The sequence below is a fragment of the uncultured Paraglaciecola sp. genome, from assembly GCF_963977085.1.
Taxonomy (GTDB): Bacteria; Pseudomonadota; Gammaproteobacteria; order Enterobacterales; family Alteromonadaceae; genus Paraglaciecola.
Map to the genome: position 1 here is coordinate 1 of NZ_CAXBNC010000025.1, position 57671 is coordinate 57671.

At 40.0% G+C, this 57671-nt stretch carries 53 protein-coding genes and 1 other annotated feature (1 of these 54 running past the window's edge); of the genes, 15 read left to right on the top strand and 38 right to left on the bottom strand.

The window, feature by feature from the left end:
- Nucleotides 1–337 precede the first annotated feature (337 nt).
- The 4 genes from AAC000_RS20395 to AAC000_RS20410 form a co-directional block, all read right to left on the bottom strand.
- Entirely contained in the window at nucleotides 338–1324 is a 987-nt protein-coding gene (locus AAC000_RS20395; protein WP_339725424.1) for an MDR family oxidoreductase, read from the bottom strand.
- A gap of 46 nt (nucleotides 1325–1370) precedes the next feature.
- Nucleotides 1371–2003 (bottom strand): TetR/AcrR family transcriptional regulator, encoded by a 633-nt coding sequence (locus tag AAC000_RS20400; protein WP_339725425.1) that lies wholly within the window; start codon nucleotides 2001–2003, stop codon nucleotides 1371–1373.
- A gap of 286 nt (nucleotides 2004–2289) precedes the next feature.
- Nucleotides 2290–3582, bottom strand: a complete 1293-nt coding sequence (locus AAC000_RS20405) for a glycoside hydrolase family 27 protein (RefSeq protein ID WP_339725426.1) — start codon at nucleotides 3580–3582, stop codon at nucleotides 2290–2292.
- Between the two features lie 364 nt (nucleotides 3583–3946).
- Nucleotides 3947–4789, bottom strand: a complete 843-nt coding sequence (locus AAC000_RS20410; RefSeq protein ID WP_339725428.1) for an SDR family NAD(P)-dependent oxidoreductase — start codon at nucleotides 4787–4789, stop codon at nucleotides 3947–3949.
- Nucleotides 4790–4950: 161 nt separating this feature from the next.
- Here AAC000_RS20410 and AAC000_RS20415 point away from each other — a divergent pair, with 161 nt between their 5' ends.
- From AAC000_RS20415 to AAC000_RS20430, 4 genes are all read left to right on the top strand, one after another.
- Complete coding sequence (locus AAC000_RS20415; protein WP_339725430.1) at nucleotides 4951–5844, top strand: AraC family transcriptional regulator; 894 nt, start codon at nucleotides 4951–4953, stop codon at nucleotides 5842–5844.
- Between the two features lie 284 nt (nucleotides 5845–6128).
- The gene (locus tag AAC000_RS20420; protein ID WP_339725432.1) at nucleotides 6129–6704 is read left to right on the top strand and encodes a YdeI/OmpD-associated family protein; all 576 of its coding nucleotides are present in this window, start codon (nucleotides 6129–6131) and stop codon (nucleotides 6702–6704) included.
- A 227-nt stretch (nucleotides 6705–6931) separates the two neighbouring features.
- Nucleotides 6932–7177, top strand: coding sequence for a Rho-binding antiterminator (locus tag AAC000_RS20425; protein ID WP_339725434.1), 246 nt, complete (start codon nucleotides 6932–6934; stop codon nucleotides 7175–7177).
- 115 nt (nucleotides 7178–7292) lie between these two features.
- Nucleotides 7293–7697, top strand: a complete 405-nt coding sequence (locus AAC000_RS20430; RefSeq protein ID WP_339725436.1) for a hypothetical protein — start codon at nucleotides 7293–7295, stop codon at nucleotides 7695–7697.
- A gap of 159 nt (nucleotides 7698–7856) precedes the next feature.
- Here the strand turns inward: AAC000_RS20430 and AAC000_RS20435 are convergent, their stop codons facing one another.
- The 13 genes from AAC000_RS20435 to hisG form a co-directional block, all read right to left on the bottom strand.
- Nucleotides 7857–10889 carry an efflux RND transporter permease subunit gene (locus tag AAC000_RS20435; protein WP_339725437.1) on the bottom strand — a complete coding sequence of 1011 codons (3033 nt, stop codon included), beginning with the start codon at nucleotides 10887–10889 and terminating at the stop codon, nucleotides 7857–7859.
- A 4-nt stretch (nucleotides 10890–10893) separates the two neighbouring features.
- On the bottom strand, nucleotides 10894–11640 hold the full coding sequence (locus AAC000_RS20440; protein ID WP_339725438.1) for an efflux RND transporter periplasmic adaptor subunit: 747 nt from the start codon (nucleotides 11638–11640) through the stop codon (nucleotides 10894–10896).
- Nucleotides 11637–12233, bottom strand: a complete 597-nt coding sequence (locus tag AAC000_RS20445; protein WP_339725440.1) for a TetR/AcrR family transcriptional regulator — start codon at nucleotides 12231–12233, stop codon at nucleotides 11637–11639. Before AAC000_RS20445 ends, AAC000_RS20440 begins: the two co-directional genes overlap by 4 nt.
- Nucleotides 12234–12510: 277 nt before the next feature.
- Entirely contained in the window at nucleotides 12511–13434 is a 924-nt protein-coding gene (locus tag AAC000_RS20450; RefSeq protein ID WP_339725442.1) for a sulfotransferase family protein, read from the bottom strand.
- A gap of 424 nt (nucleotides 13435–13858) precedes the next feature.
- Complete coding sequence (gene hisIE, locus AAC000_RS20455; protein ID WP_339725444.1) at nucleotides 13859–14479, bottom strand: bifunctional phosphoribosyl-AMP cyclohydrolase/phosphoribosyl-ATP diphosphatase HisIE; 621 nt, start codon at nucleotides 14477–14479, stop codon at nucleotides 13859–13861.
- 182 nt (nucleotides 14480–14661) lie between these two features.
- A complete protein-coding gene (gene hisF, locus AAC000_RS20460; RefSeq protein WP_339725445.1) occupies nucleotides 14662–15435 on the bottom strand; it encodes an imidazole glycerol phosphate synthase subunit HisF in 774 nt (257 codons plus the stop codon).
- Between the two features lie 217 nt (nucleotides 15436–15652).
- Nucleotides 15653–16651, bottom strand: a complete 999-nt coding sequence (locus AAC000_RS20465; RefSeq protein WP_339725446.1) for a branched-chain amino acid aminotransferase — start codon at nucleotides 16649–16651, stop codon at nucleotides 15653–15655.
- Between the two features lie 67 nt (nucleotides 16652–16718).
- On the bottom strand, nucleotides 16719–17459 hold the full coding sequence (hisA, locus tag AAC000_RS20470) for a 1-(5-phosphoribosyl)-5-[(5-phosphoribosylamino)methylideneamino]imidazole-4-carboxamide isomerase (protein WP_339725448.1): 741 nt from the start codon (nucleotides 17457–17459) through the stop codon (nucleotides 16719–16721).
- Nucleotides 17460–17493: 34 nt separating this feature from the next.
- Complete coding sequence (hisH, locus tag AAC000_RS20475; RefSeq protein WP_339725450.1) at nucleotides 17494–18099, bottom strand: imidazole glycerol phosphate synthase subunit HisH; 606 nt, start codon at nucleotides 18097–18099, stop codon at nucleotides 17494–17496.
- Between the two features lie 2 nt (nucleotides 18100–18101).
- The gene (gene hisB, locus AAC000_RS20480) at nucleotides 18102–19172 is read right to left on the bottom strand and encodes a bifunctional histidinol-phosphatase/imidazoleglycerol-phosphate dehydratase HisB (protein ID WP_339725451.1); all 1071 of its coding nucleotides are present in this window, start codon (nucleotides 19170–19172) and stop codon (nucleotides 18102–18104) included.
- Entirely contained in the window at nucleotides 19169–20266 is a 1098-nt protein-coding gene (gene hisC, locus AAC000_RS20485) for a histidinol-phosphate transaminase (protein ID WP_339725453.1), read from the bottom strand. Before hisC ends, hisB begins: the two co-directional genes overlap by 4 nt.
- Complete coding sequence (gene hisD, locus AAC000_RS20490) at nucleotides 20263–21573, bottom strand: histidinol dehydrogenase (RefSeq protein WP_339725455.1); 1311 nt, start codon at nucleotides 21571–21573, stop codon at nucleotides 20263–20265. Before hisD ends, hisC begins: the two co-directional genes overlap by 4 nt.
- 37 nt (nucleotides 21574–21610) lie before the next feature.
- Nucleotides 21611–22510 carry an ATP phosphoribosyltransferase gene (hisG, locus tag AAC000_RS20495; protein ID WP_339725457.1) on the bottom strand — a complete coding sequence of 300 codons (900 nt, stop codon included), beginning with the start codon at nucleotides 22508–22510 and terminating at the stop codon, nucleotides 21611–21613.
- 70 nt (nucleotides 22511–22580) lie between these two features.
- Nucleotides 22581–22690 (bottom strand) — a sequence feature (His leader region).
- A 230-nt stretch (nucleotides 22691–22920) separates the two neighbouring features.
- Here hisG and AAC000_RS20500 point away from each other — a divergent pair.
- On the top strand, nucleotides 22921–23211 hold the full coding sequence (locus AAC000_RS20500; RefSeq protein WP_339725458.1) for a hypothetical protein: 291 nt from the start codon (nucleotides 22921–22923) through the stop codon (nucleotides 23209–23211).
- 71 nt (nucleotides 23212–23282) lie between these two features.
- Here AAC000_RS20500 and AAC000_RS20505 read toward each other — a convergent pair whose 3' ends face one another.
- Together AAC000_RS20505 and AAC000_RS20510 are read right to left on the bottom strand one after the other, a co-directional pair.
- Nucleotides 23283–23810 (bottom strand): cupin domain-containing protein, encoded by a 528-nt coding sequence (locus tag AAC000_RS20505; protein WP_339725459.1) that lies wholly within the window; start codon nucleotides 23808–23810, stop codon nucleotides 23283–23285.
- Entirely contained in the window at nucleotides 23803–24843 is a 1041-nt protein-coding gene (locus AAC000_RS20510; RefSeq protein ID WP_339725460.1) for a serine hydrolase domain-containing protein, read from the bottom strand. The genes AAC000_RS20505 and AAC000_RS20510 overlap by 8 nt, the downstream gene beginning before the upstream one ends.
- Before the next feature lie 297 nt (nucleotides 24844–25140).
- On the opposite strand from AAC000_RS20510, the gene AAC000_RS20515 reads away from it, so the two are divergent.
- Both AAC000_RS20515 and AAC000_RS20520 read left to right on the top strand, forming a co-directional pair.
- Nucleotides 25141–26529, top strand: a complete 1389-nt coding sequence (locus AAC000_RS20515) for a diguanylate cyclase (RefSeq protein ID WP_339725461.1) — start codon at nucleotides 25141–25143, stop codon at nucleotides 26527–26529.
- Between the two features lie 229 nt (nucleotides 26530–26758).
- Nucleotides 26759–27046, top strand: coding sequence for a DUF6172 family protein (locus AAC000_RS20520; protein WP_339725462.1), 288 nt, complete (start codon nucleotides 26759–26761; stop codon nucleotides 27044–27046).
- Nucleotides 27047–27462: 416 nt separating this feature from the next.
- Here the strand turns inward: AAC000_RS20520 and AAC000_RS20525 are convergent, their stop codons facing one another.
- Together AAC000_RS20525 and AAC000_RS20530 are read right to left on the bottom strand one after the other, a co-directional pair.
- Entirely contained in the window at nucleotides 27463–28773 is a 1311-nt protein-coding gene (locus tag AAC000_RS20525; RefSeq protein ID WP_339725463.1) for an aminotransferase class V-fold PLP-dependent enzyme, read from the bottom strand.
- Between the two features lie 644 nt (nucleotides 28774–29417).
- A complete protein-coding gene (locus AAC000_RS20530) occupies nucleotides 29418–30194 on the bottom strand; it encodes a PEP-CTERM sorting domain-containing protein (RefSeq protein ID WP_339725464.1) in 777 nt (258 codons plus the stop codon).
- A 524-nt stretch (nucleotides 30195–30718) separates the two neighbouring features.
- On the opposite strand from AAC000_RS20530, the gene AAC000_RS20535 reads away from it, so the two are divergent.
- Nucleotides 30719–33358 (top strand): TonB-dependent receptor, encoded by a 2640-nt coding sequence (locus AAC000_RS20535; RefSeq protein WP_339725466.1) that lies wholly within the window; start codon nucleotides 30719–30721, stop codon nucleotides 33356–33358.
- 226 nt (nucleotides 33359–33584) lie between these two features.
- On the opposite strand, the gene AAC000_RS20540 is transcribed toward AAC000_RS20535, so the two are convergent.
- The 4 genes from AAC000_RS20540 to AAC000_RS20555 all read right to left on the bottom strand — a co-directional run bounded on the left by AAC000_RS20540 (nucleotide 33585) and on the right by AAC000_RS20555 (nucleotide 35776).
- Nucleotides 33585–33953: a hypothetical protein gene (locus AAC000_RS20540; RefSeq protein ID WP_339725467.1), complete on the bottom strand. Its 369-nt coding sequence runs from the start codon at nucleotides 33951–33953 to the stop codon at nucleotides 33585–33587.
- An 86-nt stretch (nucleotides 33954–34039) separates the two neighbouring features.
- Nucleotides 34040–34639, bottom strand: a complete 600-nt coding sequence (locus AAC000_RS20545) for a hypothetical protein (RefSeq protein WP_339725469.1) — start codon at nucleotides 34637–34639, stop codon at nucleotides 34040–34042.
- Nucleotides 34640–34780: 141 nt separating this feature from the next.
- Nucleotides 34781–35167: a DUF3592 domain-containing protein gene (locus AAC000_RS20550; RefSeq protein WP_339725471.1), complete on the bottom strand. Its 387-nt coding sequence runs from the start codon at nucleotides 35165–35167 to the stop codon at nucleotides 34781–34783.
- Between the two features lie 102 nt (nucleotides 35168–35269).
- Nucleotides 35270–35776 (bottom strand): hypothetical protein, encoded by a 507-nt coding sequence (locus tag AAC000_RS20555; RefSeq protein ID WP_339725472.1) that lies wholly within the window; start codon nucleotides 35774–35776, stop codon nucleotides 35270–35272.
- 959 nt (nucleotides 35777–36735) lie between these two features.
- Here AAC000_RS20555 and AAC000_RS20560 point away from each other — a divergent pair.
- Entirely contained in the window at nucleotides 36736–37446 is a 711-nt protein-coding gene (locus AAC000_RS20560; protein WP_339725473.1) for a hypothetical protein, read from the top strand.
- A 106-nt stretch (nucleotides 37447–37552) separates the two neighbouring features.
- Here AAC000_RS20560 and AAC000_RS20565 read toward each other — a convergent pair whose 3' ends face one another.
- The 7 genes from AAC000_RS20565 to tsaA all read right to left on the bottom strand — a co-directional run bounded on the left by AAC000_RS20565 (nucleotide 37553) and on the right by tsaA (nucleotide 43631).
- A complete protein-coding gene (locus AAC000_RS20565; protein WP_339725475.1) occupies nucleotides 37553–37906 on the bottom strand; it encodes a DUF1428 domain-containing protein in 354 nt (117 codons plus the stop codon).
- A 14-nt stretch (nucleotides 37907–37920) separates the two neighbouring features.
- Nucleotides 37921–38223: a hypothetical protein gene (locus AAC000_RS20570; RefSeq protein WP_339725476.1), complete on the bottom strand. Its 303-nt coding sequence runs from the start codon at nucleotides 38221–38223 to the stop codon at nucleotides 37921–37923.
- A 237-nt stretch (nucleotides 38224–38460) separates the two neighbouring features.
- Nucleotides 38461–38913, bottom strand: a complete 453-nt coding sequence (locus tag AAC000_RS20575; RefSeq protein WP_339725477.1) for a hypothetical protein — start codon at nucleotides 38911–38913, stop codon at nucleotides 38461–38463.
- A 58-nt stretch (nucleotides 38914–38971) separates the two neighbouring features.
- Entirely contained in the window at nucleotides 38972–40102 is a 1131-nt protein-coding gene (locus AAC000_RS20580) for a patatin-like phospholipase family protein (RefSeq protein WP_339725478.1), read from the bottom strand.
- Between the two features lie 12 nt (nucleotides 40103–40114).
- A complete protein-coding gene (locus tag AAC000_RS20585) occupies nucleotides 40115–40954 on the bottom strand; it encodes an MBL fold metallo-hydrolase (RefSeq protein ID WP_339725480.1) in 840 nt (279 codons plus the stop codon).
- A gap of 171 nt (nucleotides 40955–41125) precedes the next feature.
- On the bottom strand, nucleotides 41126–42841 hold the full coding sequence (locus AAC000_RS20590; RefSeq protein WP_339725481.1) for a proline--tRNA ligase: 1716 nt from the start codon (nucleotides 42839–42841) through the stop codon (nucleotides 41126–41128).
- 88 nt (nucleotides 42842–42929) lie between these two features.
- Nucleotides 42930–43631, bottom strand: a complete 702-nt coding sequence (tsaA, locus tag AAC000_RS20595; protein ID WP_339725483.1) for a tRNA (N6-threonylcarbamoyladenosine(37)-N6)-methyltransferase TrmO — start codon at nucleotides 43629–43631, stop codon at nucleotides 42930–42932.
- 186 nt (nucleotides 43632–43817) lie between these two features.
- On the opposite strand from tsaA, the gene serB reads away from it, so the two are divergent.
- Nucleotides 43818–44882, top strand: a complete 1065-nt coding sequence (gene serB / locus AAC000_RS20600; RefSeq protein WP_339725484.1) for a phosphoserine phosphatase SerB — start codon at nucleotides 43818–43820, stop codon at nucleotides 44880–44882.
- A gap of 9 nt (nucleotides 44883–44891) precedes the next feature.
- On the opposite strand, the gene AAC000_RS20605 is transcribed toward serB, so the two are convergent.
- Both AAC000_RS20605 and AAC000_RS20610 read right to left on the bottom strand, forming a co-directional pair.
- On the bottom strand, nucleotides 44892–45752 hold the full coding sequence (locus tag AAC000_RS20605) for a hypothetical protein (protein ID WP_339725486.1): 861 nt from the start codon (nucleotides 45750–45752) through the stop codon (nucleotides 44892–44894).
- 11 nt (nucleotides 45753–45763) lie between these two features.
- Complete coding sequence (locus AAC000_RS20610; RefSeq protein ID WP_339725488.1) at nucleotides 45764–48283, bottom strand: PilZ domain-containing protein; 2520 nt, start codon at nucleotides 48281–48283, stop codon at nucleotides 45764–45766.
- Between the two features lie 154 nt (nucleotides 48284–48437).
- On the opposite strand from AAC000_RS20610, the gene radA reads away from it, so the two are divergent.
- Nucleotides 48438–49802 (top strand): DNA repair protein RadA, encoded by a 1365-nt coding sequence (radA, locus tag AAC000_RS20615; protein ID WP_339725490.1) that lies wholly within the window; start codon nucleotides 48438–48440, stop codon nucleotides 49800–49802.
- Nucleotides 49803–49955: 153 nt separating this feature from the next.
- Nucleotides 49956–50111, top strand: coding sequence for a hypothetical protein (locus AAC000_RS20620; protein WP_339725492.1), 156 nt, complete (start codon nucleotides 49956–49958; stop codon nucleotides 50109–50111).
- Between the two features lie 225 nt (nucleotides 50112–50336).
- On the opposite strand, the gene AAC000_RS20625 is transcribed toward AAC000_RS20620, so the two are convergent.
- The 3 genes from AAC000_RS20625 to AAC000_RS20635 all read right to left on the bottom strand — a co-directional run bounded on the left by AAC000_RS20625 (nucleotide 50337) and on the right by AAC000_RS20635 (nucleotide 53601).
- Nucleotides 50337–51098, bottom strand: coding sequence for an ion channel (locus tag AAC000_RS20625; RefSeq protein WP_339725493.1), 762 nt, complete (start codon nucleotides 51096–51098; stop codon nucleotides 50337–50339).
- 160 nt (nucleotides 51099–51258) lie between these two features.
- On the bottom strand, nucleotides 51259–52185 hold the full coding sequence (locus AAC000_RS20630; protein WP_339725495.1) for an OmpA family protein: 927 nt from the start codon (nucleotides 52183–52185) through the stop codon (nucleotides 51259–51261).
- Nucleotides 52186–52365: 180 nt separating this feature from the next.
- The gene (locus AAC000_RS20635; RefSeq protein ID WP_339725496.1) at nucleotides 52366–53601 is read right to left on the bottom strand and encodes an acyltransferase family protein; all 1236 of its coding nucleotides are present in this window, start codon (nucleotides 53599–53601) and stop codon (nucleotides 52366–52368) included.
- A gap of 145 nt (nucleotides 53602–53746) precedes the next feature.
- Between AAC000_RS20635 and AAC000_RS20640 the strand changes: the two genes are divergently transcribed.
- A complete protein-coding gene (locus tag AAC000_RS20640) occupies nucleotides 53747–54631 on the top strand; it encodes a LytTR family DNA-binding domain-containing protein (RefSeq protein ID WP_339725498.1) in 885 nt (294 codons plus the stop codon).
- 321 nt (nucleotides 54632–54952) lie between these two features.
- Nucleotides 54953–55606 (top strand): transporter substrate-binding domain-containing protein, encoded by a 654-nt coding sequence (locus AAC000_RS20645; protein WP_339725499.1) that lies wholly within the window; start codon nucleotides 54953–54955, stop codon nucleotides 55604–55606.
- A 60-nt stretch (nucleotides 55607–55666) separates the two neighbouring features.
- On the opposite strand, the gene ettA is transcribed toward AAC000_RS20645, so the two are convergent.
- On the bottom strand, nucleotides 55667–57334 hold the full coding sequence (gene ettA / locus AAC000_RS20650) for an energy-dependent translational throttle protein EttA (RefSeq protein WP_339725500.1): 1668 nt from the start codon (nucleotides 57332–57334) through the stop codon (nucleotides 55667–55669).
- 157 nt (nucleotides 57335–57491) lie between these two features.
- On the opposite strand from ettA, the gene AAC000_RS20655 reads away from it, so the two are divergent.
- Nucleotides 57492–57671, top strand: the beginning of a protein-coding gene (locus AAC000_RS20655; protein ID WP_339725501.1) for a Gfo/Idh/MocA family oxidoreductase. Its footprint extends 816 nt past the window's final position; 180 of the gene's 996 nt are visible here — the first part of the coding sequence; the start codon lies at nucleotides 57492–57494; its stop codon lies beyond the right edge, outside the window.

A 57671-nucleotide genomic window follows, 5' to 3' on the forward strand; every position in this document is an offset into this window, starting at 1 on the left:
ATAGTAGCGATAGCGATAGAAGTTTTAACTATTTTCAACATGGTTAAGTTCCTCGGTGGTTAAGTTTACTTAGCGTCCGTTGCTGCATTTCGATGGAATTATTAAAACCTATCTAAATTGATTAAAAAATCTGCGAGGTGATACTTAGGTATGCGGGCTGATAACTTTATGGTGTGCATGGGATGTAGAGCCTAAATGGCTGAAGCTCTAAAACAAGATTATGCGCTGGTACTTAATACCCTGTATTAATGCTGTATTGGGCAACACTAATAAGGCTAGTTAACACCAGCCCTAAAAATGACATTTCACCTACTTGTTATTAAGTCTAATTGCTTACTCAATCTGCTTGTACATCAACCACAATACGGCCGCGAACTTTGCCGTCTAATAATTGCTTTGCGGTTGTAACTACTGACTCTAGTGTGATTTCCTTAGCGATGTTGTCAAACACACTAGGTTCTAAGATCTCACCTAAGCGTTGCCACGCTTCTTTTCTGTCGGCAATTGGGCGCATAACACTGTCAATGCCGGCAAGTGTAATACCCCGTAAAATAAAGGGAGCAACGGATCCGGGAAAATCCATTCCTTGGGCTAAACCACAGGCGGCGACTGTGCCACCATATTGGGTGCTGGCACATACATTGACCAGCGTATGACTACCTACAGAATCAACTGCACCCGCCCAGCGTTCTTTGGCCATAGGTTTGCCTGGGTTTGATAAAGTGTCTCGGTGAATGACTTCACTGGCACCAAGTGACTGCAAATAGCTGGCTTCCTCCATTCGTCCGGTTGAGGCCACCACTGTGTAACCAAGTTTAGCGAGTATCGTAATTGCAAAGCTGCCTACGCCACCATTGGCTCCAGTGACTAGGATTTCACCTTTGTCTGGTGTAACACCGTTTTTCTCAAGGGCAATGACACATAACATGGCCGTATACCCAGCGGTACCAATGATCATCGACTGTTTTGCCGTGAAAGCTGCAGGTAAAGGGATAAGCCAATCACTTTTTAAGCGTGCCTTTTGGGCTAAACCACCACAGTGATTTTCACCTATGCCAAAACCATTTTGGATCACTATATCGCCAACCTTAAATTGACTACTATCGCTTTGCTCAACCACACCCACTAAGTCAATCCCTGGGATCATAGGAAATGATCGCACAACTGGCGCTTTACCGGTAATGGCAAGACCATCTTTGTAATTCAATGTGCTGTATAAAATGTTTACCGTGACATCACCCTTGGGCAAAGTCTTGTCGTCAATGTGTTGCAATTCAGCGTGATAGCCTTGTTCGTCTTTGTTAATTAAGATGCCTTTAAACATATGCTCTCCAATTTAGACCGATCGTCTATTAATAGTTAAAAAATTTTTACTTAGGTAACGCCTGTAAAAAATATTGAATAAAAAGCCGCAATGGTTTGGCGTTTTCAACTAGCTTGGCCCGGCTGACAGCGCCCTCCCATCCAATCCAGAAGAATTCAGCAACTTGGGTGCAATCTGTACTGTGAGCCACTTCCCCCATTAATTGTGCCTCTTGTAAGCAGGTTTCGACTCGGTGTTGCCAGCTTACAAAAATTGCAGTGAGTTGAGTGCGAAACCCAGAGGGTAACGCATCCACTTCTTGGCTTAAATTACCCACCAAACAGCCACGCTTAAAATCATGTCTAGTCATGCCTTGTACCGCATCATCCACAAAATTCTGAAGGCGCATAAGAGGGGAATAATTAGCATTTAAAAGGTGCATGTCTAACTTGTCAGAAAAATATCTGTCGTAGTGAGCAATAACACTTTCGCCAAATGCTTCTTTACTAGCAAAGTAATGATAAAAAGAACCTTTAGGCACACCGACCTTTTTTAAAATTGGATCGATCCCCGAAGAAGCAAAACCAAACTCCGTCAGGTGCTCTAAGCCGCTGCGGATAAGTTCTGCTCTGGTATCGTAGTTTTCCCTTGCCACTTTGGGTGGGCGTCCACGTCTAGGTTTTATCACTAAGTTTGTCATCTGCTTATATTAGACCGATCGTCTAGTTAAATGCAACCATTGATTCTAATAGAGCTGCTGGCAGACTAGGTAGAGCCATTTTCAAAGGAAGTCAAAATCCCCTTATTCTTAGTTTTAAGTTATGTAAGCCATTGGGAATGGGGGGTAAAGCTCAGGTACCATAGGTTGGGGTGATACAAGTAAAAATGCCAATCCCTTAAGCTGATTGGCATTAAAATAATTGCGTGGTTTATTAAGTTCACCCCGACTTGTGATTAAAGTATGTCAAATTGATTTAATTGCTGGGTTACTTTTTGATAACTCGAAGTATTTTTGCCTCGTGGCCAATGACTTCGACATTGTAAGTGTCTCCTTTTGGATTAAAATCTTGATGTTTCCAAAGATCTCTTATGGTTACTTTGTCCCAGTTTAGCGCTAAATCATTTTTCCAATGCAAGCTCATAACTGCTGTGGTGCTTCCTCGGTTCAGTAACGCAACGGCCCAGCTACCATCGCTCAAAGGCTTAGCGTAGATTTCTAGCTCTCCCTGATCTTTGACCTTTTTTACCTGTAATCCGAGAGGATCTTGATTTAACGCGATAACTTCGCGATTAGTGAGGGTTTCTAGTGTGTAGTCATCTAAATTACGTATGTCTGTACCGGTTAAAAGTGGTGATGATAACAAGGCCCACATAGAAAAATGTGTTCTGTATTCAATGTTCGATGCGCCGGCACCAACTAACTCTTTACTGATACCATTTAACCCCACAACTAACATATCAAAGTCGTTCCATTGTCCCGGTTTAGTATAACTGTGTAGTTCGACTCCGCGGTCAATCATATCTAAGACATCGTAGTAATAGCCTTCACGGTTGTCGGGGTAGTCAAAGTCATCTGAAATGTCTTGTCCAATCCTCCAATGGTTAGCACCTATGTCACCAGCCCATTCCCATATGTTGGTCCAACCACAGTGACAGGCATGTAATACAATATCTTGTTGTTGTGTCAGCAAGGCTTGGGACATATTTAAAAAAGCATCACGAACGACTTCAGTAGATTCATTGACGTGGGAGCAGCAAGAGTCGTATTTCAGATGATCTACGCCCCAAGATGCAAACATGGCTGCATCTTCTGCTTCATGTCCCATACTGCCAGTATACCCGGCACAAGTATCGACACCTGGCCCTGAATAGATGCCAAGCTTCATACCTTTGGAGTGGGCATAGTCGGCAATATATTTGATGCCTCGAGGGAATTTTACAGGGTCGTATTCAAGAGGATGGGCTTTTCGGCTCCCCTTGTAACGCTGCCAACCGTCATCTAGATTCACATAGATATATCCTGCATCACGCATTCCATTGGCAACCATAGTATCTATGGTTTCAATAATTAATTGTTCGTTGATTTCAACACCAAAGTTATTCCAGCTACTCCAGCCCATTGGAGGGGTTTTGGCCAGATCATTATTTAAGTTCAGTCGTTCGAAACTGGTGATTTTTTTAGGTGAAGCAACCTCTGTTGCCTCGGTAACGACTAGGTTTTGCACTAAAATCAAAAGGCAAAGTGACACCACTTTGAGTATTGCTCTTATTGAAATCATTCAACTCTCCAAAATTAAATAAGTTGTTAGGTTATCGCAAATTTAAATTAAATGAAAGGTAATGAAGTTTAATGTATTTCAATATGTTTTTATGTGTTTGGGGTTCGCTCGAGTTTAAAGTGAAGTCGTGTGACAATGAAGTCTTTCTGAGCTGTTAATGCTATAAACAATAGGGGAATTTTACTTACTGCTAAGTTACGGTGAAGCCATAAGTTTGGAATAAAGGTTAACAGCACTGCTTATGACAATGCTTGGAAACCATTTAGGAATTTACGTGAAGATTTGTATTCACCCATTTAATGGCATTTTACCTGTTGGTAATGCGTTCCGTTTGGAATATGCCAACAAATGAAGGTATAGGAAGCTAGGTTTCTCTATGATCTGTGGTGACAGAGACTTTAGCCCATAATTCTAATTCTTTGATCCGATTGTTTAAGGTTTCTCGAGACATAGCGAGTGAATCTGTACCAGCGATAAGACGCAGTGGCGCTGCTCCTTTACCTGCCGTGTCTACAATGAGTTGCGCTAGCCTTTTAGGATCACCAGGTTGTACATGACTATAGTCATCGAATTGCATTTTTTGCGCTGTTGCGATTTTCTCGTAGTCATGTAATTTGATGTTCCCATAACGAACAGAAGTTGGATCTAAAAAGTCCGTTCGAAAAAATCCGGGTTCTACTATAGTGACATTGATACCAAAACGAGCCACTTCCAGCGCTAGACTCTCCGAGAATCCTTCAACAGCAAATTTTGCCGCGCAATAGACAGCAGCGCCATCAAATCCTAGGGCACCTCCAATGGATGACATATTTAGAATGTGTCCACATTGTTGTTTGCGCATAACCACTAATACAGCGCGGGTTACCTGCATTAGGCCAAACACATTAGTAGAAAATTGCTGTTCAATGGCCGAAAGCTCAACTGTTTCAAAATGACCCAGCTGACCAAAACCAGCATTGTTTACTAATATGTCAATATTACCAAAGCGTTCTACCGCGCGATTGACTGCGATATTCGCTTGAACTGGGTTGTTTACGTCAAGCTCAAGACATTCTAGTTGTGTTTTTTGATCTTCACTAAACTGCTCCCGAAGACTCGTTATGTTGCGCGCCGTGGCGACTACATTGTCACCAGATGCCAGTGCCGCTTGGGCTATTTCCAATCCGATACCGCGAGAAGTGCCTGTAATGAACCATGTTTTCTTCATCAGTTGTGCCTTAGTGTTTGTATGTATGAGTGGGAAGTTAGGAGGTAATTGTAGGCTCCAAAAGTTTATCGCTAGTATGATTCTTTACTGTATTTCTTGTATGATCCTCTATAATTTTTTATATCTCTAAATCTAAAAATCTAGAGTTGAAATGTATTAGTATGCGAAAAATAGATGATTTAACTCAGTTGTTACTAAACTTTACTAGGGGCGATGGCGTTTTCAAGACACCCATTCCTCGCGTATCGATTATAAGATCCTCTATGCCTACGGCATCTGAATTAGTTCTTTACGAGCCTGCTATATGTGTAGTTGCACAGGGGGTGAAAGAGGCTAGACTTGGCGACAAGACGTATCAATACGATTCCTCCCATTATCTACTAGGGTCAATGCGGCTGCCTGTTTTTGGTTCTGTCATAAAAGCATCAAAAAATAGTCCATATCTTTGTCTGCGGCTGGATCTTGATCCTGTGTTAGTAGCTGAATCAATCGAACAATGCAATGTGGTGTTCAATGATACTGGCAGCCCTCGCAGCTTAAAGCTCGGAACAATGGATAAGCAATTAGTGGATACTGTGGTTCGTCTGGCAGAAAATATCCAGTCGCCTGAAAATATTCCTGTTTTATTTCCTTTAGTAGAAAAAGAATTAATTTGGCGGTTACTTCAAAGTTCGCAATCGCATTTTGTTCTGGCGCAAATGGTTACGGCAGGAAGCCAATTGCGACGGATCAGAAAAGCCATGGTGTGGTTAGAAGAGCATTTTGCAGAATCCATCTCTACTAAAGTGCTTGCCGACATAGCTAACATGGGCCAGTCAAGTTTTCATAAACATTTTAAAATGGTAACTGGGACAAGTCCGATTTATTTTAGAAGTCAATTACGATTAATGGCGGCAAGGCGGCTAATGGTCGTAGATGGATTTGACGCTGCAGAGGCTGGATTTGCGGTAGGTTATAAAGAGCCCTCGCAATTTAGCCGGGAGTATTCCAAGCAGTTTGGTTTGCCACCTAAGCATGATTCACTGCGTATAAAAAGCGGCACTCGATTTTGGTAGGGAATACCAATAGAGCTTAACATTCCCTTAGATAAGAACTGATTATTCGCTGTGCGCCAAACTGGCCACAAATGCAAATGAGAGCCATGAGGTAGACTTTACTTAAAACCGTACTTAGAAAGACAGGCACTTTAAAAATATCCATTCTAGTTTAACCTTTTAAAAAATCTAAGTTTATGAAATGCTTTAAAAATAAATAGGTTTGTTGAGACAAGTATGCGCCACTTTTTGCATTCAACTCGGCTTCTGGCGAGTCAACTTTACACTAAAGAGAGTCTAATTTGATGCCTAAACCCGAGTCATTAAGAATCAAAACATTTTCAACATCGAAAGAGCTAGGTCAGTGGCTCGAAGTGAATCATGCTACTGAAAGTGAGCTGTGGGTAAAGATATTTAAAAAAAACTCTGGCATTCTGAGCGTGACTTGGAATGACGTGGTGATCGAAGCCTTATGCTGGGGGTGGATTGATGGTGTTAAAAAATCAATCGATGAGCAAGCTTACCTGCAGCGCATAACCCCTAGAAAAGCCCGAAGCAACTGGTCTAAAAGAAACACTGAACATGTAGAACGTTTACTCGGTGAGGGCCGAATGATGGCATCAGGGCTGGTACATGTTGCAGCGGCCAAAGCTGACGGTCGTTGGAAAAACGCTTACCTAGTCAGTGAAATTGAAGTGCCCGCGGATTTTCTCGCTGCACTGGAACATAAACCGAATGCAAAACAGTTTTTTGATACGCTCAATAAATCAAGTCGTTATATTATCGCTCACGGATTGATAAGCGCTAAGAAAACCGATACCAGAACAAAGCGCTTTGAAAAATTTATGAATATGCTGATCCGCGAAGAAAAGCCTAAATAACTTGGGCAAGTTTAGTAACACGTTGAGGTTCTTATCCAGTCAAAATATTTCAAGAAAGTCAGTGCGTTGATTACACTTACTAAATAGGTTGCCATTCATCATCTATGGCCGAGGATGCGTAATCTGGTATAGATGAATCTTGCATCGGAAACCCAAAATGTGAACAAAATAACAGGATTGAACGGTCAATTGAAGCGCAGACATGACAACTACCCTAGGTAAATATTATGATCAGTTGCAATGAATATGACTACATTGAAATTGTATGTATGTTTCAATACCCCATTAAAATAACCATGAAAACCGGGGAAATTATTGAGGGGACGGCGCTGGATACCCAGTATAATTCAGGTCGTGAAGAATGTATCAAGGTGAAAGTTGCTGAGGTCGCAAACCAAGTGATACTCGCTAAAATTTCAAAAATTGAGGTGTGTATTGAAAACCCGCATTTCAAACAGGTATCCTTTAATTAGCCTCATTTAAACTTGTTTTAAAAAGTAAAATAGGGGAACAGTAAGGGGCTTACTCAGGGGCAGGTTTTGATACAGCTGTTTGTTATTATCACGACATATTTTAAGGTGAGTTTTGGTGTATAAATATAGTATTTTTGTCTTTGTTTTTATGACATTGACTAGTATGGCTAATGAAGCTGATATGTTGACAGTTGATCGTGTTGTAGCAACCAATTTAGAGCTTGCTTTCCCTAACGATAAAAATTTTCAAGCTAAACCTAGTGATTTTGAATTAGTGAACTACGTCATTATGAGCAATGAACTCGGCGAGCGATGGGCGGTGCTAACCCTTAGCAACACCTCTGCTGGTAACCGTAGTCTTGAACACGAACATTTAATGGCCTTATTTGCTGATGGACAACGTAAATATCCACTTGAATTTAAATTAAATTTTGAAGGGCGAGAAACGCAGTCCATTACGGTTTCATTTGGCGAAAGTAAATTCCCTATTTTGACCATAAGTGCGAGATCTGAAATTTAGTGAATGATGATGATTTGTACTGTATAAATTTTTATCGAGTTATACATGTCAATTACCTTAAACTAGAGATTGCCACTACAGCGTCATAACTAAAAATGAAATCAATGGCATGCCATTGATTTCAAGGTTTTAAGTCTTTGGTTGTAAAAAGGGTGGGGCTTAGATTTTGCCCACTTCATACCATTTCCTAATCCAGCTATCGACGGGATATAAAATTTTATAGAAGGCTGGCACCACCAATAAAGCTAATATAGTTGAGCTTATTAATCCACCTATTACAGATAACGCCATAGGTGAATTCATTTCGTGACCGGCGCCACTGCCAAAGGCCAATGGCATCATGGCACCTACCATGGCAAAAGTGGTCATCAAAATGGGACGTAGGCGTTTTTCACCGGCATGAATAAGGGCATCATCCACAGATTCGCCGTCTTTTATGGCTCTGTTGGCAAAATCCACCACTAATATGGCATTTTTCCCCACCATGCCTAACAATAAAATAATGCCTATCATTACAAATAAAGAGAAATTATTGCCGCTGAGTCCTAATGCGGTTATTACGCCAGTAAAGGCTAATGGCATAGTCACCATGATAATAATAGGTTGAATCAATGACTCGTAAAGGGCCGCTAATATTAAGTAGATAAGTATCACTGCTAGTCCAACAGCGGTACTAAATGACACTGCGGTTTTTTGCATTTGTTCAACATCACCAGAAAACGTGTAATTGTAACCTTCGGGTAAAATTTTGGTTATATTTGCATCCACTTGGTTAACGATGGCATTGAGCGGCACGTTGGATAAGTTACTGCTGACCATGACTTTACGTTCGCGATCAAACCTGTTTATTGTGGCAATTGAGCTACCTTGTTCGAAACGAATAAGCCCATCTAAAAATACATATTCACCATTAGCTGCACGAATTTGTAACTTTTTAAGGTTATCTAAATTGGCGCGATTTTCATCATCAAATCTTAAGGTAATGTCGTACTCTCGGCCTTTTCGTTCAAAATCACTGATTTTACTCTCACTGGAATAATTAGCGTTTAACAAGGCTGCAATTTGTGTCGCTGTAATGCCTAATCTAGAGGTGTTGTGCCTGAGCATAGAGATAGTAATTTCAGGTTTGCCATCTTGATAATCGCTATCAATATCCACCGCACCCTCAAAGGTACCTAACATGTCGGAGACCTGCTGGGATATCTCGCTGAGTTTTTCTAGGCTGTCACCTGTTATGACAATCTGTACTGGTGCAGTACTGCTACCGGTGTTAATGGGGGGGATTTTCTCAACCGCTAAGGCCATTGCTTGGATGGACTTAAATTCCTCACGATAATTATCAATTATATCAGCCTGGCCCAATCCACGCTGTTCGATGGGCTTTAATTTTACGTAAACCAAGGCTTTATGAGATTCGTTGGCGGTTGTATAACCAATGCTCAAAGTATAATACTCTACCATGACATCATTTTTGATAGCATTTATGATAGGTTTCATTCTACTTTTCATTTCGGCAATAGAGGTACCCACATCAGCTTTTGCTGTTATTTGAAATTCGCTATTATCTTCCGCAGGAACAAAGTCCATCCCCACGTTAGTAAACACTTTGCTAGATAATATAAGGATCCCAAAGGTCACTAATACTGTCATGTATTTAAATCTAATCAGCGGTTTTAGTATGCTGACATAGGCATTGTCCAATGCTTGGAAAAAGGGTTCGGTTTTGGCGTGAAATTTTGTTTCTTTGTGTTTTAGCACTCGAGCACCAACAGTGGGGATAAGCATAATCGCCACAAAATATGACAGTACAATTCCTGACGCAACCGTCATAGCAAAGGCATTAAAGAATTTACCGACTAATCCACCCATAAAGGCAACAGGGATAAACACCGCCAATAACATCGCTGATATTGCTAACAATGAAAACGCAATCTCGTGCACCCCTTCATAGGTCGCTTGAAATGCGTCCATTCCCGATTCCATTTTTTTGCTGATGTTCTCAATCACCACTATGGCATCGTCAATAAAAATACCAATTGCTAAAGTGAGTCCTATTAGCGTCAGTTTATTTAGGTCGTAACCCATATAATCAATTATCGCAAAGGTGCCGATAATAGAGGTGGGAATTGCCAATGCAGAGACTATGGTGGCGGTTAGATTTCGTAAAAACATAAACACTATTACTATTGCTAACAGGGCACCAAAAACCAAGTCGAATTTCACCTGATCAACGCTGTGCATAATTTTATCTGATTGGTCTTTGAGCAAATTGATCTGGTAATCATTACCTGCTATCGCTTCTAACTCGGGTAACAATTTTTTGGCTTCGTCAATAATACTAATGACGTTAGTACCAGAAATTTTCATGATATTCAGCATCACACCGACTTGACCGTTATAAGATGAGTAACTTTCTACATCACTTAAGCCATCAAACACTTTAGCCACGTCTTTCAAACGTAAACCCGGTTTTATTTCAATGTTGGATAATGATTCAATGTCTTTAGAATCGCCTTGGAACTTAATAATGAGCTCTTGTTTATCGTTAATACTTTTACCAGAGCTAGATTTGAAATTTTCATTGCCAATGACATTTTGCAATTCAATCGCTGAAATACTGTATTTGTTGAGCAGAAATGGGTCGACCAAAATTCGAATTTCTCGGTCTCGATAACCGTCAATATCCACATCACCCACATTGGGAATACGTTGTAATTTGGGTTTGATTTTTTCGTCAACGAGTTGCATAAGCGCCGACATATCACCGGTTTTGCTTACCACAAAGACACTAATGGCTTCGCCCGCGGTACTGATTTTCTGTACTAAAGGAGCTTGTGCGTTAGTGGGTAAAACCACCGAACCAATTTTGTCTCGTACATCGTTTGCGGCTTCGTTTATGTCTATTTCTAGATCAAATGTCACAACGACGTAACTTAAGCCTTCGTAACTGGTTGAGTTCAATTTATCTATGCCGTTGATACCGGAAACGGCTTCTTCAATTTTATCAGTTATTTTAGATTCAACCGTTTTTGCATCGGCTCCTGGGTACACTGTTTGGATGGTGATGATTGGAAAATCTACATTTGGGAAAAGCGCCAAAGGCATAGAAGTATAAGATTTTAGACCAAATATTATGAGCACCATAACGGCCATTAATATGGTGATAGGGCGATTGATTGCAAATTTATACATAGGGCTATTCTTGTCTTTGTTTTATTGACTGTTGGTTAACATCAGAGGTAATGATTTTACCTTCGCCAAATAGACCTACTTTCAAATCTTTGGCAATCACCTGTACGGCAATTTTTCGGTTATCACTATTGGCTTCAGGGTAAATTCTATAAATTTTACCCTCATATTGTGTTTCATCACCGTCGACCTGATATAGAAAGGTATCGCCAATCTTCACATCGCTGTTGTATTTTTGATCAAATTCCACCACCAATATGCGGGCATGTTCGCTTTGTAGATTAAAGGCGGTTTTTATCATTTGCCCACTTACCACATCGCCTAACTCAATCATTCTTTTACTGATCACACCGTCAAATGGTGCTCTTAAAATGGTTTTTTCGTAGATGGCGTTTTCTAAGGCAATTTTGGCAACTATGGCTTCATGTGCCATGGCATATTTGTCAAGCATGGCTTTATCAATTAGGTTTTGTTTGTAGAGGTCTTTGTATCTCTCATGGTCTAATTTTGCGTATTTTAATGTCACTTTAGAGGCATTGTTGGTGGCAATTAAGTCGTCATTGGCCAAGGTTGCGAGAATTTGGCCTTTTTTTACCACACTCATAATGTCCACATGCAGCTCGTTAACAATGCCGCTGTAATTAAATGCTAAGCTGGCCCCCTGTTTTGCATGAACCGTAAAGGTGGCATATATTTCTTTTGCTTGTACTTTGGTTAAACCAAGTAATAGCGCTAACAGTATGATTTTTTTCATTTTTTTATCTCTATTAATTCGAATAGGGTGTCTATATATTCTTTAAATTCTTGTCTCAAATCTTTGCCATCTGACCAAGAAATCAGCATATAGCCCCTTTCGGATTTTATTAATCCATCAACTAAACGTTTAGCAATAGTTTTGATTTCGCCTTTTTTGATCCCTTCATCAATGATGTTTTCTAGGATCGTTTGAATGAAACCTGAACATTCGCCGTTGAATTCCATCATAGGGCTGGATTTTGTCGACAAGGTGACGCTTAGGTACTCTCTATAAACATCTTGGTGTTTTTCATAAGACTTATATTCTGATAAGAAAATATCGAACAGATAGAGGACTTTTTGCTTAGTCGAAGTCTTTGGATCAGTTTGACTTAGCAAGTTATGCTGGTGTTCTTCTATAAATTTACGAATGATTTCGAAGACAATTTCTTCTTTATTGCTGAAATAATCATAAACAGTTCCTTTGCCAATGCCTGCGGTTTTGGCTATTTCGGTAATGGTTAAATTTTTTATGCCTTTTTCCAATAAAAGCTCAGTACAAGCACCTGCTATGTCCCGTCTTTTTTTGTCTTTATCTACTATAATCGCCATCTCGATCCACAACTTTTAAAACTATCTATGAATGACCGACGGTCGGTCATTTTTATTGATGGTAAATTATACCTACTAAAAAATATAGATTTATTTAGGATGAACCAATTAAAAATTCGGAGAGGTTTCTAGTTGACAAACTTATGTAAGGAAATTGATGAGATAAAGTTGTTTACATTTAGGTGCAATAAAAATCTAGCTAATCTGATTACGTTTTACTCTTTGATTTTTTCTAAAATATATCGCTAGGGAAATCATTGGTGGTTTGAATATGCTGTTATTTAATTGGTTGATATAGTTCAAGAACTCGCTTTTGGGAGGTAGTATCAATCAATGTATCACTAGGGTAGTTATCAAAAATCCTATTGATTTCTTTTAAGTGGAGCATTAACCGCTCTTTGTCTTTGGCTTTAAGATCATAGTGATTTACCGTTCGAAGTATTTTTGTCACGACACTGTGTACACTTTGGTTTTGTCTTGGGGTGGGGTTGTCGTGGGCAGTCGCTAGTCCTAATTTTTGTATAACTTGTTGCACCACATCACCTTGGTATTGAAAAGCTGAAACACTGTTTTCACCAAATAATTTTTGGCAATCGCTGACAAAACCTTGATAGTTTAAATGCTGTGAGAACCACTGAATATCTAACATTTCAGCAAAGCTTATGTCTCTGCCATAACAAGGGTTATTTTGAATTTTGGGGTTGCGGATGCATTGTTTGTAGTAACTTTCAATAAAGGATAAAGGCTCTCGAAACCATACCCATACTTGTAAATCGAAGAGTTGACTTAGCTCAGATAAAATTGTTTTTGAAGCTTCTGGAAAATCCCACCAGTAATTATAAATACCTTCGGATGAAAGGATGATGGTGTGGGTATCTTGCTTCACTTGAGTAATAATATTTTTAAAATTTGCCAGCAAACTTTGTAAGTTTGTAGTCACTAAGTTCTTTTCAAACCATTGGTGTTTAGGGGCATTGGGGTTTTGAATTTCATCAATATTGTGGGGATAGAGGATCCCTTTTCCTCTCAATTTTCGTTGTTTTTTATCTAGATAGGTTTGTAAGCTGGTAGTGCCGGTTTTGGGGGTGCCAGCATGAAGGATGAGTCTTAGTTTCTGCGTGTCACCTAAGACTAACGATTGCTCAAATGGTTTTAACTGTTCGCGGATCTCGTTAATAAAATGAATATCTGATGTTTGCATTGGGATAGTTGAAACCTTTTAAAATTACAGATAATCAAAGTGTTACAGGGACAGTGTACAATATCTAAACGCTCAAAGCCGTTATTGATCTTGTTTTGAGCTTTTTACAAAAAGTAGCAGTTTTGAGGAAAACATACTGCTAACATCAGAAATGTGATGAGTTTCTTCAAGCTTTTTTCAAACATATACTAAATTTTAACACGGTAACTGTAGAGTGATATAGCTATGGTAACTCTAACCAATAAATCGCGCATTGTAGGGGTGATTAAACCGCTGGCAATTTGTATCGATGTTTTAGCTTCGAAATTTTAGTCAAAATGTTGAAGCTAATTAAACTGAACTCAGATTAATTAGCTTCGGCGTGAAGGTGAGTGACATGAAAAAGAAAGGTCGAACACCATGTTATTAAACCAAAGTCAGTGGATTATTTGCTATGCCGCTCTTTTAATATTTTAACCACATCGGATAAATTCAAATCGCTGGCTTGTAGTAACACTATTAGGTGATACAACAAATCAGCAGATTCATTTTTGAGTTCTTCTAAATCCTTTACCGTAGCAGCTAGTGCGGTTTCAACACCTTCTTCACCCACTTTTTGGGCAATACGTTTAATGCCTTTGCTGTACAAGTGTGCAGTGTAACTTGAGTCGGGATCGGCACCTTTACGTGATGCAATCACGGTTTCTAATTCAGCGATAAAACTGATGTCTGCAGATTGACTATCTGCCCAGCAGGTTTCTGTGCCTTTATGACAAGTCGGGCCAACTGGGTTAACCAAGGCTAGTAGTGAATCGTCGTCACAGTCGCTGGTGATCTCCACAAGGTTTAAGCTGTTGCCAGACTCTTCGCCTTTAGTCCACAAACGTTGTTTTGAACGGCTGAAGAAAGTGACTAAACCTGTTTCTAAGGTTTTATTTAATGCATCTTGGTTCATAAAACCTTGCATCAATACTTTACCGCTGACCGCATTTTGCACTATGCAGGGGATCAAGTTTTCCATTTTATCCCAAGCCAGTTTTGTCACATTTTGTTTTGTAATAATCATTTTAATCTCTAATATGTTTTAGTTGGTCGCCTCGCGATACGAGCTACCTTCAAAGCGTTTGAACCACAGAGTTCACCGGGTGCCGCGCACAGAGCGTTGGGCGCCGACCGCTTCGCTACACAGAGGAACAGAATGTTAAGAATTGATTCTTTTTCTCTGTGCTCTCTGTGGTAAATAATCTTCTAATCTCTTATCGCTATATTCTGCTGACGCAAATACGCCTTTAATTCTGGTATTGGGATAATGCCTTTATGGAATACAGACGCGGCTAATGCTCCGTCTACGTCGGCTTGTTCAAATACGTCTTTAAAGTGCACACTTTCACCTGCGCCACCTGAGGCAATTAAAGGCACAGAGCAGCTTTTGCGAATAGCAGACAGTTGGGCAATGTCGTAACCCTTACGTACGCCATCTTGATTCATACAATTCAGTACGATTTCACCGGCGCCACGTTGCTGCACCTCTTTGACCCAATCGGCGGTTTGCCAAGCGGTGACTTGAGTACGGGTTTCGTCACCTGTGTATTGATGTACTTGGTATTTACCGGTTTCTTCGTTGTAGAAACTGTCTATACCTATTACTACACATTGTTGACCGAAGGTGTCATGTAAGCGCGTGATCAATTCAGGATCAGCGAGAGCAGGGGAGTTGACAGATATTTTGTCGGCCCCCATTTCTAGTATTTTTCCGGCTTCTTCAATGGTTTTAATCCCACCGGCCACACAAAAAGGGATATCAATTACTTGAGCAATTCGGGTGACCCAACTTTTGTCTACAACACGTTGATCACTGGATGCAGTGATGTCGTAAAAAACCAGTTCGTCAGCGCCTTGTTCAGCATACTGCTGCGCCAAGGGGACTATGTCGCCAATAATTTCGTGATTGCGAAATTTCACCCCTTTAACGACTTTGCCGTCTTTCACATCCAAACAGGGGATAATTCGTCTAGCTAACATAAAAAAACCTCTAAATGCTTCGAATTTCTAGCCGCGAACCGCGAGCAAAAACTAAAACAAAACCTAAAACTAAAATATTTTTAACCACAGAGGACACAGGGAGCACAGAGACAAGATAAAAATATTTTGATTTTCTCTGTGTAGCGAAGCGCTTTGTGCGCGGTACCCGTTTACCTCTGTGGTGCAATATCTTTTTGCTTGAATCTCAAAGCTGCTCTTACCCGACTCGAGTCAACCAATTGTGGGTGTCTGGTGCTTTGCCCCACTGAATATCATTCAGAGCTTGGCGCAACTTTTGAGTCGTTGGGCCGTGTTCACCCGAACCAACAGCGTGTTCTTTTCCATCATGGATAAGGGTGCCAACAGAGGTGAGCACTGCTGCTGTACCAGAAAGCGCCGCTTCAACCTTAGGTTTAGCCGCTCTTGTTAATAACTCATCAACGGATAACTGTGTTTCCGTGACTTTCATACCCATATCAGCTGCAAGCGTCAAAATTGAACTTCGGGTCACGCCATGTAAAAAAGTGGAGTCCAACGCTTTAGTTATGATTTCGTTACCGTCTATTAATAAGAAATTCGCAGCGCCTGTTTCTTGCACATCACCACCTGGACAAAACAATATTTGGTCAGCTTGCACATCGCGTTTTGCGGCTAAGATTGGACCCAGTGCACTGGCATAGTTACCACCACTTTTGATCATGCCCATGTGCGGTGCGCAGCGCATACCTGTTTCATCGAGTAACACTCTGAGTGGTTTTGCTCCGCCCGCAAAGTAATCACCTACCGGCGAAATCAATACATACAACATTGAACTGTTACTTGGGGCCGCGGCTTTGCCAATGGCTGCTTCGGTACCTATGTGAGTCGGGCGGATATACATAGAGCCAGGAGGCTCAGGAATATCGGCACTATATTGTCCCACTATGTTTAAAATCATCTTAGAGACTTGGGTTTGGTCAATATCGGGTAATGACAACAAACGGCTGCTTTGGTCAAAACGTTGAATATTTTGATCCATGCGAAAAACGTGGATGCTGCCGTCAGCATGTTTAAAGGCCTTTAAACCTTCAAAACAGGTGCTGGAATAATGCAAAACATGGGCACCGGGATGTAATTGAATACTGTCAGATGCAACTATAGTTGCTTCATTCCACTGATTATTTTCAAAGCTAGTGAACGCCATATGAGGCATAAACACTGTACCAAAAGCCGCCATGATAATTTCCTAAATTGTTATGTTTTTAATTATGTTGTATGGGATTAGTCGCAGTTATTAATTTGCACTAACTCGCTGAATTCCAACATTCAATTGCTTGTTTAACTGTAAACTTACCTTCCAACAGTGCTCGCCCTAAAATAACGCCACTGACTTTAGTCGGTTTGAGCACTGCAATATCGTTTAGATTACCAATGCCACCAGAGGCTTGCCAACCTACAGTGGGAAATTGTTTAGTCATCTCGGTGTAAAGTTGATGATTCGCTCCTTGCAAAGTGCCGTCACGGCTGATGTCTGTGCAAAGCACATGTTTAGCGCCCACAGATAAAAAGTCTTGTAACAAGGCTTCAATCGACACGCCTGAGTTTTCTTGCCAACCATGGGTAGCAATAAATTTATTGCCGGACTCATCAATATTAATGTCTAGGGCTAACACTATGGCTTCTGCGCCATATTTTGTGATCCAGCTTTTAACTAGTTCTGGCTCTTTCACTGCTAATGAACCAATCACCACACGTTTTACGCCGATTTCTAAAAGCTGAGCCACATCGTCTTCACTACGAATACCGCCACCTGCTTGGAATTGCATACGCCCAGTCGCCACCATTTTACCTATCAGCTCTAGCTGACGTTTGCTGGTATCTTTGGCGCCTGTTAGGTCAACAATGTGTAACCACTTCGCCCCTTGGTCGGCATAACTTTGCGCTACATCGATAGGATCGAGTTTGTATTCGGTTTTTTGTTCATAGTCGCCTTGGTATAAGCGCACTACTGAACCTTCTATTAAATCTATGGCTGGGATGATCATATCTTGTCTCTTAACCTTTTCTATTACTCGGTCTTTATAAATCGATAAAGTTTTTCAAAAGTTGTGCCCCTGCATCACTTGAACGCTCAGGGTGAAATTGCACACCAAAAAAGTTGTCTTTGTGAATTGCGGCTGAAAAATCCATTCCATACTGACAACTGGCCATTGTATATTTGGACACCGCTACTGCAAAACTATGCACAAAATAAAAGTAACTACCGGCTTCAATTCCTTTAAATAAAGGCGCGTCACCAACAGGGGTTACGGTATTCCAGCCCATGTGTGGTAAACGTAAATCACCAACTTGCATACGTTTCACTTGTCCGGGGATCAAACTCAAACAAGGCGTGCTGTCGCTGAGGCTTTCTTCCGATTTTTCAACCATCAACTGCATACCCAAACAAATACCCAATACAGGTTGAGTCAGCCCTTGAATACAGCTGACCAGTTGTTTCTTCTGGATACTGGCCATGGCGGCATTGGCACTGCCAACACCAGGTAAAAATACTTTGTCGGCTTTTTTAATAATGGCCAGATCATCGCTTACTGTGACGGGTATGCCTAAACGTTCAACAGCAAACTTTACCGATGAAATATTTGCGCAGCCTGTATTTACTATCACAATTTGTTGCGCGGCCATGATTACAAGGCTCCTTTACTACTTGGCAAAGCTTCACCTTGTTTATGAATAGCCTGGCGCAGCGCACGACCAAATACTTTAAACAAACTTTCGACTTGGTGATGAGCATTGCCTTCAGTGGTCGAAAGGTGCAACGATAACCCCATTGACTGGGCGATGGAGTAGAAAAAATGCGGCACCATTTCAGTGGCCATTTCGCCTACTTGGTCACGGCTAAATTCAGCATCAAATTTTAAATGTGGGCGGTTGGATATATCCATAATACATTCAGCGCGGCACTCATCCATTGGCAAGGCAAAACCAAAACGGCCTATGCCACGTTTGTCGCCTAAGGCTTTCTTAAGGGCTTCGCCAAGGGCCAAAGCGGTATCTTCGACGCTGTGATGATCGTCAATATGCAAATCGCCGTCTACCGTTAGGGTAAGCTCAAATCCACCGTGTGTGGCAATTTGATCCAGCATATGGTCAAAAAATCCAAGCCCCGTTTCTATAGTCGATTTAGCACTAGAGTCCAAGTCTACTGTGACATTGATATTGGTTTCAGAGGTTTTACGTACCACAGTGGCGACACGAGTCGAGGCTAATAATTGCTTTTCAATGGCTTGCCAGTTCAAACTGTCGCGACTGTACTTAATACCAACAATGCCCATGTTTTCCGCTAGCTGAATATCAGTATCGCGATCGCCAATCACAAAAGAGCGAGTAAAATCGACTTTGCCTTGTTGCAAATACTCTTTCACTAAACCCAGTTTAGGCTTGCGGCAGGTGCAGTTATCACTATCAAAATGTGGGCAAATCAATACATCGTCAAAGATCACCCCTTGGCTAGTAAAAATATCCATCATTTTATTATGAGCTAAATCAAAATCGGCTTGTGGAAAACTATCTGTGCCTAAACCATCTTGGTTCGAGACCATCACTAAACGAAAGCCATTTTGCTGCAGTTTAAGCAGCACTGGCAGAACCTGTGGTTCAAAGACGAGTTTTTCTAGGGTATCGAGTTGTTTGTCTATGGCTGGCTCTTCAACCAAAGTACCGTCACGATCAATAAAAAGAATAGCTTGCTGGCTCATGCTGATTTTTCCTGCTGTGTAAAAAAGCTGGCCATTAACGCTAGCAATTTTTCATTTTGTTGTTGGGTGCCAAGGGTAATACGTAGGCAATTATCTAAGTTAATTTGTTTAGATTGGTCACGAATCAGTACCGCGTTTGCCACCAAATAGTCCATTAGTGATTGTTTTTGCGGGTGACGAAACAAGATAAAGTTGGCTTTATCGTCGCCGACTAATTCCAGTGCCGGAAACTGACTTAGTTGCTGCTTGACCCATTGTTTTTGTTGTTGCAAATATTCGACTTGCTCGGCCATTTGTTTGAGCCCGTTTTGACTCAAGGCTTGTGCAGCAACTTGTGCGACAGGCTCAGGCACAGGGTAGGGGGCAATCACTTTCATGATGCTTTGAATCACTTCGCTGTTGGCTAAGGTAAAACCACAGCGTAAACCTGCTAAGGCAAAGGCTTTAGATAAGGTGCGTAAAATCACTAAGTTAGGGTAGTGAGCAAGTTCTTTTGACCAAGTATTGTTAGCATCGAATTCAATATAAGCTTCGTCAACTACTACTAAGGCAGAGTCCGCAAAGTGAGCTAATATTTGTTTTAACTGGGCTTTGCCTATGGACGTACCAGTAGGGTTATTGGGAGAACAAATAAACACTAAGTTCACTTTCCCTTGGTAAGCACAAAGTGCAGGCATATCTAAAGAAAAATCGTCATTTAAAGGTGCCTTTTCGATACCCACATTGCAGGTTTCAGCACTGATGGCATACATGCCATATGTAGGTGGGCAGATTAAAATGCTGTCTTTGCCCGGCGTGCAAAATGTACGAATAAGTAACTCAATACCTTCGTCTGCTCCACGACTTATCAATAACTGATCAGCTTGCACGCCAGCATATTCTGCGTAGGGCAATAATACCTTTGGCGGCTGGCAATCTGGATAACGGTTAAAGTGTGCCGTGTTAATGTTAAAATCATTGGCAAAAGGCGACTCATTGGCATTTAGCCAAGTTTCGCTATCACTATCACCGCCAGCAAAAATACGCCTTGCCGATTCATAAGGTTTTAAAGCCTTTAGGTTTTCGCAAATTAATTTATCGACTAAATCGCTCATGATGCATCATTCTCTAACTGTTCGGCTTCCAATCGTAATTTAACTGCCTGCCTATGGGCATCTAACCCTTCAGCATCCGCTAAATCCATAATGGCATTGCCGATATTTTGTAAGCCTTGATAACTCAATTCTTGCACTGTGTAACGTCGCATAAAATCGGCTAATCCTAAGCTAGAATAATTTCGGGCGTAGCCGTAAGTTGGCAATACGTGATTAGTACCACTGGCGTAATCACCTGCAGACTCTGGTGACCATTGGCCAACAAATATCGAACCGGCATTGGTTAACTTATCCAAGCTGTCTCGGGCATTTTCAATTTGAACTATAAGGTGCTCTGGTGCATAGGCATTACTGACTTCAAAGGCTTGCTCTAGAGTTTCCGTCAAAATATAACGACTGTGTTTTACCGCTTGTTCTGCAATTGTTTTGCGACTTAATGTTTCTAACTGCAAAGTCACTTGTTGTTGCACTGCTTCGATTAAGTTCGCACTGTTTGATACTAAAACAGCTTGGGAGTCTGTGCCATGTTCGGCTTGTGACAATAAATCGGCTGCCACAAAAACAGGGTTAGCCTGTGCATCGGCAATCACTAATACTTCCGACGGGCCTGCTGGCATGTCAATCGCTGGGCCTGCCGGAATACGGCTGACTTGTTGTTTGGCTTCAGTGACATAACTGTTGCCCGGTCCAAATATCTTATCGACTTTAGCAATACTTTCAGTGCCAAGGGCTAAAGCAGCAATAGCTTGGGCGCCACCTACCAAGTAAATTTCGTCAATGCCACATAAGCTTGCCGCGTAACGAATTTCAACGGCTATTTGCCCTTCTTTATTGGGAGGGGTGCAGAGGACTTTTCGAGCACAACCAGCAACCTGAGCCGTTGCTCCCAACATTAATACAGTTGAAGGTAAGGGCGCTGTCCCGCCGGGTATATATAACCCAACTGAAGCTAAGGGCGCATGTTTAAGTTCACAGACTACGCCAGGAGTGGTTTCAACTACCACATCGTCGGGGTATTGAGCCTGATGGAAATCTTTGATATTGGCGTAGGCTTGATCAATAGCCCATTTCACTTCAGATTTAAGTTCGCTGGCAAAACTGCTAAGTGTTGCATCACTGAATCGCAAACACTCTAATTTAGCGCCATCAAAACGTTCAGTAAATGCCAACAGTGCTTTATCACCTTGCTGTTTCACTTGCTGAATGATGTCTGCAACCGTATCACTCAGGACTTGGCTATCAGAAAGCGCCGGTCTGCTTAGCAGTTCAGCTTGTTCATTTGGGTTAAGTTTTGCCCATACTTGCATGACTATTTGGCCTCTTACCTAATTTGTTACGTTTGCCTTAAGACATCATCTTTTCAATTGGCATCACCAAAATGGAACTACAACCCAAGGCTTTAAGTTTTTCCATGGTTTCCCAAAACAGGGTTTCAGGGCTCACCACGTGGATCGCAACTAAGTTGTCATTTCCAGCAAGGGGCAGCACAGTAGGGTTTTCAGAGCCTGGTAGTAAACTTTTTACTTGCTCTAAGTAAGCTTTAGGCGCATGTAACATGATGTACTTACTTTCTTTAGCCTGAGTTACGCCGTCCATACGGGGTAACATTTTACTAATCAGTGCTTGTTTGGCTTCTGGCATATCGCCGCCACGTTGAATAAAGACCGCTTTTGAAACAAATATTTCGTCGGCTTCTTGTAAACCATTGGCTTCAAGGGTGGCACCTGTAGATACCAAATCACATATTGCATCGGCAACACCCGCTCGGGGGGCTACTTCAACAGAGCCTGTTAACATAACGGTACTGGCTTCTATGTTCTTTTCTTTGAAAAAACGTTCAAGTAAATAAGGATAAGTGGTTGCGACTTTTTTGCCTCGTAGCGACTCTAATCCCTGATAATTCATCTCGTTAGGAACGGCAATAGATAACCGGCAACCACCATAATCTAAACGTCTAAGCTCAATATACTCAGCTTTTTTACCGGCAGCTTGGCGTTCTAGCATTTTTTCTTCTAACTCGTTTTGACCGATAAAACCTAAATCAACCACACCGTCCATAACTAATCCTGGGATGTCATCGTCACGTACCAGTAGCAAATCAATAGGTTGGTTAGTTGAATGAGCTATCAATAAGCGATCGCGAATTTGTAATTTGATGCCAATGGCTTTTAATAAAGAGATGCTATCGTCACTTAATCGTCCCGACTTTTGTACGGCAATACGTAATCTATTGTTATCACTCATGTTTATTTCCAATCCTATTTTAAATTTATAACTTAATCTGCAATTGTTCAGTAACTAACCCGACCCAAATGAAAAACCCCCGAAAGATGCCTTCCGGGGGTTTAGAGTGAGTCTGCGCCGCTAGAAGGATTCAATAGACCTTCCAGCAAATACCTGAAAGGTTAAGCTATATGATGATGGACGACTGCTTTCAAGGTAATGTTCATAATTTTAGGTTCTTCTAAATCACTGCGCTTCAATGGCGCATACATTATGCAATCGGTCTGATTAATGCAAGAATATTTCCGATGAAAGTAGTGGCTTTCTTACAATTAAATCAACTAAGTTAGTTAACAACTAGTAGATTGAATGTTTTGTGAACAAAGTTGTCTTAATAATGTTAAATTTTATTTATTAACTAAGGAGACGTTATGACTAGCGATCTTTTGTTCTCAATACTACCTCGCGAGGGCAAAGTACCAATTGCCCACGATAGCCAAAAAGTGGCTCAAATTGATAAACAAGAACAATTAAAAGCCTTAAGTGATGAAGAAAAAGAACTTAAAGGTGAAGAGCGAGAAGCGAGAAAAAAACAACAACAGCAAAATAAAAGTGAGCAGGGCGAAGAACAAAAGCCTAATCCTGATAGCGCAGAGCATAAAGATGAAAAAACGGATCAAAAGAAACCCAAAGGGCCAAAACACTTAGATATTTATGTGTAACTAATTTTTGTACAGCATATTAGCTTGCCCTGTTTTTTATGGTTTTTGCTATTGGGTGAAGTTAAAAGCAGTTATTTTATATTTGCCAAACGTTCAATGATAACTTTGTGCTGCGGAAATTGACTGAGTAATTCGTCTTGACTTACGTCTATCATGTCTTCCATTTCCCATCCTGGCGCGACCGCTTCACTTACCAAACCAAAGGTTCCTGATGTGAGTTCTGCTGCTTTGTAGGTGCCGCCTGGTACTGCAAGTTGCAACTGCTGGCCATTCAATATGTCCGGGCCTACCACTACCTTTTTATATTCTCCATCAGGGTAAATCATATGGTAAGTAATAGGCGCGCCTAAATGATAAAACTCGATACCATCTGAATGTTTAGTATGAAAATGATCGATATTGTTGTTGTCAGTTAACATGTAATAGATAGCCGTCATGGTAGTGCGATCGCCACGGGCCGTGGTGACTTTGTCTCTATGCTCGGCTTTAAAGGTTTGGCGAAAATAGCCGCCTTCGAAGTGATGTTCCAAATTTAATTGGGTTATCACTTGTTCTTTGGTCAGAGCTTCAGTTTTGGGAGGTGAATTTTGATTATTCATTTGGTTTATTTCTCAGTATTTTTACAATTCGACTATATACGATTTCTGCTAAATTCCAGTTATAGCCATCAAAGTTGGCGGTATTATTAAATTGAATCACCACAGTGTCGATATCTTTGTGATATTCAGCGAAGCTTTGATAGCCAACTAGTAGACCTGTGTGTTTGTAAACGTAAATAGATGAATAGATTGCTTGTTCTCCTTCATTAAATACTGAGCCATCGTTTAAGGCTCTTATGAATTTTCCCACATCTTCTGCCGTGGCTAACATTAGCCCTGTATCTTCGGTTTTAAAGTCTTCCTCAACGCCCACATAATATCCACTCATTACTTGGTCTATATCCACTTCACTTAAAGAGCCAAAAGTGTTTTTCAGGCCAAGGGGAATGAGTATTTCCTCTTTGATATATTGTTGATGTGGATACCCCACAACTTTATCAATGAGATCTGAAATCAACATATAATTGGTGTTTGAGTAGCCATAACCTTCACCGGGCTCAAAGTCAGCGGGTAAATCAAGTGCGTAATTTAGCGTTTCTTGTTTGTTTTTGGGTGGTTTACTCCAAAATTCAGGATGGTCTACAAAATTAGGGATGCCGCTGCGATGCTGTACCATCATTCTCAAAGTGATCTTTTCGGCATTTTCAATTCTACCTAGCAGTTCTGGAAAATAATCAGCAAGTGTCTTGTCCAAAGATAAACGTTCGGCTTTGACTAATTTAGCGGTAGCAACAGCCACATATAACTTGGTGATACTGGCAATTTTGAAGATGGCTTGAGGGTAGGCGGGTATTTTATTCTTTCTATCATGCCAGCCTGCGGCATAAAACTCTGCTGGCTTTCCAGCTTGATTTACATAAACAATGATCCCATCAAAGTCATGGTCTAAGGCATCAAGTACTTGTTCTTGAACGGTAGCGGGCAGGGGCATTAACCACGCCCAAACTAACACCCATGGCACAAAGAACATGGAAATAAAGGTACTAGAAAATAACACTATTCTGAATATTCGTTTGGTTTGATTTTTCTGCATTTTATCTCAGTTCCCTTGGCTTTTAGTAAATCTCAAGAATAGCCTTACAAATTTTGATTTTTATACTATAACCACTACGGTATTTGAAATGGTTGGATGAGAAACAGGTTTTGATAAATGCTGTGTGGTACATCCAATTGTCAGGCCAATTAGCGTTTTTGTATTGTTAATGTATGCTAAATAGTATGGCATATCGATTGCCAAAGTTTAATTCTATAGTGAGGGCGAGTTACCCAATACGTATTTCTAATCATTTACTGGTTTGGCCAATTTTGTAAGGTCAAGTAGGAGGAGAAAATGCAGAAAATTAGTAACCTAGATACACTAAAACTTTTTGAAAGTGCACATATAGGAGTGGTTATTCATACGTGGGACACATCAATCGTTTATGCCAATCCACAAGCATTAAACTTACTTAGACTGACCTATGAACAAATCATAGGTAAGGACTCATATGACAGCCAGTGGCATTTTATTGATGACCAGTATCAAAGGCTAGCTACAAAAGATTATCCAGTTAACCGGGTTGTAGTAGGCGACCGAATTCAGAATAAAGTGCTGGGCGTGATTGATGGTTCAAAAGAAAGAATTTCATGGTTAATGGTCAATGCGTATGCGGAACATGGTTTAGACGATACAGGATTTGTTGTGGTGACTTTTATTGATGTCACTGATAGTCGCCAGGGTTTTTCATTTGAGCAAATAGTAGAAAACGCCCAAGACATAGTGGTAGTGACAGAGTCCGATAAAATAAAAGCGCCTTTAGGTCCTAAGATTGTTTATGTCAATAAAGCCTTTGAGAAACTAACTGGATATAGCAAAGAAGAAATAAAAGGCGAAACTCCACGTATATTACAAGGTTCGTTAACTGATAAAGAGGGGTGCAAGAAAATTCATGATGCCCTTGTTGAAAAAAAGCCGGTTGCCGAGACATTATTAAACTACTCAAAGACTGGTCAGCCTTATTGGTTAGATATCAACATCATTCCCCTTTTTGATCGAAACGGTGAGGTTACACATTTTGCTGCAATTGAGCGGGATGTAACTGAAAATCGATTTCACTTAGAACAACTAAAAAAACGCAATGAAGATTTAAAACTGTTAAAAGATGAATTAAAACACCTAGTTGAGGAAAGAACGCGAGAGTTGCAGCAAGCTAACGAAAAGCTGGCCTTGTTGGCGTATTTTGATCCCTTAACACAAATTCCCAATCGACGTTATTTTATTGATCAAACGACCCGCTTAATCCATTTTTGCCAGCGCCATGAGTATATTTTGGCAATTGGTATATTGGATATTGATGATTTTAAATTGGTAAATGATAAACATGGACATGATGTGGGAGACGAAGTACTGAGTGCTTTAGGTGGCAATCTAAAAAAATTCTTCCGTCTGGATGACGCGTATTGTAGGTGGGGAGGCGAAGAGTTTGCATTTGCAGTGGTATCCACAGACGTTAAAAGTATGGAGAAGTTATGCCAACGGCTACTTAAAGTCATCAACGAAATGACAATTTCTTGCAGCAATGGTTTCGAATTTAGTATTAACGTGAGCATTGGTGTGTGTATGCGTCAGGCGGATCCAAATGAGTCTCTGGATACCTATATGAAAATTGCTGATGACGCGCTGTATAATGCAAAATCTAAAGGTAAAAATAGAGTGAGTTTTTCTACTGATATCAATTAAGAAAGTCAATTTTTTTGTATCAAAGACGCTATCTAACCACTTTTGGAATGTTATCTTTGTTCAGTCAATAGGGGGAGCTGTTATGGGGATTTAGAAATGACTGCATCTATTGCAAGTCGACTCTTGTATAATCAGCAATGTATAGAAACTTTATAGCAACACTATATCAAGCAAAATCTGCAATTCTAATAAAAGCCTGAAATATATTAGGTGAATAAGAGTAATTAAAATGAAAAAAACCTTCGTTCTGTCTCACCCAAAAATCAAATTACCGAGGCTAGTGGACTCTATCAAACATGAAGTGAAAAAATACCTTAGGCGCCAAAGAAACAAAACACTGCCAGATGGTGCTGACTTTTGGGATTTTGACTGTCGATTTGGAGCAGACAAAGATAATGCCCAAGCGATCCATCTTGGAAACGTTAAGCAGCATATTGATGAAGCCGAAAAAAATGCGTTACCGTCATTTTACTTGGAAATTCTCGCCAAACCTGGATTTAAAAATGACAGCCAATAAACCGCTGACTTGTAATAATTCAAACTAGTCATCAGTCCTTATTGTTAATGACTCTCTCAATATTTTTACTAGACCCAGTAAACCCCGTTTGTATTTAGATGCTGCCGATTAGGGGGGAGCCCTTATTTTGGAGCTTCTTAATGTCGAACGCTACTTTTATTCTGATTTGTGAATTCACTGGTATTTTTCAGGTTTTTGTCACCTTAACTGTATGCAGGTTAATCGAAGCAATTTAACCGAAAACGTGCATGAATGTCTCAGAAGTATCGACTCTATCCAGCTGAGTTATTAGGAGGAAAATAGCTTAGATGGATGTATTAACTAAGCTATTTTTTCAGCAGAGTGTTGCGTTAATTGTTCATGTAGATAAAAAAGACAAGGCACTAAGTGCACACCTTAAAGCTAGTGCATAATTTTTAAGCCAGTGCTTGAATTTCGGCTAGGGCTAGTTCAATCTCTTTTTCATTGTTAAGTAATGAAGGGGCGAATCTAGCGTAACTTATTCGGTAGGGTGTGCTACTCATAATAATGCCTTTGTTGTGCATGATTTTTACTACCGCCTCAGGTTCTATTCCATTAACGTCAAAACACACTAGCCCTGATGACAATTCACTACTGTTAGGGGTGTAGAGATTCACATGGGACATTTTTGCTAAGCCCTGTTTGGTTTGTTGATTTAATTGATGAATACGTTTTTGCACATTGGCCTTGCCTAGTTGCAAATGTAGTTTAAACGCTTCGGGCAATGCCCAGCGATGTTCAAAGGAGTGAAACCCACCCGGTGACATGTGTTCACCTACAGGGACTTGGTCTTGTGTCATGCCTCCCATCCATACCTCGTAAGAGGCGCTAAAACTGGGTATAACAGGTTCACTTTGCGACCAGCCTTTGTCATTACCCCAAATTACCCCTGTGCCCCGAGGACCGAAAATCCATTTGTGTGTGCCTGCGATAAAAAAGTCGCAACCCAACTCGCTAATATCCTGATCTTCAATTCCAAAACCGTGAACACCGTCGACACAAAATAAAATTTGTTGATTGGCTTTGCGCCGTTGGTTAAGTTTGCCAATGGTGTCAGCCATAGCCCGAATGGGTAGCTTGACGCCAGTTGAAGAGTGCACCCAAGTGGCTACAAACACTCGGGTATTACTGGTTATTCCAGCTTCGACGCGTTTAATTACATCGTCTACGCTAACACTTGCTGGATCATCGTATAAGGTTATTCGGTTAACTTTGGCTCCGGTACGATTGGCGCGGTGTGCCAAAGACATATCAGTAGAATAGTGATCATGAACAGTCTGTAATACCTCATCTCCAGGCTGCAATTTTAAACCACTGTAAACTAGGCCTAGTCCCATAGTTGTGCTGTCGGTGAGAGCAATATTCTCAGCCTTACCACCCATGTATTGTGCTGCAGATATAGAGATATCTCGGTCGATAGTTAAAAAATGTTCATGCCAATAATCTGAAGGATTTTCATCAAATGCCAGCCGGTGTTTTTCGATAGCGTCGGATACAGGTTTTGGATGCGAGGCCAGCAAAAAAGTCGAAAGTTGTATATATTTGCGGGTCAACGGAAACATATTACGTAAAGCAGTCCAGTCGCCTGGTTGTATGGCGGGATTGGTAACGGCTGAATCAGGCGATGCCTTAAGTATTGTGCTAGGTAATAAAAGACTGGCGCCCACACTCAATCCCATTCGGTTTAAAAATTCACGTCTTAACATTGATATTTTCCTTTTTATTGTTGTTTGTATGCATAGCCAACAAACCTTCCTTAACGTTTTATTTTTAGTCAACTACCGCGCCAGCTGAGGCTATGTCAGTAAAGTGATGTAATCTAGTGTAGTGTAGAGATCTTAAATACGCCTTTTTCTAAAAAGCTTATATTTGTCTTTGGGCAATTGTTTAATTAAAAACATATTTTGGCTGGCTATCTGGGGACTTAATTCTTAGTAATAAGGTTGCCAAAGAAAAGCGACATGATCGAAACGTAAAATCACCCAATACGGAATATTAGAATTTTATTGGAGAGTAAAGTTTTGTAATAAAAGTGCGTTTAATTTCGATAATTTTTATTAACGAAACCCTTATATTTAACGACATTTATAAGATGGATAACTTTCTTTAAGCTCTAAAATAAACAAAGTCAGCATAAAGCCAATTGCAACTAGAAGACTCTAAGTAAAGGCCGCTAATAACATGTCAAAAACATAAGAAGGCTTGTATGCTGATTGCTGTTTTTTCAAGGTATAGAGGTTCCCACCACAGTACGCATATTCTTTTAGTCATACTTGGTATATGTTGTTAAATACAAAAAAGCACCTATCTAAAAAGGTGCTTTTTACTCTTTGTGGGTAACAATCCAAAACTAATTTTTGAAACGGCGATATCCCAAACCTAATAAAACCAATGCAAAAATGGATAATGTAGAGGGCTCAGGTACCTCTCTTAGGTTACCCGCAGTATACTGACTTTGCTCAACAGTAACGCTAAGATTGGCAATATCATATTGTCCTAAAAAATTAGCCTGTGTATCACCAAATATCACGTTGAAACCGAAACCACCTTGAGGCGCTCCAGTGCCTACACCTGCTGCACCTACTCCAGGGCCGCCAAACAATACAACATTGTCACTAAAGTCTGCCAAAGTCACGTTAGCACCATCTTTTTGCAAATACTGGCTATTCACGCCAGCCGTGCCACTGCCAAGTAGCCAATCCAAGCTCCCGGGATTATATTCAAAAATTTTCCATTCATTACGAGTTTGGAAATCTGTGCCCATGTAAACATTTTCAGAGGAAATGATTGCATAATTAGTACCGTCTGTTACCCATATATTTAGATAGGGGTGAGCGCCTGTTGCACCAGGAGACGTTGTCCAATCAGCGGTATTAAACATGTTTAGCTGAAAACCGTTCAATGCAGACGTACCATATCCTACTTTTTGCCCGCCCCGCGGGGTTGATGCAGAAAATCCGTCTCCTGCTGCGTTTTCGATGATGCTCATATCAGCATCAAATGGCGCGACGATAGTTCCGTTGTTATTACGAATATAGAAAGTTTCAAAATCAATCACTGTGGCACTTGCTGGCATCACTAAACTCATCAACAGTATCGCCAAACAATATGTTTTGGTATTGCGCATTTTATATTTTCCTTAATTAGTTAAGAGTCGACCCATATCAATAAACAATATTCAATCGGCTCAGAAAAGTCAGTTACCGCATAATCGTTGATTCAAATCCAACATTTACATGACTAACTTTCCTAATTAGCACATATCGAGCCAAGAGTGTTTTACCTTTATTTAACAATAAATTAACATTTGGGTTTGTTTTCCCTATCTTTAAACTGTTAAAATAGCTGACACTTCAAAGAGTCTTGTAATGAGTGAATCTATCATTATTTTCTAGCACCTAGCACCTAGCACCTAGCACCTAGTTTCCAACTTCCAACTTCCAACTTCTACTACTGCAATTCAATAATATGCAGGGGTCATTATGAAAAAAATATTACTACATTCTTTATTTTGTTAAATCTTGGTTGGTTTTTTACGGTTTTATTGTTGCCGATTTGTTTAATGGCTTGAGAGGTCTATCTGTTTGGCTTGTTAGTAATCCAACACATAAACAAACACATAAATAAAAACAAATAGGAACAACTATAAAAATGAAGCATAAAAATAAAATTTCTATGGCTGTACTGGCTGCTTTAACCTCATTTGGAAATGCCATTGCTGACGAAACGCAAAGCAGTCCAATTGAGGTCATACAAGTATCCGGTATATATAAAAGTATGTCTAAATCTCTATCAGAAAAACGTTATGCAGATTCGATAGTCGATACTATTAACGCTGATGATATTGGTAAATTTCCTGACGAAAACCTCGCAGAGTCGTTGCAACGTATAACGGGTGTTTCAATTTCGCGTCAAGATGGTGAAGGTCAACAAGTCAGTATTCGTGGTTTAGGTCCATCATTTAATAAGGTCACTTTAAATGGACGCACCGCAACATCAGGTACGGGATCTCGTAGCTTTAGTTTTGATTTATTGGCCTCGGAACTAGTTTCAAGTTTAGAAGTGGTAAAATCACCCACTGCAGATTTAGATGAAGGAGGGCTTGGCGGTACAATTAATGTCAATACCGCAAAACCTCTGGATTATGATGGATTTAAGTTCGTTGCAAGCGCTAAAGGTGTTTACAACGATTTGAGTGATGACTGGGGGCCACAGACATCAGCATTAATTAGTAATACATTTGCAGACAACACCTTAGGCTTTTTAGGTTCAGTTGCCTTCAGTGATCGTAACTTGCGAAACGATGGTTACAATCAAAATGGCTACGTCAATCTTTTACCTGACATAGGCGACTATATTAATAATTCAGACTCCATTTATCCACTTAATACTGTGCCAGATTTAACGCTGCAAAATCGTAAAAAGATGAATTTTTACGGTGTGGTTCAATGGCAGCCCAGTGATAGCTTTGAACTCGTTTTTGATGTACTTAAAGCTGACTTTGACAAAGAATCTGATCAATATTTACTTGCATTACCACCTTTGCGTGGAGGTTTTGTTGTTAATGATGCCCAAGCAGATGAATTTGGGAGTATCAATTACCTAGATATAGATAGTGGTTTTTCAAACGCTAATGTCAGCAATAAATTCGACACAAGTTCGTTAACTATGTATTCCCTCAATGGAACGCTTAGTGATGATAATTGGTCATTATATTCTGAAGTTTCTCATTCAAATTCAAAGTCAGACAACAAGGAGACTAATGGGATTATTGATATTACTCGTAATCCAGGGACCGCTGGAGAAAACAATATAGTATTTGATTGGACCGAAAATTACCGTATTCCTACCATTATCGCGGATTTCCCTTATGAAGAATATTCTGGCCAAATATATAGACTGGGGCTTTTGTCTGACACAGCTATTAATGATGAAGAGACAGCCGCAAAATTTGATTTTAAATTAGAACTTGATAACGAGTACTTTTCCTCAATTGAAACTGGCGTTAAATATAGCGAACGTACATTTGAACGCGAATATTATTCAACTGGTAACCGATCTTTCGCTAGCTCAGGTGTGGCAGAAAATGTTTTACCCGCAGATGCCGAAATCCCATTTCCTGTAGATGATTTCTTAAGTGAAGAATCCGGTGAATTTCCAAGAGCTTGGGCTGTTTTTGACCCGGCAATATTAACCCGTTATTTTAATATCGACTCAGTTGAAAAAGAATTTGATGCTTCACGATATGGTTTGGTGCAAGAAAATGTGTTTGCCGCCTATTTTCGCGCTAATTACACCCTTGATACAAAGTACCCTGTGATAGGTAACTTTGGGTTACGCTATGTAACGACAGATCAAGCTTCTGTAGGTTATACAAGTGAACCTATTGCTATTGATGACACGAGTCGACCTGGAGACCTATTTTTTGTATTCGGGGCTGCAGAAGAACAGCAGCAAAGTAATTCATATTCTGAATTGTTGTGGAATATCAACGCTAATGTGTCACTTAACGATGATATAAACTTAAAACTTGCGGCGGCTCGTGTTATGAGTCGTGCTGATATCTCTGCATTATCACCGGGGTTTTCTGCGGTTAGCGGCCCAAATCGCAGAATTACAACAGGTAACCCTAACTTATCCCCTTATTTGGCCAATCAATTTGATGTTTCATTTGAATGGTATTTTGCAGAAACGGGCGCACTTACACTTGCCGCTTTTTACAAAGACATTGAATCAGTCATTGAAACTAAAACCCTTAATGTTGATCTAACATGTTGCGGAATTACTGAAAGTTATGAATTTACCCGCCCAGAGAATTCACCTGGCGGTACCTTACATGGTTTTGAGATTGGTTATCAAACTGTCTTTAGTATGTTGCCTGCACCATTTAATAAATCAGGTATTCAAACTAATTATACTTATGTAGACAGTGACATTGGCGATGACGGAACGTCTTCAGAAAATCATTCTTTAGTGGGTTTATCAAAACACACTGCAAACCTATCGTTTTTCTATGAAGATGAGACTTTTGGTAGTCGCATATCTTATAACTATCGTGGGGATTACTTAAGCCAAGCGCCTAATGCTTCTGGACAATCTCAGTACACCGAAAGTCATGGTCAACTAGATGCATCATTCAGTTATAACTTAAATGAACGTATCTCTTTTACTCTCGATGGTATTAATTTAACCAATAAAGATACTTATCAATATATTGATGTAAAACAACACTCAGATCGCCTGTCATACACAGGGCGCCGTTTCTTTGCTGGCGTGAGATTCGTTTACTAAACATAATTATCCAAATAGGTTAATAAAGCACCTTTGAAATTTAAGGTGCTTTTTTTTGCCCCAGTAATAGTTTTTATTCTTCTGCTTGAGCATATGTATAACTGCATCATACAATTTAAATATGAAAGAAAAAATTGTCATCTAAAGTAGTCTTGCTAATGTTTGAGTGCTTACGCGAGTAGCACACAAAATGCGTCGGTTTTGGTTTGGTGCCTTGATATACATCTTATTCTAGCCCTAAATACACTAGGCCTAGCCCACCTACGATTGCAAATAACCCCAAAATACGAAAGTTTTTACCAATACCAGATGTGAGCAAGGCAAAACGCCTATGGCGACTTGGGCCGATAACGATAAGAAATAAACTGACAAAGCATAATATGCCGCCAAGTAAAGATACAAGGGTTGCATCAGACGTTTTGTCTGCACATATTAGGAATACAACACCAATTGCAAGCCTAGTTATTATTTCAAACGCATGAAACCATTTTTTCTCACTAAACCGTGCAATACCTTTGGAAAATTGCAGTGGCTTCGCAACCATATAGCAGCCAAAGCCAAGCATGGCGGTTCCGAAAATTACCAGTAAATGCATATTCTTGATTTCATTGCAAAACGCCCAGAAACGCGGCGCAAGGTCGGAGCTGGCGGCAAGCATTAGCAAGTGGGTTGATATCAGTGTTATGCATTATGTTGTTTCCAGGCTTCATAAGTTTTTGGAATTTTTAAAGACTTAAGTTGTTCCCACGCTGATTTAGCTTCTTCTCTACTTCCCTCGTTTGCAGAGAGAAAATCGGTGATGAAGTTATTGAAACGCGCTGATGGAATTTGTGGAAGCCGACCGTCCTGAGTACTCAGTTTTACAAAGTGTTGCACTAAATCTAAATAAGTTATTTTTATCCTCTTCTCAAGTTGTTCTTCGCGCCATCTATTTGTCCAATACCATACTCCAGATTTTTTAGGTAGTTCAGGGCAAAGCTTAAGCGATTCAGACAGAATAAATGATTTCGTTCTTTTGTTGCTGACATAGTGCTGAACACATTCAGCTAAACTTAGCTTGTCGCTGCTTTCTTTTTTAGGCGTTATTGTTTTGATGTTTATAGCTACATCGCCAGTTTGAATATAATTTTTTATTATTTTTTCTAGTTGGTCTTTTCTTAATTTGCTGTTGTTAGGTATACCAATATCTCTGGCGAATTGTTTTAACTCTAAAGCATACCAATACTCACTTTCAAATTCGGCGACAGTTTTAACTTTATGTAGGCGCTTGTTTTGAGTCACAAATTTTCCTTTGATGGTTAAGGCCCTTTTATAAAGGGCGCGCGTATTTTGGGCACCCAGTGGATGCCGTTTTTTGGCCGGAATGATGTTTAGTAAACTTGTAATGTTGCAATACAGCCTAAAAAATTAAAACTTTTCCTGTTACTTAAATGCCCCGAAATAAATTGCTGGTATTGACAGAGCAATAAATAAAACTCCTAACCCATAACCGTTTCCTTTAGCCAGCCGAGCGTTTGATTCATCACCCGCTTGAAATAACACATTGGTATGTTGTCCAACGGGAATAATTTTAGAACTGAATGATGTTTTTGATTTTACTTCGTAGACTTTTCCATTTGCCGAAAACTCAAAGCTAGGTCGGTAATTTGTTCTTTTACGTCCATTATTATCTTTGGATTGATATTCATCATAACGAAGTATCTTTCCGTACGCTTTTATTGCATCTTTATTAAATCGGTAATAATCGAAAAGAATGAATAACCCTAGAGAGCCGAACCCTAAGCCCCCTATCAATGGAATAATATTCACTCACACCTCCCTTTTATACTGAAACATAAGGCTTAACCTATGGGGTTTTAGGATCGCGTTTTAGCGAGTAAAATGCCCGTCATTGTGTTTTGTTAGGCAAACTCAACCAATACGCTGAGAAATAACTTCAATTAGCCCTTTTGGGTTAACTTGAAGAGTAAAAATAATTTCTAATTCCCCTTCTATACCTTTATCAGAAACAGCCACCATTCGCTCGCCATCACTTGCTTTATAGTAAATATTCCCATTGTGTTTGCTCTTTTCAATCAACTTAACAACAATAAAGTTATATCCGGTTATATACTCTAAAACTTGTATTTTGCTGTATTCGTATTCATTTTGGATTTGAGTAAGTACCTTTTGGTGTAAACCATCTTTGTCTGATTTTACTGGTTCCATTTCAGGATAGATGTATTCGACTTTTAAATCAGATGCGAGTGCATCTAGAAAAATTTTAATATCATTTTCTGATGGTTTTGGTTGTTGTGACCGATTCTTTGCTTTTAAAAAATGAACGGCAATATTTTTTAATTCTTCAGGTGTAAACTTTACTAGTGCTAGAGCATTAGTTGAATAAACTATGAATAATATGATGTAGCATATACGCATAAACCTTCCCTGTATGCATGACAGGTTAATGGAAGTCGTGACGCCCGTTTAGTGTTATTTAGTGTTATTAATGGCGCGTTTTATCACGATTATAATTTAGTTCACATTAGCCCAAATTATTAACCCATTCAATAAGTTAATCAAGAAACACTTTTTCAGAAAGTATGAAAGTATGAAAGTATGAAAGTATGAAAGTATAAAAGTGGGTAAAGCGTGGCCTTTCTTGGAGACTTCTTTTATAAAGTGCAAAGATGCACTTTATAAAAGAAGTCTCTGGCATGAATGGATTCAAGACAAAACCATCTGTGATGATAGCGCGAAGCGTTTTTATTTCAGCTTACTCAATGTGATCCCTTTAATTATAGTCAATCACACATCCCTGATGATCGGCACTCAATCTCGACGTCCTTGTCGAGATGCTTAACTGGGAGAAGCCGTGCTTCTAAAGAGTCCAGTATCGCCTATAAAGTTTCAGCAAAAAATGGCTTTTTCTTAGGGCAAATGACAGCGGACGCCGCGCGGGGAAGTTATTTGAGTGGAGCTTGAAGGGATACATTCGTAACGACAACGCGGTTGGCGCCCAAGAATTAGCCGTTTTTTGCTAAGAATTAACGTGACTGTCTCGTTAATTATGTTGAAGTTCGCCTCAAATGGTACAAAAAATAGACAGGCCAATGGTGTCAGTGTCATAAAATTTTACAGTTAAACCGATTTTTCATTTTCGATTTTTTTAACTGATTGATAAATATATATATTATTATTTGGCGTAAATTTTGCTGAAAGAAATTAGTCAGCTTGAATTTAATAAAAATAATTAACATGACAGCCATGTTAATTGGTGGGGTGTTTTTTTCATTCTATGGAGCTTAGTTACTAGCTGCTAATGATTGGCCTGTCATTTTATAAAGCGTGCAAATTATCCATTACTCAACTTTTACATATTTTTTTAAGGAATCATTATGAGAAAACTGGCTTTTGCTTTCTCTGTTTTATTATGGGCAGTTCAGGTTCATGCTACACCTATTTATTTCACTGGTAACTTTAGCATTGGCGGTAGTCCGGGCTCGTTTGATGGGACGGTTACCGGAACGTTTGACAGTGATCTGGAAAATTTTAATGAAACTATTAAAATTGACCCCAGCCGATTAAAACGAGAACGGGCATCTGGGCCGCCAGCTTGCAGATACACGTACGGGCCCTGGCAACCGTTTCGGCGTGATTTTTCCACAAGGTTCGTCAATTTTGAGGTAAGGCCCTGTGATCAAATCATACCACCAATTGGTTCTGTGAACGAAGCAGATCTGACCCAGCAACAAATAGATGATATCAATGCTGGCCTTAACCCTGATATTTTTCCAGCTCTTTCGGGGATAGTGTTTTTAGAATCTACCTTTTTGGAGCAATTACAAGAGATTGGTTTTGGAGGGATAGGCATTCATGGATCAGCTTTTGGCCAACATCGTTGGCTTTACAGTTCACCTGAAGATGATGTATTCCGAGCAGCCTACAATGGTTATTTAACTTTTACTTCAGCGTCGTTTATCGACCCAAACGCCCCTCCGGTTACACCCGTTGCGTCTGTGCCAGCGCCGAGTGGTTTATTGCTACTTGTGACGGCACTGTTAGGACTTGGTCTTCGACAAAGGGCAAGAGTTCATCATTTAATTTGATTCTGATGTGAAACCCTGACAAAAATTAACAGGAGCCCTGTTAATTTTTGTCATCATCTAATCTGCCTGTAAATTACCTCGTTTGTTCATTTACTTTGTAAAGCAACTAACTTTCAAGAAGAGTATTGAAACCACCATAGATTAACCGTTTACCATCAAAAGGCATGGGGTTGTTTTCTTCTGACATTCTAGGATCTTCCATCATTGCCCCCCAGCCTGCATCACGCACTTCTTTTGAAGGCCATATGACCCATGAAAATACCACTGTCTCGTTGTCTTTCGCCTGCACAGCCAAAGGCAAAGAAGTGACCTCACCCTTAGGTACATCGTCACCCCAGTTTTCAACTATCTGCAGTGCCCCACATTCTTTAAATACCACGGCTGATATTTTTGCGTGCTCGATATACTTGTCTTTATTTTCAGAAGGTACTGCAGCTACAAAACAATCTACATATGACATGATTCTTTCCTTTTTCATTGATTGAATAAACTAAGAATTAACGTGACTGTCTCGTTAATTACTTCTATTCCTTTATCAGAAACAGCCACCATTCGCTCGCCATCACTCGCTTTAGGGTAAATATTCCCATTGTGTTTGCTCTTTTCAATCAACTTAACAACAATAAAGTTATATCCGGTTATATACTCTAAAACATGTATTGTGCTGTATTCGTATTCATTTTGGATTTGAGTAAGTACTTTTTGGTGTAAACCATCTTTGTCTGATTTTATTGGTTCCATTTCAGGATAGATGTATTCCACTTTTAAATCAGACACGAGTGCGTTTAAAAAAGTTTTAATATCATTATCCGAAGGGGTTGGTTGTTGTAGCCGATTTTTTGCTTTTATAAAATGAACAGCAATATTTTTTTAGTTCTTCAGATGTAAACTTTACTAGTGCTAGAGCATTAGTTGAATAAACTATGAATAATATGATGTAGCATATACGCATAACCCCTCCTTGTATGCCAGACGCCAAGTTAAGCTGCAATTTGTTATTGACTCAGTTACTTGTTATTTTTTTGTACTTTGTTTGACCAAAAATCGCCACCTTAGTTGGCGATACCGATAAAATACATGTGCGTACAACCATATTAAAAGTGTAAAAACACCCGCTCTAATTTCAACATCGTCTGTGTAATAACAACTGTTATTATCGACAGATTTTATACTGATATTATGATTCCATGTTTTAACTACACCGCCAGACTCATGGGTTAACATTGTCATTCGGGAGTCAGAAATGGCTTTGAAATTGATTTGATGAATCCAAACGGGAATAATACCAAATAACATTATTCTTAGTTTTTCAGTGTTGCCTTGTTGCCACTCAAACGGCAGGTTTGCGGAAAGTGATTTAAACCCCATTAAACCACGAGTAACGTATAGCAAAGTACTGCTTCTTTTTACTAACGTCCAAGCTTCATCAGCGGGAATGTTGATATTTGATGAGATAGAAATCTTCATACTTTCCAAAAAATGTAATAACGTACTCTTCATGCTATTAAAAGGTAAAACTCCTATGCTATATAGACAAAAAACTTCGCAACTCATCCTGCCTAGCTAACCCATCCTTCATGCCTAAATCAATCAACTCACGACAAAACTCTTTTTCAAACAATAGATAACTTAACAAACTGGAGTCTGCTTTATCATGTAGCCCCATCATGCGTAATAAAATTTTGATCCCTGAGGGCATTCGGTGAAAGTGTTTGGCTGCCATTTCGTTAAAATTGACTGTTGGATTAATGGCTAAGGTTTCTATGGTTTTTAGTTGGGTTTGTTGCTGCTGTTTGAATGTCATATGAGCGATGGTTTGATTGATGCGAGTTAGGCGCTCAAGATCGGATTTTAAGGTGTCGGCAAAAATGGTGTCTAGTAGGTGGCCAGCAATAGCGATGCTACTAGGAAAGCGATTCATATCGGTAAAGCGCGAGGTTTTTTCAGGTTGCTCAACACCAATGATTAATATTTTTTTGGCGCCTAAATGAATGGCAGGACTCAGAGGTGATAACTGGTGTACTGAACCGTCTCCTAAAAATTCTCCTAACATTTTGACTGGTGGAAACAGCATAGGAATAGCCGAGGACGCAATCAAGTGTTCAGAATTTAAAGTGCAAGGAATGCCGCGTCTTTGCTCACGTTGCCAAGGTTGAATGTTGCTTTGCCCTTGGTAAAAACTAATAGAATCATGGCTAGTGTAACTAGAGGCATTAACAGTGATAGCTCGTAAGTGACCGCTTGATATATTTCTATCGATTCGATGAAAGTCCAAGCGATTTCTAATCAATCGTCGTAAAGGTTGATTGTTTAACAAGCTAGAGGGATTTTTTTGATGCTGCTCGGATTGGAAGCTACTCAGAAAATTACCGGCTAGGTGCTTAAATACATCTCGAATGCCGCTATCGTAAACTTGGCGAGTATCAAAGTTTTTCCATACCCATTCTAATTTTCTAAGGCCTAAATGGTAGCAAGACGCATAACAGGCTAAACCTGCGGCGTTGATGGCTCCGGCTGAATTACCGCACACTATGGGAAAGGGAATGCCTTGGTTGCGAGGCAAAAAAGTGGCGATGGCTTTTAGTACGCCTAGCTGATAGGCAGCTCTAGCTCCACCACCTGACAACAACAACGCATATTGATTACGCTCTGACAAAAACCTAGTTTCCTATAGTGTAATACTCAAACCTTCAGCAGCGGCAAAGAGTTCTAAGTCTGACCCGCCAATTTCGATGATTTCTTGGCAATGACTCTCTATTTCCGCAATTTGAATATCAGTACGAATGTGGTCGTGGCTATATAGTGCCATACGTTTGGCACGGCTGCCCATGGCTAATTTTACTGCTTCTTCTGCGACTGAATGTCCCCAGCCAGATTTAGCGGGCATATCTGAAATCATATATTGTGAATCATGAATGATAAGGTCTGCGTCTCGGCTAAATTCTACCCAGTCTAGAAAGTCGGTGTTCTTTTTGTAAGGAGGATATAACTCATTGTCGGTGATATAGGCGATTTTTTTACCATCGGCTTCAATGCAAAATGAACTGCCACTGCCTGGGTGATTCATAGCCAAACGGCTAATTTTAGCGTTACCAATTTTCCAATTTGTGACGTCTTTAGGTTGCGGCACAATCTGAATGTTAGAAGGTAATGTTTTGTAATCAACTGGGAAATAACTACCACTCATTTGTTCTAAAATGCCATTGTCTGCGTCGAAGGTAATTTGCCCAGGCGTAATGAATATATTGCGATTGGGTTGGTAAATAGGGGCAAAAAATGGAAAGCCTTGAATATGATCCCAGTGATTGTGAGTCAATAACAAATGAATATCGTTATTTTGTTTAATAAGCTTTTGGCCGAGATTTTTTATGCCTGTCCCCGCATCCAGAATAAAGTCAGTACCGTCGTTCAAACACACATGCACACATGCAGTATTACCACCGTATTTAATAAATTCTGCGCCGGGAGCGGGGCAGGAGCCACGTACTCCAAAGAAGGTCACTTGCATTTATGATCTCATTAATAAACTAATTGCGTCCATGAGCCTAAACATTACCACTAAAGCTATTTTCAATTAAGTATAAACTTATTAGCAAAGGTATGTATGTAAGTTTCTAAGAGTTTGTTTTATATAATGAAAAAGCGCCCTGTAGGCGCTTTTTCTAGCCTAACCTTGCACTTAAAAGTTAGCAGCAAACTCTGCACACTGTGCAATTTCTATTAGTTGTTTCTCACCACTACGACGATTTTTGTATTCTACTTTAGCTTCATCTAGATTACGTTCACCTATGACTATTGTGTGTGGAATACCGACCAATTCCATGTCATTAAACATCACACCTGGGCGTTCTTTTCTGTCATCGAATAAGACTTCAACACCCGCATCTAATAATTGTAAATACAAAGCTTCGGCCACTTCTTTGACGCGGTGTGATTTGTGCATATTCATCGGAATAAGCGCGACTTTAAATGGGGCGATGGCATCTGGCCAAATGATCCCATATTTATCATGGTTTTGTTCAATGGCAGCGGCAACAATGCGCGAGACTCCTATGCCATAACAACCCATAGTAAGGATTTTGTTTTTGCCGTTTTCGTCTAACACACCACAACTCATTGCTTGAGAATATTTGTCTCCAAGCTGGAATATGTGGCCCACTTCGATTCCGCGTTTAATCTCTAAGGTGCCTTTCCCGTCTGGTGAAGCATCACCAGTAACAACATTACGAATATCAGCGACTTGATACTCAGCAGCATCTCTTGCCCAATTTACGCCTGTATAGTGAACACCTTCTTCATTGGCACCACAAACAAAGTCTGCTAAATGAGCTGCACTTTTATCCACTACTACTGGGATACTTAGGCCTACTGGCCCAAGAGAACCAATAGTACAATTTAGGGTCTCTTGAATTTGCTGTTCACTTGCCATAGTCAGTGGCGCAAAAACGCCTGTAAGCTTTTCTGCTTTGACTTCGTTTAGTTGATGATCACCACGTAACACTAGCGCGACTAAACTTTGGTTGCCTTTTTCGTCTGGCTCAGCCAATACAATCAGGGTTTTAACTGATTGTTCAGCAGGTACATTTAGGAAGGTTGATACTTCTTCAATTGTCTTTTGTGCTGGAGTGGCGACTTTTTCTAGGTTTTGAGTCCCTTCAGGGCAGTCTCCAGAGGGCGCTAACGCGCTGGCCATTTCAATGTTAGCAGCGTAATCAGAGCCATTACTAAAGGCAATGTCATCTTCACCCGATTCGGCAAGCACATGGAATTCATGAGAAGCACTGCCACCAATTGAACCGTTGTCAGCAATTACTGGGCGGTAATCTAAGCCTATACGCTCAAAAATATGGCAGTAAGCTTGATACATGTTTTGGTAAGTTGTTTCTAAGCAGCTTTGATCAAGGTGAAATGAATAGGCGTCTTTCATGGTGAATTCACGACTACGCATAATCCCAAATCTAGGGCGTATTTCGTCTCTAAATTTAGTTTGCACTTGATATAAGTTAAGTGGCAGCTGTTTGTAGCTGTTGACTTCGTTTTTAACCAAGGCGGTGATCACTTCTTCATGAGTTGGGCCTAATACAAAGTCACGCGATTGACGGTCTTTTATACGTAACAATTCAGGTCCATATTCTTCCCAACGACCAGATTCTTGCCATAAATCCGCAGGTTGCACCACAGGCATTAATATTTCTATCGAGCCGGCTTTATTCATTTCGTCACGCACAATTGCGGCAACTTTATTTAGCACACGTAAACCTGTGGGTAGCCAAGTATATAAACCAGCAGCTAACTTTCTAACCATGCCTGCACGTAACATTAACTGATGGCTAATGACTTCTGCGTCGGTTGGGGTTTCTTTTTGTGTGGACAATAAATATTGGCTAGTGCGCATGAACGTTAAAATCTCTAGATTTGAAGTTAAAAAACGGCGCTTATTCTAACAGTAATTATGTTTAAAGCCATTAGATAGAGGGGGCTATTTACATTTTTTGAATTGTCAGTACCACATTTTGTTGCTCAATCACTTGCCATTGAATGTTGAGATCGTACAAGGTCATACCATAGGTTTTATCAGGATGAGAATTTTGGTGATATGCAGGGCGAGGATCTTGGCTGAGCACCTCTAGAATCAGAGAATGTAATTGCGGATAATTCGGTGCAAATTTCTGCACTTGTTTATTGGCTTGTTCGCTAAAAATGACGGCCATCAATTCTGGACTATGTTGTGCCATGCCTCCCGAAGCATTAGGAATACTGTCTGCGTATGGAACATAAGGTTTAATGTCTAAAATTGGTGTGCCGTCTAATAAATCAATTCCCCGAACCGTTAGTATCAGTTGTTTGTTTTGATAACTCACCCCAGCAAACTCAACCACCGACATGCCCATAGCATTTGGTCTAAAGGTACTACGGGTGGCAAATACCCCTAGCTTGTGATTGCCACCTAAACGAGGGGGGCGAACTAAGGGAGTATGGCCTTTATCTGCCGTTTGATGAAAATGAAACAGCAACCAAAGGTGGCTAAATTGTTCTATGCCTCGCAGATAATTGGGATCGTTGCACTCTTTCGAAAAGCTGATTTCACCCATGGCACTTTTGGCTAAACCGGGTTGCCTAGGTATGGCAAATTTTTCTTTGTAAGGTGTACGAATTGTGCCAATTGGATGAATAGTGATGCTCATAAATGACTGGTTCGACAGGACTAAATAAGGTTGATTGATTTATATGGTTGCTGAATCTCACCGTTTATTCAACTGATAGTTTATATCCTAACTAAAACTGGCATAAGAGGAGAGGCATAGCCTAATAGCATTCTGTTATTTCATTGGATACCATGCACATATTCTGATTGATACGGTTACCCAATAGTGTTTGCAATAAAAATTACTGATAAAGAGTTGTTGTCTCATTTGTATTTAAATGACTTAGTTCGCCAAGAGGGCATAACAAATTTTACTTTGCTTGATGACACCTTAATAAGCGAAAAAGTCCTTAAGGGAGGGCAGATTTCTACTGCTGAATCTATTTCATTTAGCACTCAATCCAACTTAAATAAATTGGTTGTTTTTACAGAAGGCCTGCACTTGCAGCAATTAACTCTAGTGACACAGGCGTTATCTGAGTATCTCGAGGTCGCCTTTTATCGCGTGATTCAAGTCGAGGGAGTGAAGGGATTTGCGGTTTGTGCTTATGTGGCATTAAAAAAACAAGATGATTTAAGGCAACCATTAGAAATTGTGGCTAATCGCTTTAGTGTTGAATTATGCTTAGTAGATAACACGCCGCTGTTAACTGAACCCGGTTTGTTGTTGATGGATATGGACAGCACTGTTATCGCCGTTGAATGTATTGATGAAATAGCTGAGCTGGCAGGAGTTGGCGAACAGGTATCTGCGGTGACGGCTCAGGCCATGCAAGGTAAATTAGATTTTGCGCAAAGTTTACGCACTCGAGTGGCTTGTTTAGCTGGAGCAGATGAAGCCATTTTACAACAAGTGCGAGAAGCGTTACCTCTGATGCCTGGTGTGGCGAATTTAGTTACTATTCTAAAATCTTACAATTGGAAAGTGGCGATTGCTTCAGGCGGATTTAGTTACTTTGCTGATTATTTGCAACACAGGCTCAATCTAGATGCTGCGGTAGCCAATGATTTAGAGATACAAAATTCAAAACTAACGGGCAAAGTGCAAGGCGATATTGTGGATGCTAATGTCAAAGCACAGACTCTGAAACTCCTTGCTGAAAAGTGGGCAATTGCGCCTAGTCAAACTGTTGCTATGGGTGATGGCGCGAATGATTTAGTGATGATGAATGCCGCTGCCTTAGGTGTTGCGTTACATGCAAAACCTATTGTTCGTCAACAAGCAGACATGGCTATTCGTAAGGGGGCTTTAGATTCGTTGTTGTGGGTGTTAGCCGCGGGGCAGGCTTAGCCTGCCAGATTATTCGAATGAGGTGAGCGGCGAACTTAAGGCCAAACCTTTGGCCATATAGATATCGTCGTACATGAGTCCACCGTTTCCATAAGGTTTTTTACTCGAGCCTGTGTTGCTGATGGTCATAAAATAGCCCAGAGGCTGTTCACGTTTCATTCTGAACTTGGCGTCTTCAAATACTTTTTGCTGCTGTCTAAACTCACTGCCACGCATGTAAAGATCATAACTTTGACCGCCATTTTCTAGCCTAGCATTATTGATCACGTACCATAATTCATACCACTTATTCTCGATCATGGGCTGAGCTGCTTGCCCCGTCTTTAGCTGACGAATTTTGTGATAACGCTTATTGTCACCCATTACCATTAAAGTACCGTTATTTTTGACACCGTTGGACTCGAGCTTATCTGTGACTCTAAGCATAGGTTCAAAGGCATTGTAGTTTTGTTTGGCAATCTCTTGTGCCGATAAATTGCTTAAACCAAAAGAATGGTTGTTAGGAAAATATTCGACTTTAATGCGAGTGTAAAAGGTATAGGTGTCACCTACCGCAACCTCTGTGGGAAGTTTGCTAATACTCATTGCTTTACGGTTACCCACTATGCCTTCGGCTGCAGGTTTTTTGATTAGATAGTGATTGTTAGACTGGGCTTCTAAGCGCACTTCTGTGACTTGAGGATCATGGATAAAAGGTTGAGTGTTGTTATCAGTATCCATCTTTATCCAATTTAATAATGGCGAGGCTTGTTCAAAGTTGTCCACTAATATCCAATGAGGAAGTGTTGGTAATGTGGATGCATCACTGCCATGTGTATGAAACACACCAAGCAGAAAAACTAAGACAAATAATGATGGGCAATAAGACACGTGTTGTCACCTTAGGTTTTAAGTAATTGTTCTATTCCCACTTGTTTTATTTTATGGGTTGCTGGTGGTTTGTGATTTAACAGAATGGCACTTTCAGCAAATTCAAAACGTCTCAACACTTCATCAGTTACATCAATAATATCGCCCATTGCAGATATATTCCAAAGCTGCTCTTCTAGTAATTTCGCCTTGTGTACGGCGTATACACTGACGTAGTTTAGCTCGGATTGCATGGTTTCAAAATCGGGCCTTCCAGTACGCGCTAGAAATACTTTTACAGCAATAAATTGGCCGTGCTGTAATGCTTGAGCAACAAACTGTCTGCGCTGTTCTGGTTTAGTAAATTGTTCAGAAAAGTAGCTGTTAATAGCATCGCCTATTACCTCTTTACTAGGATCAAAGGCAATAAATAACTCTCGCATTTCCGGCCGGTCGTTAGGTTTGATCTTAGCTAAAGTGAGGTTAATAAAGTCATGACGTTTTTTGGTATTTCGAAAAAGAGGGTATAAGTTAAACTGATTAGGCTTAGCTTGAAAATTGAGTAGCTGCGTTAATCTGTTGTTTGCTGATGAGGTTGCCACTGCATCGGGTACAAAATCAACACTTTCTTTCCGTAAAAAATACGCCACGTTAATCACGTTCTGAGCATAAATGTTACGCAGTGCCTCGCCAATTCCCGGTACTTCTTCTTCATCGCGGTAGGCTTTCAGTTTTGAGCGGTTTGACTTAATCAAGGCTTCGAAAAAGCGTCTCGCGGTGTTGCTTTCTTCGGTGACAAAATTTTGCAAGTGCACCACATGCCTGTCTTTAGAGACATTCCTAACTATGTAGGGTAAATCTGACAATTCGTACTTTGAAGTAACCGATTGCAGTTGCGGAAAACTCAGGTTGATTTTTGCTTTGTCGGTTTGATGAAAAAACTTTTCTAACTCGACTCGGAGTCCCTGGGTAGAGATATCTTCAGTGTGCCCTTCAAATATTACGCCATCTATGCTGACTTGCACTGCAGTGCGTAATAAAAATCGTGTTTCTCGACGTTGATTAAAATATTTGAAACGATACACAGTGACTAGTGCCGGTGGTTTATTTCGAGGGTGCCCAAATACTTTAAGTTGTGCCAGTTGCTCACGCTTTATTTTGAATTTTTGATAATGTTCGGTACTGATATCGTCGGTGATATTAGTGAGCAAGGCAACATGATGGATATTCTTCAATCGCGACATTAAACGTGGAGAGGGCTTTTGGTTTTGTCTTTTTACCTTATCGTTTATTGAATTGCCGATAGAGAGCGGGCGATAACTTTGCTCTGGGTCGACTTGTGTAAACTGTAACTTGTAAACTCGCCAACTGAGTTTGCGAGATCCATAACCTAGGAATAAGTGTTTTAATTCAGGTTTGGCATCTAATTCTGCATGAGTGGCTGAGTAAAAATAGACTTTTTCATTTTTAATGTGATTAAACACAAAAATGAACATTTCTTGTTGGCCCTTTTCAAGAGAAAGTCCCTGTTTGATTCGTTCATCAGTCAATAAATAGCCAAGCTTTAAGTCTTGTAATTCATTTGCCCAATACTGAATTTCTTCTCGGTTACAGTCATTGGCTAAGGCATATTTTGGTACATATCGCTCTTTAACTTGTTCAATAAAAACCGGAATAGATGCAAAACTAGGGATGTAATATTGCTCATAGGTTTTGTTTTGGATCGCGGTGATTGTATTGTCTAAATTCACTTTGTAACGACGTTTGTTGCCGTGAATAAAACGTTCAAAAAATTTATCAAAAGAAGGGAATGGGGTATCAAATTGACGTTTTAGGTTTAACCTTTGATCGTCTTTGGTTCGCTCAATACTACTAATGACATAAGCCACTCCTTGGCGCTTATCAAGTAGATATTCTTTTTCTAAACCACGAAATTGTACTGTTAGACGCTCGTCAGGCTTTAATAAGTGTTCTTTACTGGCTTTAACTTTTAATCCGTTGACTGATACATCGATAGTTGTGGCTTGAATGCTTTTATTTAATTCGGTAAACATTTCTATATTCACCGAAAAATTCATGCGTTCTTCACCCCTTTGGGCAAAGCTACCAAATTTAATTATAGGTGCTTGAAAGTCTTCTACTTTGGGTGTAACTACAACGGGTTGATTGCGCTTGGCTTTTGCTTCTTCTTGTTCCTTCTTATACCTGACCCGAAAGTTGTTTTCGGTATTAGTCACCGCCTCATACACACCTATAGTGTATTCACCAAAGATGCGAACCTGGCGTTCGAAGGTTTCAATAGCGATATCATCTAAAGAGTGCTCTTTACCTTGATGCTCGTATATTCTGCATTTACCATCAACTAATCCCCGTAAATCTATTAGGCGGATACAGGGACGAGCGAGGCGCATCAATTCCATTTTTAACAAAAACCGTTTTTGTTTTGAAATTCCTGAAGCAACCTGATTCAATACTTGATTAAACTCAGGCTCATTAATCATGGGCTTAAGTTCTTCAATGATGTCGTGGTATTCTTCTAGATCTTGGCTCATGAATTCAAGGTAAACTCATTAATATTGTTATGGGGTTAACGCTTAATCTCATTGTTATCGGCAATATTGCTAAAACTTTGATTTATGGGACATATTATCCTGACATAAAATACGACTATCACCTAATTCAAAACAATAAAAGATTATTATTAAAATGGCTAAACGCAAAACTGCTTATGTATGTTCCGATTGTGGAGCTGAATATCCCCGTTGGCAAGGACAATGTAATGATTGTAATGCTTGGAACACTATCACTGAGTTTGTGGTGTCCTCAACCAGTAGTGCAAGTGGTCGAAATAGTGGTGGCTATTCAGGTCAAACTCAAGCCAAAGTGGAACCCTTAGCGAGTATTGATTTACAGGCGTTACCTAGGTTTGCCTCTGGGTATAAAGAGCTTGATCGGGTGTTGGGTGGAGGCATAGTGCCAGGTTCTGCCATATTAATAGGTGGTTCTCCTGGAGCGGGGAAAAGTACTATGTTATTGCAGGTCATGTGCAGAATGGCCGAGTCCAAAAATGCGCTTTATGTGACCGGTGAGGAGTCGTTGCAACAAGTCGCCATGCGGGCACAACGTCTCGGCTTGGCCAATGATAAGCTTAATTTACTGGCTGAAACTAATATTGAAGTGATTTGTGATCTTGCCTTAAAACACAAACCAGAACTCATGGTGATTGACTCCATTCAGGTGATGCAAGTACCCGATGTGCAATCGGCGCCTGGCAGTGTTTCCCAAGTGCGTGAAAGTGCTGCTTATTTGACACGATTTGCCAAACAGAATCATATCGCGATGTTTTTAGTTGGTCATGTAACTAAAGATGGCAGTTTAGCGGGCCCTAAAGTATTGGAACATTGTATAGATTGTTCGATGATGCTTGAAGGTGAAAGTGATAGCCGTTATCGGACCTTAAGAAGTCAAAAAAACCGTTTTGGTGCGGTGAATGAACTAGGCGTTTTTGCCATGACCGAAAAAGGACTTAAAGAAGTCAGCAATCCCTCTGCTATTTTTCTCAGTCGTGACGAATTACAATCACCTGGCAGTATAGTCATGGTGGTATGGGAAGGAACTAGGCCTTTATTAGTTGAAATTCAGGCGTTGGTGGATTACTCACAAATGGCGAACCCAAGAAGGGTGGCAGTGGGACTTGATCAAAACCGCTTGGCAATGTTACTCGCCGTATTACACCGGCATGGCAATGTGCAAATGAACGACCAAGATGTGTTTGCCAATGTTGTGGGCGGGGTAAAAGTGAATGAAACCAGCGCTGACTTGGCCCTATTATTGGCGATAGTGTCGAGCTTTCAAAACAAGGTGTTGGACAAAGAATTAATCGCTTTTGGTGAAGTAGGGCTGTCAGGTGAAATTCGGCCCGTGCCTAATGGTTCAGAAAGAATTAGTGAAGCGGCTAAACATGGTTTTAAACGGGCGATTGTGCCTAAGGCAAATATGCCTAAAAATCGAATTGCAGGAATTGAGATCATAGGCGTGTCACGATTATCAGAAGCGTTGGAAGCTATCTAATTGCAGCAAACTAGGCTGTCTATTGTTTAACACTTGAATATGTGAGTATTTTTCACTCAACCTCGGGACACAGTTCTTATGACGAACTAAAAAGAGATAGAAAATCTATACAAAGCTTTTGATATTGGCGACGCGCCAGAAGTGCTCAGTGATTTGTTTGAATCCATAGTTTGGAATCAAGCAGAGAATTTTCCTTTTGCTGATGATGATCCTTATCCTTATGTAAGGCCACAAGCAATAGTAGGAGGTGTATTCGCTCAGAGTGTTGGTGAGTGGGAGGGTTATGCTGTGAATATGAGTACTTTATAGGATGCAGGTGAAACTATTATTGCAACCAGCAGGTCTGCTGGGAAAACACGCAAATAGCTAAGGCAAGAATCCGCAAGCTGTAAATATATGAACAGTACAACAGGATTAAATCACAAAATAAGAACAGTTTATCGGTACTCTTAATGTCAGCCAAGCAATGATGTAGCTTAGGAGTCTTTGTTAGACTAGGTAGGGCTTTGTATGGCTACCACATAAGGGCTAGAACTAAATATTCCCTTCAGTTGAGATTCGCACCGTTTCTCCGCAATGTTTGCAATGTACGGCATCACTATCATGGCGATTTAGGCCACATGTTGGACATGCATATTTAACCTTGGCGGGGCGAAAAATGGTTTGAATTAGGCGCAAAAATAACGAAATGCCAAATATCATAATAAGAACTGCTAATATCCGTCCATCTGTGCCTAATAACGTAATATCCCCAAAACCAGTGGTAGTTAGAGTCGCAATAGTAAAATATAAGGCATCGATGTAGTTGGCGATTCCAGCGTTTTTGCTTTCTTGACTCACTAAAACCACAGCCGTAATAACAAAGATAAAAACCAATAGATTAACGATACTAAAAATGATTTCTTCGTTTGCTCTCACTAGGCTCGATTGGCGTCGTAAGGCTTTGATCACATGATAAGAGCGCAATAAACGTAAGGCTCGGGCGATACGCAGAAAGCTGAAGTTCGCAGCCAAAGTTGGTGCTAATAACGACATAATAACGATCAAGTCAGCCAAACCAACAGGATGAATAACGTCGCGAACACGATTTTTACTTATGTACAGTCGTACAAAAAACTCCAATAAATAGACTAAACCAATGCTAATCTCTAGCCAGCGCAATTCATGCATAGAGTGAAAAAACGACGAAATAATAAAATACAGTATGGTTAAAACGTCAAATCCTAATAAGCCCCAACGAAATCTTACCGAAGTAATAGTGTTACCGTTGTATAAATCATTGATTTTTTGCAGCATGTGGTGGGCTAACTTAAGTCTGAAGTGTGATTAGAGTAAACAGAATTCTTACTCTAATCAATGAGCAACAAGTTCTACTTTGACATACAAGCATGTTGCTCACTTACTTGTACTCGATAATTTCTCAAGGGTGGGTTTTAGTCACTAGTGCGACACCACTTCATTTTTGCACTAAGACGACTCGACGATTTTGTGCCATTCCTTGTGCATCTGTATTGGCAGCAATAGGCGCTAAAGGGCCTACACCATAGGCTGATAGTCGAGCCCTTTCTATATTGTACTCGTCAATAAGTGCTGACATTACCGCAGTGGCTCTGCCTTTTGATAAATCCATGTTATAGCTAAGGTTGCCCTCGGAATCAGTGTGACCGACAACTAAAAATTCTGACTCCGATTTTTGTTTTAACAGCTGTGCAGTTAATTCTAGTGCTTGTTTTGATGAGGCTTTAAGCACGGTTTTGTCTGTATCAAAATAGAGTCCTTGAATGACTACAAATCCTTTTTTTTCTATATCAGAGTGCATAGATTCAAGATTAAAGCTCACTTTATCTGTTTCCATTTCACGCAACTCAATGACATGTATATCAGTGTATTTATCATTTACGCCTAACACTAAATAGGCGTTGTAATCTTCGTTTTGTAGCTGACTTACCATGTAACGACCAGATTTGTTGACAATGCTGTTGATATTAAATTTTTTGCGTAAATTAGCGCCGACGTACTGGTCCATACATTGTAAGTTATTACCCTGATTACATTCAAAAATAGTTGTCGCACCTTCTTTATTTAGGGCTTGCTGATAATTTTTAAATATTTCAAACTCACTTCTATTGGTCGGATTAATATATAAAATTTGGGTGATTTTGCCCTCGAGAGTTTCGCTTATATAGTCTTTTTGTGCTTTGTCATAACCTTTAAAAAGTTCATATTCATCATACTCTTTGCTTTTTTTGCGGTAGATTTTTGAACCTTCATAAGCCGCGATGAGTGGATGATCAGTTTTGACTTCTTTGGCGGCTAAGACTTCAGAAGTATTTACGTAAAGTAGGGGGGTTAACAAAACAAAAAAAGTGTGAAGTTTATTCATGGCAGTTCGAGAATTGGCGAGTTTAAAGTTTAGCTTAGATGCCAGTAACAAAAATTCAAGGTTTGTGTGGATAGTAGTTAGCAGCTAGTAGATAGTAGATAGCAGCTAGTAGATAGCAGTTAGTAGATAGTAGATAGCAGATCACATCTCGAATGATTAAGTGATGAGATGTTGCTGACATCAGATAAGTCTAAAAATCATTGGTGTACAGATAACCCATACCAGCAAACTGACTTGGCAACTTTTATAAGGATCAATATTGTTTTTAAAGCGCATTCCAAAACACATTCGTAAAGCATTAAAATTGGCGATTACCATTACCAATAATCCACAGATCAGAGGTGATACAACTAAACTAAACCACAACTGATATTCGGGGGCTTTTAAGAATATAAAACTACTGTTAGATGCCATATATGCAACAATTATAATGACGCTTTGATGCAAAATATAAAGTGGAAACACAAAGGGGTTTAATAACGTCACTATTTTATTTGGTCTATTTAGATAGCGATAGGAAAGCGCGAGTATTGCAAATAATGGCAGAATTTTGTTCGACACATAAATACATTTTATGAGTAAGTTCAAAATCTCATTAGTTTGATTTAAACCAGGCTTCCAGATTTCAATAAAGCCTATTTGTAGAGCAGTCATAGCCATTAGACATAGCATGCTGAGTAGCCAGGCATGTTTAGTTAAAGTTCGCCAAAAGGCAGTATGCAACCCCAAAAAGAACCCTAAAAATAATAAAGTAAATCCATAAACCTCCCGTACTAACTCACCTTCCATTAGCCATTCAATGAGAGAAATTGGAACAAAAAATAGCAGCAATACACAGCTCAGCCTTGAGGCTAACCAGTGCGCTATTTTTTGTGCGACCTTTGAATTTAAAATGGGCGAAACTAAGATGAGAATGATACTAAAGCGCCATAATGAACGTAAAAACCATAAATGGTTAACATCAAATCTAGGCCATATTCCCGATGAATAATTTACAAAATATTGTTGTGGTTGAATAAAAAAAGCCTGCACAAACCCAATAAAACTTAATGGCATGTCGTTGGCTTGTTTCATTTGTGCAAATAATTGCAGCGGAACAATAAATAACACCCCAATCAAAAGTGGCAGCAATATCTGATTAGTACGTTTAATCACTAATTTAATCATAGTGTAGCTGCCACACATATAAGCTAAGGCAACGCCAGAGACTATCCACAACAGACCCATTCGCCAAGGAGATGTCAACAACATGAATGATTTTATGGCATCATTGGTTAACGGATTTTTATAGTGATATCCCCAGTCAGGTACATAAATCATTCCGACGTGATACAGCAATAATACGCCTATCGCGATCACCCTTAGCCAATCTAAACAATGCAGTCGGCTTGTGTTCAAAGTCGTAGTGTTAATCATGGTTTTGTTGAGTTTGTAAGTTTAAAATGAAAAATATATGAATCGAAGACTGTCACAAATGAACAACTTTTGTATTGCTAACTTACTGAAATGAAACAAAAAGTGATAAGCGGTGGAAATAAGGGACAAAAGGTAATTAATTAAAATGCAGTTTACAAAAGAATACTTTCAAACACACAAATTCGCTTTTGAAATGTTAGCGTTATTTTGCTATCTCGGCATAAATGCGACAATTAATGCCACTACCGAGTTAATGGAAGACGCAAGGGAAGTGAGTGCCTCTTTTCAATCCTGGGAGCCCTTTGTCTGGGAATTTTCTAGCGCCTTAGCAACGCTTATTATCTTTCCTGCCATTGCTTGGTTTATGCGCAAATATCCTTGGGACTGGCAAACAAAAAAACGTAGTGCTGGGCGTTTTATTGTTGCTGCTATTAGTTATGCTGTTATACATATATGTTTAATGGTCGCAATGCGTGAATTAGTTTATTTATTCACTGAAAGTGACTATCAGTTTTCTAGCGGTTTGGGGCAGTTTCTTTTTGAATTTTTATATGAATTGCGTAAGGATCTATGGAGTTTTGCTTTCTTTGTGGCATTAATTGCCATATATCGATACATGATTTCGCAGTGGTTGGGTGATGCTCAATCTATCTCAAATCACTCAGTCAGTGAAAATGACAGCCAAAAATCAAAATCATTAGCGAATATTCTATTGGTTAAAAAATTAGGAAAAGAGTTTTTGATTAAAACCTCTAATATCGAGTGGGTTGAAGCCTGTGGTAATTATGTCAATCTGCATATTGGTGACCAAATTTACCCTATGCGTATTACCCTGTCTGAGTTTATGGTGAAAAGCCGTCGTTATGGTTTAGTCCGTGTGCATAAATCATTTGCTGTGAATATTAATTGGGTGCATTTTATTGAACCTCTAGTCAGTGGTGACGGAGAAATAGTGATGCAATCGGGAGAAAAAATTCGTCTTTCAAGGCGTTACAAAGTGGATTTTGAAACTTTGGTCACCCATCACTAACAGTCAAATTACTGCCAAGCCTTGAATAAAGCGCTGATTAGTTTAAAACTCTAATTATGTCCAAAGTGCTCAACTAGTCTTGTTACAGAGACGCTTAAAGACCAGTTTGCCGTTTGGTTAAAATTCCAGTCAAGTCTAAGAGCGCTAGAATTGATTTGATTTAGTTATATTAAACGAAGGTTAAGTTGGTAAAATTTAGGCTAATTTATTATCATGCTCATAATTAGAAAATCACAAACCTCATCATCAATGCATCTTAATTTAAATTTACTGATTAATCGGGTTATTGTTCTAGTGGCTGTGCTGTTAACTGGAACCAGCATGGCAAGCGATACAAAGCTGCAAGTGGTGACTGAATTGTCTCCCCCCTATCAAACCCTAATGCAAAATGAAGTGTCAGGTACCGCGACCGAAATAGTGAAATCACTGTTATCTGAGTCAGGACTTACCCCAACAATCAATATGTATCCTTGGGCTCGGGCCTATGAAAAAGCCATATCTGAACCTAATACACTGATTTATTCCATTGCGAAATCTGATAAACGCAATAAGTTGTTCCATTGGTTATTACCAGTTGCGCACTATAAACTTGGATTAGTCGCATTAAGTGCAAGACAGGATCTTCATCATACCCCCCTTAAAGAATTGGAAAACTTTTCCTTAGCTGTGCAACGAAATGATATTTCTCATCAGTGGGCAATTGAAAATGGCTTAGAGGAAGGCAAACAACTTATTATATGTTCGGATATTGGTTGTTCTTGGAAGTTATTGGTCAATAAAAAAGTGGACTTTATTGTAGAATCACCCGAACTAATTGCGGGGATGTTAGCGCAATATAAATTACCTACTAATGCGGCTAAGTATGTCACCGCCATCCCTGAGTTAGCAATTACTGGCTACCTTGCAGCCAACATCAACATTGAAAACAGCATCCTAGAAAAATTACAGTCGGCAATTAAAAGCCATTCCCATTAATGGATAATTAGCATAAAAAAGGGCGCTCAATGCGCCCTATACAAGTCATAAGTAATAATGTTACTTACTAATCTTTTTATATTTTAACCTATGGGGTTCGACTACATCTGTGCCATAAGTGGCTTTTAACCACGCGGCATATTCGGTGTAGTTACCTTCGTAGAAATTAATTTTGCCTTCATCGCGGTAGTCCATGATGTGTGTCGCTACTCTGTCTAAAAACCATCTGTCATGGGAAATAATCATGGCGCAACCTGGGAATTCCAATATGGCATTTTCTAAGGCTCGTAAGGTTTCCACATCCAAGTCATTAGTCGGTTCATCCAGCAATAATACGTTGCCACCGGCTTTTAGTAATTTAGCCAAATGCACACGGTTGCGCTCGCCACCAGAGAGGTTTTTCATAAACTTCTGTTGATCTGCACCTTTAAAATTAAAACGTCCACAATAGGCGCGACTATTCAGTTCAAAGTTGCCAATGCGGATAATATCCGAATCATCTGATATTTCTTTGTAAACCGTATTGTCATCGTTCATATGATCGCGAAACTGATCGACGCTGGCTAAATGCACCGATTCGCCCAAATCAATTTTACCCGCATCGGCTTGTTCATCACCGCTAAGCATCTTAAATAAGGTAGATTTACCCGCACCGTTAGGACCAATTATGCCTACAATTGCGCCTTTGGGAATTTTGAAACTGAGATCATCAATTAATACTCTATCGCCGTAAGATTTTTTAAGGCCGCTCACTTCAATTACTTTTTCGCCTAAACGCTCACCAGGTGGGATAAATAACTCATTGGTTTCATTACGTTTTTGATAATCACCAGTGTTGAGCTCTTCAAACCTAGCCATACGAGCTTTGCTTTTAGAATGACGACCCTTAGCGTTTGAGCGCACCCACTCAAGTTCGGTTTTTATGGATTTTTGCCTAGCGCTTTCGGTTTTTTCTTCTTGTTCAAGGCGTGCATCTTTTTGCTCCAACCAAGATGAATAGTTACCTTCCCAAGGTATCCCTTGGCCACGGTCAAGCTCTAATATCCAGCCTGCTACGTTATCGAGGAAATATCTATCATGGGTAATAGCGACCACAGTGCCTTCATAGTCATGTAAAAAACGTTCTAACCAAGCCACTGATTCTGCATCTAAGTGGTTGGTAGGTTCGTCGAGCAATAACATTTCAGGTTTTTCTAGCAACAATTTACACAATGCCACTCGGCGACGTTCACCCCCAGAAAGTTTGCTTACATCTGCATCCCATGGTGGTAGGCGTAATGCATCGGCCGCTCGCTCTAAGGCATTATCAAGGTTATGACCATCTTTACTTTGAATGATGGCTTCTAACTCGCCTTGTTCTTTTGCTAAAGCGTCAAAGTCAGCGTTTTCTTCTGCGTAAGCTGCATAGACTTCTTCAATTCGTTTAAGGGCATGTACTACATCGGCCACTGCTTCTTCAATGTTGCCTCTAACGTCTTTAGTTTCGTCAAGCTGAGGCTCTTGAGGAAGATAGCCAATTTTTAATCCGGTTTGTGGGATAGCCTCACCTTCGATTTCAGTATCTATACCCGCCATGATTTTGAGTAAGGTCGATTTACCAGAACCGTTCAAACCTAACACACCGATTTTTGCACCGGGGAAAAAGCTGAGAGAAATATTTTTTAAGATATGTTTGCCGGGTGGAACCACTTTACCGACACGAAGCATGCTGTAAACGTATTGAGCCATAACAGTCTTATGTAAGTTAATTTGGTAGTAGTGTAATTCAGTGCAAGGGTAGGGTAAAAGGTATTGTTTTATAACTTTGGTTTTTTATCAATAATTGATGTCAATTGTTAGGGACTATCGTAGTATTTTGTCTTCTAATTCGTTAACAAGGTAAAACATGCAAAGCTTTAATTGGGGTGTAATCGGTCCAGGAAATATTGCAAATACATTTGCAAAAGCAATCGCGCCATCTAAAAAGGGTAAAATTTTGGCTGTCGCCAGTCGTTCAAAAGAACGAGCGTCGGAATTCGCTGAAACCTATCATATTGAAAAAACCTACTCAGATTATGGGCAAATG

Coding starts and splice junctions, on each gene's coding strand:
- AAC000_RS20535 (WP_339725466.1), top strand. CDS start 30,719: ATGAAGCATAAAAATAAAATTTCTATGGCTGTACTGGCTGCTTTAACC.
- hisD (WP_339725455.1), bottom strand. CDS start 21,573: ATGCAAGTATGGGCAAAACTTAACCCAAATGAACAAGCTGAACTGCTA.
- tsaA (WP_339725483.1), bottom strand. CDS start 43,631: ATGAGCATCACTATTCATCCAATTGGCACAATTCGTACACCTTACAAA.
- AAC000_RS20435 (WP_339725437.1), bottom strand. CDS start 10,889: ATGTATAAATTTGCAATCAATCGCCCTATCACCATATTAATGGCCGTT.
- AAC000_RS20410 (WP_339725428.1), bottom strand. CDS start 4,789: ATGAAGAAAACATGGTTCATTACAGGCACTTCTCGCGGTATCGGATTG.
- hisB (WP_339725451.1), bottom strand. CDS start 19,172: ATGAGCCAGCAAGCTATTCTTTTTATTGATCGTGACGGTACTTTGGTT.
- hisH (WP_339725450.1), bottom strand. CDS start 18,099: ATGGCCGCGCAACAAATTGTGATAGTAAATACAGGCTGCGCAAATATT.
- AAC000_RS20525 (WP_339725463.1), bottom strand. CDS start 28,773: ATGTTAAGACGTGAATTTTTAAACCGAATGGGATTGAGTGTGGGCGCC.
- AAC000_RS20630 (WP_339725495.1), bottom strand. CDS start 52,185: ATGAATAAACTTCACACTTTTTTTGTTTTGTTAACCCCCCTACTTTAC.
- hisA (WP_339725448.1), bottom strand. CDS start 17,459: ATGATCATCCCAGCCATAGATTTAATAGAAGGTTCAGTAGTGCGCTTA.
- AAC000_RS20635 (WP_339725496.1), bottom strand. CDS start 53,601: ATGATTAACACTACGACTTTGAACACAAGCCGACTGCATTGTTTAGAT.
- AAC000_RS20590 (WP_339725481.1), bottom strand. CDS start 42,841: ATGCGCACTAGCCAATATTTATTGTCCACACAAAAAGAAACCCCAACC.
- AAC000_RS20405 (WP_339725426.1), bottom strand. CDS start 3,582: ATGATTTCAATAAGAGCAATACTCAAAGTGGTGTCACTTTGCCTTTTG.
- hisF (WP_339725445.1), bottom strand. CDS start 15,435: ATGTTAGCTAGACGAATTATCCCCTGTTTGGATGTGAAAGACGGCAAA.
- AAC000_RS20625 (WP_339725493.1), bottom strand. CDS start 51,098: ATGCTGCAAAAAATCAATGATTTATACAACGGTAACACTATTACTTCG.
- AAC000_RS20565 (WP_339725475.1), bottom strand. CDS start 37,906: ATGTCATATGTAGATTGTTTTGTAGCTGCAGTACCTTCTGAAAATAAA.
- AAC000_RS20555 (WP_339725472.1), bottom strand. CDS start 35,776: ATGCGTATATGCTACATCATATTATTCATAGTTTATTCAACTAATGCT.
- AAC000_RS20540 (WP_339725467.1), bottom strand. CDS start 33,953: ATGCATTTACTGGTAATTTTCGGAACCGCCATGCTTGGCTTTGGCTGC.
- AAC000_RS20395 (WP_339725424.1), bottom strand. CDS start 1,324: ATGTTTAAAGGCATCTTAATTAACAAAGACGAACAAGGCTATCACGCT.
- AAC000_RS20515 (WP_339725461.1), top strand. CDS start 25,141: ATGCAGAAAATTAGTAACCTAGATACACTAAAACTTTTTGAAAGTGCA.
- AAC000_RS20560 (WP_339725473.1), top strand. CDS start 36,736: ATGAGAAAACTGGCTTTTGCTTTCTCTGTTTTATTATGGGCAGTTCAG.
- radA (WP_339725490.1), top strand. CDS start 48,438: ATGGCTAAACGCAAAACTGCTTATGTATGTTCCGATTGTGGAGCTGAA.
- AAC000_RS20500 (WP_339725458.1), top strand. CDS start 22,921: ATGACTAGCGATCTTTTGTTCTCAATACTACCTCGCGAGGGCAAAGTA.
- AAC000_RS20640 (WP_339725498.1), top strand. CDS start 53,747: ATGCAGTTTACAAAAGAATACTTTCAAACACACAAATTCGCTTTTGAA.
- AAC000_RS20505 (WP_339725459.1), bottom strand. CDS start 23,810: ATGAATAATCAAAATTCACCTCCCAAAACTGAAGCTCTGACCAAAGAA.
- AAC000_RS20440 (WP_339725438.1), bottom strand. CDS start 11,640: ATGAAAAAAATCATACTGTTAGCGCTATTACTTGGTTTAACCAAAGTA.
- AAC000_RS20445 (WP_339725440.1), bottom strand. CDS start 12,233: ATGGCGATTATAGTAGATAAAGACAAAAAAAGACGGGACATAGCAGGT.
- AAC000_RS20645 (WP_339725499.1), top strand. CDS start 54,953: ATGGCAAGCGATACAAAGCTGCAAGTGGTGACTGAATTGTCTCCCCCC.
- AAC000_RS20465 (WP_339725446.1), bottom strand. CDS start 16,651: ATGGCGGCTTTTGGTACAGTGTTTATGCCTCATATGGCGTTCACTAGC.
- AAC000_RS20450 (WP_339725442.1), bottom strand. CDS start 13,434: ATGCAAACATCAGATATTCATTTTATTAACGAGATCCGCGAACAGTTA.
- AAC000_RS20400 (WP_339725425.1), bottom strand. CDS start 2,003: ATGACAAACTTAGTGATAAAACCTAGACGTGGACGCCCACCCAAAGTG.
- AAC000_RS20420 (WP_339725432.1), top strand. CDS start 6,129: ATGCCTAAACCCGAGTCATTAAGAATCAAAACATTTTCAACATCGAAA.
- AAC000_RS20610 (WP_339725488.1), bottom strand. CDS start 48,283: ATGAGCCAAGATCTAGAAGAATACCACGACATCATTGAAGAACTTAAG.
- hisG (WP_339725457.1), bottom strand. CDS start 22,510: ATGAGTGATAACAATAGATTACGTATTGCCGTACAAAAGTCGGGACGA.
- ettA (WP_339725500.1), bottom strand. CDS start 57,334: ATGGCTCAATACGTTTACAGCATGCTTCGTGTCGGTAAAGTGGTTCCA.
- AAC000_RS20425 (WP_339725434.1), top strand. CDS start 6,932: ATGATCAGTTGCAATGAATATGACTACATTGAAATTGTATGTATGTTT.
- hisC (WP_339725453.1), bottom strand. CDS start 20,266: ATGAGCGATTTAGTCGATAAATTAATTTGCGAAAACCTAAAGGCTTTA.
- AAC000_RS20585 (WP_339725480.1), bottom strand. CDS start 40,954: ATGCAAGTGACCTTCTTTGGAGTACGTGGCTCCTGCCCCGCTCCCGGC.
- AAC000_RS20415 (WP_339725430.1), top strand. CDS start 4,951: ATGCGAAAAATAGATGATTTAACTCAGTTGTTACTAAACTTTACTAGG.
- AAC000_RS20575 (WP_339725477.1), bottom strand. CDS start 38,913: ATGAAGATTTCTATCTCATCAAATATCAACATTCCCGCTGATGAAGCT.
- AAC000_RS20520 (WP_339725462.1), top strand. CDS start 26,759: ATGAAAAAAACCTTCGTTCTGTCTCACCCAAAAATCAAATTACCGAGG.
- AAC000_RS20510 (WP_339725460.1), bottom strand. CDS start 24,843: ATGCAGAAAAATCAAACCAAACGAATATTCAGAATAGTGTTATTTTCT.
- hisIE (WP_339725444.1), bottom strand. CDS start 14,479: ATGATTATTACAAAACAAAATGTGACAAAACTGGCTTGGGATAAAATG.
- AAC000_RS20530 (WP_339725464.1), bottom strand. CDS start 30,194: ATGCGCAATACCAAAACATATTGTTTGGCGATACTGTTGATGAGTTTA.